44 protein-coding genes are annotated in these 50,843 nt (G+C 70.5%); 21 read left to right on the top strand and 23 right to left on the bottom strand.

Annotated elements, in window-relative coordinates; genetic code table 11:
* On the top strand, nt 1–539 hold a 539-nt coding region (locus tag BN948_RS17485; protein WP_156037844.1), incomplete at its 5' end, for a response regulator.
* Nucleotides 540–577: 38 nt separating this feature from the next.
* Here the strand turns inward: BN948_RS17485 and BN948_RS25775 are convergent.
* The 8 genes from BN948_RS25775 to BN948_RS17445 all read right to left on the bottom strand — a co-directional run bounded on the left by BN948_RS25775 (nt 578) and on the right by BN948_RS17445 (nt 12,963).
* Nucleotides 578–4,303 carry a CHASE domain-containing protein gene (locus BN948_RS25775; RefSeq protein ID WP_051756199.1) on the bottom strand — a complete coding sequence of 1,242 codons (3,726 nt, stop codon included), beginning with the start codon at nt 4,301–4,303 and terminating at the stop codon, nt 578–580.
* 7 nt (nt 4,304–4,310) lie between these two features.
* Nucleotides 4,311–5,855: a methyl-accepting chemotaxis protein gene (locus BN948_RS17475; protein ID WP_035622957.1), complete on the bottom strand. Its 1,545-nt coding sequence runs from the start codon at nt 5,853–5,855 to the stop codon at nt 4,311–4,313.
* 91 nt (nt 5,856–5,946) lie between these two features.
* Nucleotides 5,947–6,375, bottom strand: a complete 429-nt coding sequence (locus BN948_RS17470; protein ID WP_138820247.1) for a hypothetical protein — start codon at nt 6,373–6,375, stop codon at nt 5,947–5,949.
* 101 nt (nt 6,376–6,476) lie between these two features.
* Nucleotides 6,477–7,118, bottom strand: coding sequence for a response regulator (locus BN948_RS17465; RefSeq protein ID WP_035622951.1), 642 nt, complete (start codon nt 7,116–7,118; stop codon nt 6,477–6,479).
* A 28-nt stretch (nt 7,119–7,146) separates the two neighbouring features.
* Nucleotides 7,147–9,747 carry a sensor histidine kinase gene (locus tag BN948_RS25770; RefSeq protein WP_051756197.1) on the bottom strand — a complete coding sequence of 867 codons (2,601 nt, stop codon included), beginning with the start codon at nt 9,745–9,747 and terminating at the stop codon, nt 7,147–7,149.
* Nucleotides 9,748–9,864: 117 nt separating this feature from the next.
* Nucleotides 9,865–11,112, bottom strand: coding sequence for a CaiB/BaiF CoA transferase family protein (locus tag BN948_RS17455; RefSeq protein WP_035622948.1), 1,248 nt, complete (start codon nt 11,110–11,112; stop codon nt 9,865–9,867).
* 4 nt (nt 11,113–11,116) lie between these two features.
* The gene (locus BN948_RS17450) at nt 11,117–12,100 is read right to left on the bottom strand and encodes a Bug family tripartite tricarboxylate transporter substrate binding protein (protein WP_035622945.1); all 984 of its coding nucleotides are present in this window, start codon (nt 12,098–12,100) and stop codon (nt 11,117–11,119) included.
* Between the two features lie 56 nt (nt 12,101–12,156).
* Complete coding sequence (locus tag BN948_RS17445) at nt 12,157–12,963, bottom strand: enoyl-CoA hydratase/isomerase family protein (RefSeq protein WP_035622942.1); 807 nt, start codon at nt 12,961–12,963, stop codon at nt 12,157–12,159.
* Nucleotides 12,964–13,087: 124 nt separating this feature from the next.
* On the opposite strand from BN948_RS17445, the gene BN948_RS17440 reads away from it, so the two are divergent.
* Nucleotides 13,088–13,762, top strand: a complete 675-nt coding sequence (locus BN948_RS17440) for a GntR family transcriptional regulator (protein WP_051756194.1) — start codon at nt 13,088–13,090, stop codon at nt 13,760–13,762.
* Between the two features lie 32 nt (nt 13,763–13,794).
* Here BN948_RS17440 and BN948_RS17435 read toward each other — a convergent pair whose 3' ends face one another.
* From BN948_RS17435 to BN948_RS17420, 4 genes are read right to left on the bottom strand one after another with little or no spacing between them, the layout of a single operon-like run.
* Nucleotides 13,795–14,583, bottom strand: a complete 789-nt coding sequence (locus BN948_RS17435) for a GntR family transcriptional regulator (RefSeq protein ID WP_035622939.1) — start codon at nt 14,581–14,583, stop codon at nt 13,795–13,797.
* Nucleotides 14,584–14,613: 30 nt separating this feature from the next.
* On the bottom strand, nt 14,614–15,804 hold the full coding sequence (locus tag BN948_RS17430) for an amidase (RefSeq protein WP_035622936.1): 1,191 nt from the start codon (nt 15,802–15,804) through the stop codon (nt 14,614–14,616).
* Nucleotides 15,801–16,724, bottom strand: coding sequence for a polysaccharide deacetylase family protein (locus tag BN948_RS17425; protein WP_035622933.1), 924 nt, complete (start codon nt 16,722–16,724; stop codon nt 15,801–15,803). Before BN948_RS17425 ends, BN948_RS17430 begins: the two co-directional genes overlap by 4 nt.
* Nucleotides 16,721–17,152 carry a nuclear transport factor 2-like protein gene (locus tag BN948_RS17420; RefSeq protein WP_035622931.1) on the bottom strand — a complete coding sequence of 144 codons (432 nt, stop codon included), beginning with the start codon at nt 17,150–17,152 and terminating at the stop codon, nt 16,721–16,723. Before BN948_RS17420 ends, BN948_RS17425 begins: the two co-directional genes overlap by 4 nt.
* Before the next feature lie 239 nt (nt 17,153–17,391).
* Between BN948_RS17420 and BN948_RS17415 the strand changes: the two genes are divergently transcribed.
* From BN948_RS17415 to BN948_RS25765, 4 genes are all read left to right on the top strand, one after another.
* Nucleotides 17,392–18,588, top strand: a complete 1,197-nt coding sequence (locus BN948_RS17415) for an ABC transporter substrate-binding protein (RefSeq protein ID WP_035622929.1) — start codon at nt 17,392–17,394, stop codon at nt 18,586–18,588.
* Nucleotides 18,589–18,693: 105 nt separating this feature from the next.
* On the top strand, nt 18,694–19,572 hold the full coding sequence (locus BN948_RS17410; protein ID WP_035622927.1) for a branched-chain amino acid ABC transporter permease: 879 nt from the start codon (nt 18,694–18,696) through the stop codon (nt 19,570–19,572).
* Nucleotides 19,569–22,121 carry a branched-chain amino acid ABC transporter ATP-binding protein/permease gene (locus tag BN948_RS17405; protein ID WP_035622925.1) on the top strand — a complete coding sequence of 851 codons (2,553 nt, stop codon included), beginning with the start codon at nt 19,569–19,571 and terminating at the stop codon, nt 22,119–22,121. The genes BN948_RS17410 and BN948_RS17405 overlap by 4 nt, the downstream gene beginning before the upstream one ends.
* A 141-nt stretch (nt 22,122–22,262) precedes the next feature.
* Nucleotides 22,263–24,296: a PAS domain-containing sensor histidine kinase gene (locus BN948_RS25765; RefSeq protein ID WP_162182748.1), complete on the top strand. Its 2,034-nt coding sequence runs from the start codon at nt 22,263–22,265 to the stop codon at nt 24,294–24,296.
* A gap of 18 nt (nt 24,297–24,314) precedes the next feature.
* Here the strand turns inward: BN948_RS25765 and BN948_RS17395 are convergent, their stop codons facing one another.
* Entirely contained in the window at nt 24,315–25,235 is a 921-nt protein-coding gene (locus BN948_RS17395; protein ID WP_035622922.1) for a LysR family transcriptional regulator, read from the bottom strand.
* A 131-nt stretch (nt 25,236–25,366) separates the two neighbouring features.
* Between BN948_RS17395 and BN948_RS17390 the strand changes: the two genes are divergently transcribed.
* Nucleotides 25,367–26,359: a Bug family tripartite tricarboxylate transporter substrate binding protein gene (locus tag BN948_RS17390; protein ID WP_035622919.1), complete on the top strand. Its 993-nt coding sequence runs from the start codon at nt 25,367–25,369 to the stop codon at nt 26,357–26,359.
* Nucleotides 26,360–26,364: 5 nt separating this feature from the next.
* Nucleotides 26,365–27,258 carry an isocitrate lyase/PEP mutase family protein gene (locus BN948_RS17385; protein WP_051756189.1) on the top strand — a complete coding sequence of 298 codons (894 nt, stop codon included), beginning with the start codon at nt 26,365–26,367 and terminating at the stop codon, nt 27,256–27,258.
* On the opposite strand, the gene BN948_RS17380 is transcribed toward BN948_RS17385, so the two are convergent.
* From BN948_RS17380 to BN948_RS17355, 6 genes are read right to left on the bottom strand one after another with little or no spacing between them, the layout of a single operon-like run.
* Nucleotides 27,259–28,200, bottom strand: a complete 942-nt coding sequence (locus tag BN948_RS17380) for a sugar kinase (protein WP_272945550.1) — start codon at nt 28,198–28,200, stop codon at nt 27,259–27,261.
* Nucleotides 28,201–28,219: 19 nt separating this feature from the next.
* Nucleotides 28,220–28,867, bottom strand: coding sequence for an RraA family protein (locus tag BN948_RS17375; RefSeq protein ID WP_035622915.1), 648 nt, complete (start codon nt 28,865–28,867; stop codon nt 28,220–28,222).
* A gap of 52 nt (nt 28,868–28,919) precedes the next feature.
* Nucleotides 28,920–29,897, bottom strand: a complete 978-nt coding sequence (locus tag BN948_RS17370; protein WP_035622912.1) for a C-terminal binding protein — start codon at nt 29,895–29,897, stop codon at nt 28,920–28,922.
* Nucleotides 29,894–30,898: a DctP family TRAP transporter solute-binding subunit gene (locus tag BN948_RS17365; protein ID WP_035622909.1), complete on the bottom strand. Its 1,005-nt coding sequence runs from the start codon at nt 30,896–30,898 to the stop codon at nt 29,894–29,896. The genes BN948_RS17370 and BN948_RS17365 overlap by 4 nt, the downstream gene beginning before the upstream one ends.
* A 39-nt stretch (nt 30,899–30,937) precedes the next feature.
* On the bottom strand, nt 30,938–32,227 hold the full coding sequence (locus BN948_RS17360) for a TRAP transporter large permease (protein WP_035622905.1): 1,290 nt from the start codon (nt 32,225–32,227) through the stop codon (nt 30,938–30,940).
* Nucleotides 32,224–32,775, bottom strand: coding sequence for a TRAP transporter small permease (locus tag BN948_RS17355; protein ID WP_051756183.1), 552 nt, complete (start codon nt 32,773–32,775; stop codon nt 32,224–32,226). Before BN948_RS17355 ends, BN948_RS17360 begins: the two co-directional genes overlap by 4 nt.
* A 114-nt stretch (nt 32,776–32,889) precedes the next feature.
* Here BN948_RS17355 and BN948_RS17350 point away from each other — a divergent pair, with 114 nt between their 5' ends.
* A complete protein-coding gene (locus tag BN948_RS17350) occupies nt 32,890–33,540 on the top strand; it encodes a GntR family transcriptional regulator (protein WP_035622902.1) in 651 nt (216 codons plus the stop codon).
* A 434-nt stretch (nt 33,541–33,974) separates the two neighbouring features.
* Here the strand turns inward: BN948_RS17350 and BN948_RS17345 are convergent, their stop codons facing one another.
* Nucleotides 33,975–34,838 (bottom strand): LysR substrate-binding domain-containing protein, encoded by an 864-nt coding sequence (locus BN948_RS17345; RefSeq protein WP_035622900.1) that lies wholly within the window; start codon nt 34,836–34,838, stop codon nt 33,975–33,977.
* A gap of 192 nt (nt 34,839–35,030) precedes the next feature.
* Between BN948_RS17345 and phnD the strand changes: the two genes are divergently transcribed.
* From phnD to phnY, 6 genes are read left to right on the top strand one after another with little or no spacing between them, the layout of a single operon-like run.
* The gene (gene phnD / locus BN948_RS17340; protein WP_035622897.1) at nt 35,031–35,909 is read left to right on the top strand and encodes a phosphonate ABC transporter substrate-binding protein; all 879 of its coding nucleotides are present in this window, start codon (nt 35,031–35,033) and stop codon (nt 35,907–35,909) included.
* Nucleotides 35,906–36,718 carry a phosphonate ABC transporter ATP-binding protein gene (gene phnC / locus BN948_RS17335; RefSeq protein ID WP_035622895.1) on the top strand — a complete coding sequence of 271 codons (813 nt, stop codon included), beginning with the start codon at nt 35,906–35,908 and terminating at the stop codon, nt 36,716–36,718. The genes phnD and phnC overlap by 4 nt, the downstream gene beginning before the upstream one ends.
* On the top strand, nt 36,718–37,533 hold the full coding sequence (gene phnE, locus BN948_RS17330; protein WP_035622893.1) for a phosphonate ABC transporter, permease protein PhnE: 816 nt from the start codon (nt 36,718–36,720) through the stop codon (nt 37,531–37,533). The genes phnC and phnE overlap by 1 nt, the downstream gene beginning before the upstream one ends.
* Nucleotides 37,533–38,777 carry a phosphonoacetate hydrolase gene (phnA, locus tag BN948_RS17325; protein ID WP_035622892.1) on the top strand — a complete coding sequence of 415 codons (1,245 nt, stop codon included), beginning with the start codon at nt 37,533–37,535 and terminating at the stop codon, nt 38,775–38,777. Before phnE ends, phnA begins: the two co-directional genes overlap by 1 nt.
* Nucleotides 38,778–38,785: 8 nt before the next feature.
* The gene (gene psrA, locus BN948_RS17320; protein WP_035622891.1) at nt 38,786–39,883 is read left to right on the top strand and encodes an iron-containing alcohol dehydrogenase PsrA; all 1,098 of its coding nucleotides are present in this window, start codon (nt 38,786–38,788) and stop codon (nt 39,881–39,883) included.
* Nucleotides 39,880–41,325, top strand: a complete 1,446-nt coding sequence (gene phnY, locus BN948_RS17315) for a phosphonoacetaldehyde dehydrogenase (protein ID WP_035622890.1) — start codon at nt 39,880–39,882, stop codon at nt 41,323–41,325. The genes psrA and phnY overlap by 4 nt, the downstream gene beginning before the upstream one ends.
* A gap of 13 nt (nt 41,326–41,338) precedes the next feature.
* On the opposite strand, the gene BN948_RS17310 is transcribed toward phnY, so the two are convergent.
* Entirely contained in the window at nt 41,339–42,373 is a 1,035-nt protein-coding gene (locus BN948_RS17310) for a GlxA family transcriptional regulator (RefSeq protein WP_035622888.1), read from the bottom strand.
* A 150-nt stretch (nt 42,374–42,523) separates the two neighbouring features.
* On the opposite strand from BN948_RS17310, the gene BN948_RS17305 reads away from it, so the two are divergent.
* Complete coding sequence (locus tag BN948_RS17305; protein ID WP_035622886.1) at nt 42,524–43,600, top strand: class I SAM-dependent methyltransferase; 1,077 nt, start codon at nt 42,524–42,526, stop codon at nt 43,598–43,600.
* Nucleotides 43,597–43,833: a hypothetical protein gene (locus tag BN948_RS26720; protein ID WP_138820245.1), complete on the top strand. Its 237-nt coding sequence runs from the start codon at nt 43,597–43,599 to the stop codon at nt 43,831–43,833. The genes BN948_RS17305 and BN948_RS26720 overlap by 4 nt, the downstream gene beginning before the upstream one ends.
* Here the strand turns inward: BN948_RS26720 and BN948_RS17300 are convergent.
* Both BN948_RS17300 and BN948_RS17295 read right to left on the bottom strand, forming a co-directional pair.
* Nucleotides 43,722–44,291, bottom strand: a complete 570-nt coding sequence (locus BN948_RS17300; protein ID WP_051756182.1) for a MarR family winged helix-turn-helix transcriptional regulator — start codon at nt 44,289–44,291, stop codon at nt 43,722–43,724. The two genes, BN948_RS26720 and BN948_RS17300, sit on opposite strands and share 112 nt — an antisense overlap.
* Nucleotides 44,292–44,317: 26 nt before the next feature.
* The gene (locus BN948_RS17295) at nt 44,318–45,052 is read right to left on the bottom strand and encodes an SDR family NAD(P)-dependent oxidoreductase (RefSeq protein ID WP_035622883.1); all 735 of its coding nucleotides are present in this window, start codon (nt 45,050–45,052) and stop codon (nt 44,318–44,320) included.
* A 92-nt stretch (nt 45,053–45,144) separates the two neighbouring features.
* On the opposite strand from BN948_RS17295, the gene BN948_RS17290 reads away from it, so the two are divergent.
* From BN948_RS17290 to BN948_RS27505, 4 genes are all read left to right on the top strand, one after another.
* On the top strand, nt 45,145–46,749 hold the full coding sequence (locus tag BN948_RS17290) for a flavin-containing monooxygenase (RefSeq protein ID WP_035622880.1): 1,605 nt from the start codon (nt 45,145–45,147) through the stop codon (nt 46,747–46,749).
* A gap of 45 nt (nt 46,750–46,794) precedes the next feature.
* Nucleotides 46,795–47,838 (top strand): TRAP transporter substrate-binding protein, encoded by a 1,044-nt coding sequence (locus BN948_RS17285; protein WP_035622877.1) that lies wholly within the window; start codon nt 46,795–46,797, stop codon nt 47,836–47,838.
* Between the two features lie 23 nt (nt 47,839–47,861).
* Nucleotides 47,862–48,800, top strand: coding sequence for an alpha/beta hydrolase (locus tag BN948_RS17280; protein ID WP_035622875.1), 939 nt, complete (start codon nt 47,862–47,864; stop codon nt 48,798–48,800).
* Between the two features lie 215 nt (nt 48,801–49,015).
* Entirely contained in the window at nt 49,016–50,584 is a 1,569-nt protein-coding gene (locus BN948_RS27505) for a methyl-accepting chemotaxis protein (RefSeq protein WP_035622872.1), read from the top strand.
* The last annotated feature ends 259 nt before the right edge of the window (nt 50,585–50,843 follow it).

Here is a 50,843-nt window from a genome sequence, read left to right as displayed (position 1 = left end):
CGGGGCGGGTGCGCAGCCGGCCCGGTGAGGGCACGGTGTTCGACCTGTACTTTCGCGCGGCTGCCCTGCAGGCGGGGGAGGGGGAGGCGCCCGCCGTGCCCGGCACTGCGCGCACCACGCCGGCGGCGCGCGGCACGCGCATCCTGTACGTGGACGATGACGAGCTCATCGCCGACCTGATGCAGCGCCTGCTGCGCCGCGCCGGGCACGAGCCACGCGTGTTCACCAGCCCCATCGAGGCGCTGCGCGCCGTGCGCGGCGGCGAGGTGGACTACGAACTCGCGATCCTGGACTACTCCATGCCCGGCATGAATGGCGTGGAGCTGGTGCGCGCACTGCGCGAACGCCACCCCGGCATCGCGGCGGCCATCACCTCGGGCTACCTCAGCGCCGAGCTGCGGCGCGAGGCCTTGGCGGCCGGTGTGACCGAGCTGATCGACAAACCCAACACCGGGGAAGACCTGCTGGAGGCAATCGACCGGCTGATCGAGCGGCTGCACCAGCCCTGCGCGCCCGATCCGGTCGGGCATTGGCCGTAACCGGACGGTCACTCAAGCTCCTGCGCCCAACCGCGCCCTCAAGCCTTGGTGTCGTCGTGCCAGGCCAGGGCATCGTCGAGGAACTGCCGCGCGGCGGCGAATTCCAGGTTGTCGATGGCCTTCGCCAGGGCTTGCACGCGTTCGGCACCCAAGCGGACTTCCAGCGCGGCGCGGCAGGCCTCGAAGGTATCGACGCCTTCGAGGTCTTGCGCCTGCAGTTGCTCGGCCAGGCGCTCGATCCGCGCGGCGGATGCGGCGGCATCGGCGTCGGTGATGGGCGCGGCCTGCACCGGGGATCGCCGCTCGACGCCATCGGCGGGCGCAGCGGCCCGCAAGGCGTCGAACGCGGTGCGCACGGCGGCCAGCGCGGGCCCGGCGGGCGCGGTTTCAGCGTCCGGCTCCAGCGCCGCCTCCAGCGCAGTGGCCGCGCGGGCCAGGGCCTGCGCGCCCAGTACACCGGCGCTGCCACGCAGGCGGTGGGCGCGGGCCCGCCAGGCCGCCCGGGCAGTGCCGTCCCAGCCCGCGGCGGCGTTGGCTGACAAGGCCGCCCAGTCGCCATGTTCGGCCAGCAGCCGCGTGAGCAGGCGCTGGAACAGCACATGGTCGCCGCCCAGCTGGCGCCGCGCGGCCTTGGTGTCGATGCCATCGATGGCGGGCCAGCCCGCCGGCACAGCCACCGGCGGCTGCGACGGCGGCTGCGGCACGGGAAGCACCGTCAGCGGCGCGGGCGCCGTCGTGGCCGCGCGCGCCGATGCCGCGCGGCGCACCGCATCGATCATTTCCTCGGGGTCGATCGGCTTGGCCAGGAAATTGGTGAAGCCCGCCTGCAGCGCACGGCGGCGCTCGTCGGCCAGAGCGCCGGCGGTCAGCGCGATCACCGGCAGGTCCACCAGCCGCAGTTCGTTGCGGATGCGGTTGGTGGCCTCCAGCCCGTCCATCACGGGCATCTGCACGTCCATGAGCACCACGTCGAAGGCGGCCGGCGACGCGCGCAGCCAGCCCAGGGCCTGCTCGCCGTCACCGCAGGTCTGCACGCGCGCGCCCTGGCGTTCCAGCATGCGCCGCGCGATGTCGAGGTTGATCTCGCTGTCGTCGACCAGCAGCACGGTGAGTCCCGTCAGGCCATGCGAGTCGCTGGACGCGGGCGCTGGTGCCGGGCGCGGCAGCTCAGCGGCCTCGGCCGGTCGCAGCGCCACGCGCAGCCAGAACTCGCTGCCCCGCCCGGGCTCGCTGCTCAGGCCCACCTCGCCACCCATGAGCGCGACCAGGCGGCGCACGATGGACAGGCCCAGGCCTGTGCCGCCGAAGCGGCGCGTGGTGGTTTCGTCGGCTTGCGTGAAGGGCTGGAACAACCGCGCCTGCACCTCGGGCGGTATGCCGATGCCGCTGTCGTGCACGCTCAGGCGCAGTTGCGGGCCGTCCCCGCCGCTCAGCACCTCGGCACTGATGACGATGCCGCCCTGCTGCGTGAACTTGAGAGCGTTGCCCACCAGGTTGACGAGCACCTGGCGCAGCCGCGCGGCGTCGCCCCTCACGTAGGGCGGCACGTCCTCGGGCATGCGCAGCGACAGCGTCAGGCCCTTCTCGCGTGCCGGCAGCGCGTACACCGACTCGACCTCGCGCAACAGGCCGCACAACGCGAAGGGCTCGTCGGCCAGGCGCATTTCGCCCGCCTCGATCTTGGCCAGGTCGAGCACGTCGTTGACGATGCCCAGCAGCGAACGGCCGGCCGTTTGCGCGCTGTTGAGCAACTGGCGTTGCGCGGTGTCCAGCGGCGTGTCGGCCAGCAGGTGGGCCACGCCCAGCACGGCGTTGAGCGGGGTGCGGATCTCGTGGCTCATGTTGGCCAGGAAGGCGCTCTTGCTCTGGCTGGCGGCCTCGGCCGCGCGCGTGGCTTCGCGCAGGCTCTGCTCGATGGCCTTGCTCGCGCTGATGTCCTGCGCGGTGCCGTACATCCATTCCGGTTCGCCGTCGGCGGTGCGCGTCTGCAACCGACCGCGGTCAAGCACCCAGATCCAGTGGCCCTGGGCGTGGCGCATGCGCACCTCGCATTCGTAGAAAGGCAGCTCGCCCTTGATGTGGCGGCGCAGGCGCTGGCGCGCCAGGGCCAGGTCGTCCGGGTGCACGTGGTCCGCCCAGGCCCGCACGTGGGTGGGCCGCAGCTCGTCGTAGTCGTGACCCAGCATCTCGGCCCAACGCTCGTTGAAACGCGCCTCGCGCGTCTGCATGTTCCACTCCCAGGTGCCCGCGTTGGTGCCGGCGAGGATGCTCTCCAGGCGCAGGCGTTCGGTGGCCTGCAGCGCCAGCGCCGCCTCCAGCTCGCGGCGGTTGCGGTTGCGCTCGGTCACGTCGTCGACGATGGCGTACCAGCCGTGCACCACGCCGTGGCGCGCGTCCGGCAGATAGTTCAGCCGCAGCTCGCGCGGCTCCCCCGTCGCGGGGTTGGTCACGGACACCTCGAACACCTGCTGGCGGCCGTCCAGCACGGCCTCGATCCGCGGCCTCAGGCGCTCGTAGACCGCCTCGCCCACGGCTTCGCGCACGCTGTACCCGGCCAGCGCGCCACCACGGGGCCGGTGCCAGCGCAGGTTGGCGCGGTTGGCCACCCGGTTGATCTGCTCGCGGTCCCAGTAGCTGATCATGGACGGCACGGCGTCGAGCACGGTGCGCTGGAAGCGCTCGGCGTCCTCCAGCCAGTGCGTGCGCTCGGCGACACGGTCTTCCAGGCGGGCGTTGAGTTCGGCGGCCTGGCGGTGCCGCCGGCGCAGGTTGAGCCACAACCCTTGAAGCGCAGCCACCAACAGGGTGCCCAGGGCGCCGGTCCAGGCCACCATTGCCGGACGCGGCAGATTGAACTGGGCGGCGAACGAAGGTCGGGCCGTGGTTTGTATGGCCCAGGAGCGGCCAAAGGGCACCCGCAGAAGCGCCTGCGAGGGAGCGTCGGCCTGTGGTGCTTCTCCCAGATTCACGGTGCTGAAGAAGGGTTCGGCCAGCTCGGGCTCGGTGATGTCGGTGAGCGTGAGCGCGATGTGCTTCTCGTGCAAGGCCAGGCTTTCGATCACCTCGCCGAACACGAGCGGCGAATAGACCCAGCCGTAGGCCGCCGCGTCGCGGGCCTGCGGGGTGTCGATGGGCGCGCCGCGGCGAAACACCGGCAGCATCACGACGAAAGCGGGCGCCCCGGGGGCCTGCACCAGCGTCGTTGGTCCCGTCATCAGCGGCAGGTTGCGCCGCACGGAAGCGGTGGCCAGGGCACGGCGGCCCGGCTCGGGCGCGACATCCAGGCCGACCGCCTGGTGGTTGCGCTCCAGCGGCTCCACCAGCTCGACCACGATGCGCTCGCCCGCGTTCGGCTCGTGGCTGCGGATCGGCGCGTCCGCCACGCCCAATCGCTGGCGCAGCGACCGGTACGCCGCTTCGCCGCCGGGTGGCAGGCGGCGCATGAAGCCGAAGCCGCGCACGCCGGGGTACTCGCGCTCGATGTCCCGCGAGTGCATGTAGTCGCGAAAGTCCGCTGCGCCCAGCCCGAACTCCCCGGCTTGCCGGGCCACGCCGCGCGCCGCCCGCAGGCCCTGCTCGACAAGGTCGAAGCGCTGTGCGATGTCGTCGGCCAGCTCGCGCGATTGCGCCTCGAACCGGGCCCTCAAATAGGCTTCGTTGGTGCGCTCGCGCTGGTCGACGGCCACGGCCGTGAGCAGGCCGCCGCACAGGAGCGTGACAGCCACCCACAGCCAGGAACGGGAATCGACGCGCCAGAGCTGCATGCGGGCTTCAGAGCTTGAAGACGCGCACCGTCTCGGTGACGGTGCCGGCCTGCGCTGCCAGCGAGGCGGCGGACGCGGAGAGTTGCTCGACCATGGCCGCATTCTGCTGCGTCAGGCTGTCCAGCTGGGCCACGGCCGCGTTCACCTGACTCACGCCCTGGGATTGTTCGTTGGACGCGGCGCTGATCTCGGCCACCAGCGCGCTCACGCGGCCGATGCTGCCGGCGCTTTCCTGCACGGTGACGCGTGTCTCCCCCACCAGTTGCGCGCCCGCCTGCACCTGCAGCTGAGAGGCCTGGATCAGCGACTTGATTTCCTTGGCCGATTCGCGCGCGCGCGCCGCGAGCGTGCGCACCTCGCCCGCCACCACGGCGAAACCGCGGCCGTGTTCACCGGCGCGTGCCGCCTCCACCGCCGCGTTGAGCGCGAGCAGGTTGGTCTGGAAGGAGATGCCGTCGATGACCCCGACGATCTCGGTGATGCGCTCGCTGGCGGACTGGATGTCGGCCATGCGCCGAGCCACCGCTTCGATGGCCTCGCCGCCGCGTTCGGCCTGGCCGCGCGCCTCGCGCGCCAGTTCGGCCGCGCGGCCCGCCGCATCGGCGTTGGCCTTGATGGTGGCCGTCATCTGTTCGAGCGAGGCCGCCGTCTGTTGCAGGTTGCTGGCCTGCGCCTCGGTGCGCGAGCTGAGGTCGGCGCTGCCCGCGCTGATCTCGCGCGTGGCGTCGTGCATGCCCTCGACCTGCGTGCGCACGTCGCTCACCACGGCCTGCAGGTTCACGTTGAGCTGGGACAGGCCGCGGTGGATGCGCCCGATCAGGCCGCCCGCGCTGTCGGTGCGGCGCGTGGCCAGGTCGCCGGCGGCGAGCCGGTTGGCCGATTGCAGGATGCGTCCCAGCGGCTGGTCGCCCAGGCGCTGCAGCCAGGCCCCCGCCAGCAGCGCTGCCACGCTGGTCATGCCGATGGCCAAGGTGTGGCTGGGCATATACGAGCCCAGCAGCGCGCCGGCCGCGCCCATGGCCAGCAACGACAGCAGGGTGCGCTGCCCGAACGCCCATCGCGCCGCGCGGCCCAGGCGCGCCAGCGGCGAGCGGCGCTGCAACTCCCCGGCGGACAACACGTGCAGCGCGCGGCCGGCCGCGGCCTCCTCGCGCATGCGGGCGTACAGCGCCTCGGCCGCGTGCACCTGCTCGCTCGTGGGCTTGGTGCGCACCGACATGTAACCCGTGGTGCGCCCGCCATCGATCACCGGCGTCACGTTGGCCAGCACCCAGTAGTGGTCGCCGTTCTTGCGCCGGTTCTTCACCAGGCCCGACCAGGGGTGGCCGCCCTGGATGGTGGCCCACATGTCGCGAAAGGCCTCCTGCGGCATGTCCGGGTGGCGGATCATGTTGTGCGGCTGGCCGATGAGCTCCTCACGCTCGTAGCCGCTCACCTCGACGAACGAGGGGTTGCAATAGACGATGCGGCTCTTGAGATCCGTGGTGGACACCAGGGTCTGGCCATCCTGCATCGGGTATTCGCGTTGGGTGACGGCTCCGTTGTTGCGCATGGGGCTCTCCAGTGAGGGATGCCAGGGCTTTCGGCCGAAAACCAACCGGCTTGTGTCGGGAAACCCTGATTCCGACAGCCGGAAAAGCGCTTCAGGCGGCGCGCGCCAGCGGTGCGGGAGCGCTGTCGGACATGGCCTGGGCTGGAAAGTGGCGGCGCGCCCACCAGCGCAGCACGCGCGGCAGTTCCGACCAGTGCCACAGGCTGCCCTGGCCGCGCAGGCCTTCGGCCGGCGGGTCGTCGAAGACGAACACCTCCAGCTCCGAACGCCAGCGCGCCAACTGCCCCACCAGGGCGCGGCCGGTGCCGCGGTCCAGGCGCGCGTCCACGATGGCCAACGCGGGGGGCCGCGCCAGCGCCAGCCGCAGGGCCTCTACCGGGTCGCTCGTCCAGCGCACCCGACCTGGCAGGGGCCAGCGGGCGACCTGGTCGCGCACGTCCTGCAGCGCCTGGCCACGCGGGCACAGCACCAGCACCTCCAGGGTGCCGTGCTCCAGTCCAGGGGGAAGGGTGGGTGCCATGTCGATCTCCAGGTCCATGGAGACCGATGGTGCGCGCCGGGGCGTGGCGGCGCTGCGGGGAAATCTGGATGCGCGGGCAGCGGGTAAGCCCGCTGCGCGTGTCAGAGATCGTCCGCGCTGATCAATCCTTCACGGATCGCCAGCCGCACCAGCGCAGGCAGGTCGCTCACACCCAGCTTGGCCATGAGCCGGCTGCGGTAGCTCTCGACCGTTTTGGGCGACAGGTGCAACTGCTCGCCGATGGCGGCGCTGGTGTGCCCCTGCACCACGAGCTGGATCACCTGGCGCTCGCGCACCGAGAGCGAGGCCAGGGGGTTGTTGTCGTCGCCCTGCGTGAGCCCCTCCACCGCCAGTTGCGCCACCGGCCCGCCCAGGTGCTTGCGGCCGGCGGCCACGGCCTCCACTGCCTCCAGCACCTCGCGCGCGGGTGAGCCCTTGAGCACGTAGCCGAAGGCGCCCAGGCGCATGGCCTCGGCCACGTGGCGCGGCTGCGCCGACATGGTGAGCATGATCACGCGCGCCGGGGCCTTGCGCTGCACGAGCTGCTCCAGCAACTCGAAGCCCGAGCGCAGGCCCAGGTGCAGGTCCAGCAGCACCACCGAGGGCGAAAGCCGCACGATCTCGGCCAGGGCGCCGGTGGGGTCGGCGGACTCCCCCACCACGCGGTGGCCCGCGTCTTCCAGCACGGCCTTCAGGCCGTCGCGCAGCATGGCGTGGTCGTCCACCAGGTAGATGTCGCTCATGGGGTGCCTCTCCTCTGGGTTGTCTGTTTCAGTTTTCGGGTTCGTTCAGGGCTTCAAGTTCGCCGAAGACGCTGTCGGGGCGGGCCGTCCAGATGAGTGTGACGCGGGTCCCCCGCACGCTGCGCGCGCGCGCGCTCAGCCGCGCGCCGATGGCCAGCGCGCGCTCGCGCATGCCGACCATGCCCAGGTGCCCGGGCCGGCCGAAGGCCATCTCCTCGGCAAGCCCCGTGCCATCGTCGATGACGTCCAGCCGCAGGTGCGTGGCGTCGCCCTCGATGCGCACCACGATGCGTCTGGCCTCGGCGTGCTTGAGCGCGTTGGCCACGGACTCGCGCGCCACCATGAAGGCCGCGTACTCCACGTCGTCGGGCCAGCGCTGCGCGATCACCTCGCCCACGGTCTGCAGGTGCAGCGTCACCGGATCGGCCTCGGCCGCGCGCTGGCGGATCTCGTTGTCCAGCGCGGCCGTCAGCCCGAGGTCTTCCAGCATGGGCGGGCGCAGCCGCACCAGGGCCTGGCGCACCTCGGCGATGGCGTGGTCGATCTGGCGGCCCACGGTGGCCGAGCGCTCCTGCGCGCGCGGAGGCAACAGCTCGCGGCTCATCTGCGCCAGCGAGTCGAAGGACAGGCGGATCGCGCCCAGCGTCTGGCCAAGCTGGTCGTGCAGCGTCTGGGCAAGCTCGCGCGTGGTGTTCTGTTCCTGCGTCAGCAGGCGCTGGGTGAGTTCGGAGAGTTCGAGCTGGTAACGCGCCAGCGCCTGCTCGGCGCGCACGCGCTCGGTCACGTCGCGCAGGATGGCGGTGAGCAGCTTCTGCCCGCGCACGGTGATATGCGAGATGGAGGCCTCCAGCTCCAGCTCGGCGCCGTCGGCGCGCACACCCTTGACGCGGCCGAAGCCCATGGGCCGGGTGCTGGTGGTCGATTTCGAGAAGCGCTGCATGAGCGCCAGGTGCTCGCCGCGGTGCTCGGGCGGCAGCAGGCTGTCCAGCGGCTGGCCGATCATGGCCTCGGCCTCGCGGCCGAAGATGCGCGCGGCCGCCGGGTTGAACAGGCTGATGCGCCCGTGCAGGTCCACACTGATGACGGCGTCGCTGGCGGAGTTGATCAGCGCGGACAGCACCTCGCCCTGTTCGCGCAGACGCATCTCGCTCAGGCGCTCCACGGTGAGGTCGCGCACCTGGGCCAGCAGGCCGATGGGCTCGCCGTCGGCGCCGAAGACCTTGGTGAGCCGCCACTCGCCCCAGATGTCGGCGCCGTCGCGGCGCAGCAGGTGGGTTTCGAAGCTCCAGGGCCCCAGCCCGGCGACCATCTCGGGCCGGATCGCCTGGCGCACGCTGTTGGCCGGGTCCTTGTCCCGGAAGATCTCATCGACGTGGCGGCCCTCGGTCTCGGCCGCGCTCCAGCCGAACATGCGCTCGGCCGCGTCGTTCCAGAACAGCACGTGAAAGTCCATGTCCACCAGGTACATGGGCGAGGGCATGTGCTGCAGCACGGCCTGCAGGCGGCTGGCGTCGTGCAGTACCTGGGTCAGGGTTTGCTCGCTGCGCGAGCCGCCGCTGCCCTGCGCGGGCAGGCGGCGCATCTGCTCGGCGATGACGCGCAGCACCGTGCCAGGCGCCGCATCCGACTGCGGGCCCAGGCGCTCGGCCACCACGTCGATCATCTGGTTGAAGGGCCGCGCGAGGCGCCGCGACAGCCAGAAGCCGCCCAGGCCGACCAGCAGCACCGTGAGCCCGCCCCACACAAGCACGTAGCGCTCCAGTTCGCGCACCGGCGCCAGCGCCAGGCTCAGGGGTTGCCAGGCCACCACCTGCCAGTCGGTGCTCAGCGGCAGCAAGGGGCGGTCGACCACGTGGCGCACGAGCAGGATGGTGTCGCCATCTTCGGTGTCGAACACGCGCGGGGTCCCCGTGGGCGTGCCCAGCAGATCCAGCCATTGCGCGGGCGACAACCGGGCCCGCTGGCCCAGCAGACGCTGGCCGTCCACATTGGCCAGTTCCAGCTGCAGGCCGCGCCGCGCCTCGGCCGGGCCCAGCACGTCCTCGCGAATGCGGTCGTAGAAGCTGGCGTCCAGGTGCGCGGCCAGCACGCCGGCCGGCGCGCCCGTGGTGTCCCGGTAAGGCATGGCGATGTCGGCGAGTTCCGTGGGCACCGGCCGGTCCAGCGCAGCCAGCGGCGCGCGCAAGGCCACGGGTGGGTGCAGGCTGCCGAACCAGGCGCCCTCTCGGCCTTTGAGGAACACCGGCCGCGGCGCGATGGAGACACCTTCGAGCAGGCCATCGCTGGCGGCGAGCACCTCGCCGTCGGCGTTCGTGGCCCCGATCCACACGTAGCTGCGGTTGCGCTCACGCAGCCGGTCCATCTGCGTGCGCCAGTGCGAGGGCGAAGCCAGTTGCTGGGGCAGCAGCGCCAGCAGGTCCATCTCGGCAGTGGCCCGCGACAGCGAGCGCGCGAGCCGGTCGGCGTAGACGGACGCCGCCTGCTCCACGCGCTGCCCGGCGCGCAGCTCGAGTTCGTCGCCCACGACGCGCTCCACCGACCACACCATCAGCGCGAGCAACAGCAGCGCCACCGCCGCGGGCAGCAGTGGCAACCAGAGTTGAACCGGGCGTTTGCGGTTTCCCGCCATGCGGGGGCGTCCTCCCGCCCTCTCCGCCAGCCTCCCTGACGGCTCTTCGATCGGGCGTGCGGCGACTCTACGTTACATATCTCTCTGTGCACAGGGGGTATACAAGTCCCCCCACGCTCAGGCCGGCTCTGTGGCGTGCCGTGGCGGCGGTATCGCGCCCGCCTCGGCCAGTCGGCGCAGGGCCTCCTCGTCGAAGCCGAACTCGCGCAACACCTGCTGGGTGTGCTCACCCACCAGCGGCGCGGGGCCGGTGCGCGTGGGGCTGTGGCCGTCGAAATGCACGGGACAGCCGACCGCCTTGTCCAGGCCCGTGCGCGGGTCGGGGTTGTCGATCACCATGCCCACAGCGCGGGTTTGCGGGTGGCTCAGGGCCTGGCCCACGTCCTGTACGGGGCCCACGGGCACGCCGGCCGTGGCCAGGGCTGCTGTCCAGTGCGCCACGGTGTTCGTGCAAAGCACCGCCGTCATCAGGGCCTCCAGCTCGCGCCGGTGACCCAGGCGCGAGGCACCGGTGGTGAAGCGCGGATCGTCCGCCCACTCGGAGTGGCCCAGGGTGGCCGCAATGCGCAACCAGTTGGCCTGGTTGCCGCCGCCGATGGCGATGGCGCCGTCGGCGCAGGCGAAGGTCTGGTACGGCGCGATGAGCGGGTGCGCGGTGCCCATGGGTTTGGCGACGATGCCCTTGGAGAAATACGCCGCCGCGAACCAGTAGGTCTGCTGCAGGCAGGCCTGCAACAGCGAGGTGTCGACCCGCCCGCCGCGCCCGGTGCGCAGGCGGCGGATGTAGGCCGCCAGCACGCCCAGCGCAGCCAGGATGCCGGCGTTCACGTCGGCCACCGAAATGCCGGGCTTCACGCCCGCGCGGCCTTCTTCACCGGTGACGCTGATGAGGCCCGAGAAGGCCTGCAGGATCAGGTCGAAGCCACCCTGCTGCGCCAGCGGGCCGACGCGGCCGTAGCCCGAGATGGCGGCGTAGATCAGGCGCGGGTTGGCCTGCATCAGCACCTCGTGCCCCAGGCCCAGGCGCTCCATGGTGCCGACGCGGAAGTTCTCGGTCACCACGTCCACCTGCGCCACCAGACGCAGCAGTGCCTCTCGGCCCTCGGGCGTGCGGATGTCCAGCGCCACCGAGCGCTTGCCGCGGTTGATCATGGTGAAGGCCGGCGACAGGCCCGGGTCGCCCGGGCGCTGATAGCCGCGCGCGTCGTCGCCGCCGGGGAAACGCTCCACCTTGATCACGTCGGCGCCCATGTCGGACAACAGCACGCCGCACACCGGGCCGGCCATGATCTGCGAGAGCTCCAGCACCTTCAGGCCCGCGAGCGGGCGCTCGAAGTCCTCGGGCGGGTCGTTCGATACGGTCATTCGGTCAGCCTTCCATCTTGATGCCGGCGGTCTTGATGACCTGGCCCCACTTGGCGTGGTCGGCGCGGATGCGCTCGACGAGCCAGGCGGGCGTTTGAGCGCCCGCGTCCTCGACGCCGTAGCGCTCCAGCGTGGCCACCACCTCGGGGTCGGCGATGGTCTGGGCCATGGCCTGCTGCAGGCGCTGCGCGATGGCCGCGGGCAGTTGCGGCGGCGCCACCATGGCGAACCAGGGCGTGGCCTCGTAGCCCGCCACGCCCTGCTCGGCGATGGTGGGGATGTGCTTCAGGCTCGACGACCGCTTCGCCGAGGTGACGGCAATGGCGCGCATGCGCCCGGCCTGGATCAGCGGCAGCGCGGGCGCGATGGTGGCGAAGGCCACCTGCACCTGCCCGGCCATCAGGTCGTTCATGGCCGGCGCCGCGCCCCGGTAGGGCACGTGGCGGATCTGCGTGCCGGTGAGCTGCTTGAACAGCTCGCCCGCCAACTGGTGCGGCGAGCCGATGCCGGAGGACGAATACGCGTAGGCCTCGGGCTTGTCCTTGAGCAGCTTCACCAGCGAGGGCAAGTCGCTGGCGGGCACGTCGTTATTGACCAGCAGCACCAGGCCGCTGGCGCCCACGTAGCCCAGGGGCGTGAAGTCGCGCACCGGGTCATAGGCCACGCTGCGCAGGTTGGGGATGATGGCCATGCTGCCGGTGTCGGCCAGGTAGAGCTGGTAGCCGTCGGCGGGCTGGCGCGCCACGTAGGCGGCGGCGATGGCCCCGCCCGCGCCGGGCCGGTACTCGAACACCACGGGCTGGCCCAGCAGCTTTTCCAGCCGCACGGCCAGGGTGCGGGCCACGATGTCGGCCGCGCCGCCGGTGCTGTAGCCAATGTGCAGCTTGAAGGCCTGCGAGGGCCAGGTGTCGGCGTGCAGCGCGGGCAGGGCCAGCGCCGCCGGGGCGGCGCCCGCCAGGCGCAGCAGGGTGCGTCGTTGAATGTTCATGTGTTGTCTCCTTCGTTGTGGTGATCGTCGGCGGGGGCTCTGCGGCCCCTCGCGCTTCAGCGTCCCTTGAACACGGGGGCGCGTCGCTCCTGCCAGGCGCTCATGCCTTCGCGCAGGTCCTCGCTGGCCAGGCTGGCGCGGTGGCGCGCATCGCTGGCGGCCACGTCCAACTCGCCGCGCGCGATCTGGTTGAGCGAGCGCTTCATGCCCGCCACCGCCAGCGGCGCCTGCGCGGCCAGGGTGCGCACCAGGGCGTCCACCGTCTCGTCCAGCGCCTCGGGGGCCACCACGTCGGTGAGGTAGCCGATGCGGTGCATCTCGTCGGCCTTGATGGTGGTGGACGTGAGGAACAGGCGGCGCGCCGCGTTGGTGCCCAGGCGGTGCGACCAGCGGATCAGGCCCTCGGTGTAGTAGTGCAGGCCCAGGCGGCTGGCGGGCATGAACATCTCGCTGTCGCTGCGGCCGACGCGGAAGTCGCAGCTCAGCGCCAGGTCGGTGGCGCCGCCGTAGACGGGGCCGTTGAGGCGGCACACGGTGGGCACGCGCAGGTTTTCCAGTTCCAGCGTCATCGCCGGGAAATCGGGCAGCGGGCGCCCGGAGCGGGCCCCGGGGGCGATGGCACCGCTGCGCTCGCCGAGTTCGTCCAGGTCGTAGCCGCTGCTGAAGGCCCGGCCGGTGCCGGTGAGCACCAGCACGCGCACGGACGGATCGCGCTCCACCTCGGCCCAGATCTCGCGCAGGCGGATCACGTCCTCGGCTTGCAGGCGGTTGAGCACGCGCGGGCGGCGCAGCGTCACGGTGGCCACGCCGTCGCTCACCACCAGCTCGGGCAGATCGCTCAGACCCTCGTCTCTTGCATTCATTTCGGTCTCCTTTGTGTTTGTATAAATTTATATGAGTGCATTTTTCTGGTCAAGTAGATCTTTAATAGGGGTAAACCGCGATGCATGAATTCCCGGAACGCGTCTGCGCCGTACACTGCCGCCCATGAACGACACGACGACCACGGCCGAACCCACGGCGGCCACGGTGACCGATGAGGTGCGGTTGGCGCTGGAGGACGACATCCGCCAGGGCCGCCTGCGCCCCGGCGACGCGCTGGACGTGAAGGCCGTGGCCGAGCGCTTCGGCATTTCGCGCACGCCGGCGAAGGAGGCGCTGCTGCAACTGGCCGCCGCCGGCCTGATGAACTTCTCGCCGCGGCGCGGCGCCGTCGTCACACGGCTGGAGCCGCGCGAGATCTTCGGCATGCTGGAGGTGCTGGCGGTGCTCGAAGCCGAAGCGGCCCGCCTGAGCGCGCGCCGCATGAGCAACGAACAGCGCCAGGCGCTCGACGCCGTGCAGATCGAGGCCGGACAGGCCGCCGAGCGTGACGACATCGCGGCGTACACCGAGCTCAACTTCCGCCTGCACGGCCTCATCTACCAGGGCTGCGACAACGCCTACCTGGCCGGCCAGATCGTGCGCATCCGCGAGCGGCTGGCGGCCTACCGCCCGGTGTCCTTCGAGCGGCCGGGCCGCATGTCGGCCTCGCACCGCGAACACGGCGCCATCGTGCGCGCCATCGTGCGCGGCGACGAGCCCGAGGCGCACCGCGCCATGACGGAACACATCACCGTGGGCGGCACCGCACAGGCCGAACTGATGCTGCGCATGCGCTGAGCGGCGCACGCCGGCGCCTCACGCTCAGGAGATCAGCCCAGGCCGAGCAGGTGCGCCAGGTCCTTGCGCGGCGCGGGCTTGTCCAGCATCAGGTGGCGCTCCAGGTCGCGCAGGTGCCGGTCCATCAGCGCCACCGCGCCGTCGGCGTCGCCGCGCGCGATGCGCTCGACGATGCCCTCGTGCTCGTCGTGTTCGCAGGCCGCGTTGCCCGGCGGCTGGTGCAACGCCACGATGAGCGAGCAGCGCGAGACGATCTCCACCAGGTAGCGGTGCAGGATCGGGTTGCCCGAGAGTTCGGCCAGGCGCAGGTGGTAGGTGCTGGCCAGGCGAGCCCAGGCGGGCTGGTCGTGCCGGTGCATCACCTTCGTCTCGGCCTGCAGTTGCGCGCGCAGGGCCTTCAGGTCGGCCGGCGTGGCACGCTCGGCCACCAGGCGCACGATGGCCGCCTCCAGCGCGCGGCGCGCCTCGAAGATCTGCTGCGTTTCCTCGCGCGTGGGCACGGCCACGGTGGCGCCGCGGTTGGGCCGCAGCTGCACGATGTGGTCGTGCGCGAGTTTCTGCAGCACCTTGCGCACCACCGCGCGGCTCACGCCGAACAACTCGCACAACGGTGCCTCGGGCAGCTTGGTGCCGGGCGGCAGGCGCTGGCTCATCACGCTCTCGAACACGGCGCGGTAGATCCGGGCCTCGACGTCGTCTCCCTCGGCGTCGGCCAGCGCACCGGCCGCGCGCGGAGGCTGCGGGTCGACATCGAGGTCGGCCGCGCGCGCGGCGGCGCGGCGCGGTGGCTTTTTCCTTGAGGGGGCGGCGGCGTTCGGCATGGCGCGCAGTCTGCACCAAATGGGCGGCGATCAGAGCGAGGCGTGGACCTCGCCCGCGAGGCGGATGAGGGCGAGGTCGCTGCCGGGCGCACCGAGCAACGAGACGCCCACCACCTCGCCCTCGGGCGTGTTCACGGGCAGGCTCACCTGCGGCAGCCCGGCCAGGCCGGCGATGCAGGTGATGGCCATGGTGCGCAGGCGCACCGCATCCACCTCGGCGGGCGCGGCGTCACGGCGCGGCGCCAGGCTGGCGGCCGAGGGCAGCACGGCCACGCCGTCCTCGCCCAGCAGACCTCGCACGGCGTCGCGGATGCGCGCCCATTCGGCGTTCGCGGCCTGGGCCTGTGCATCGCTCACCCGGCTGGCGCCGACCCAGCGCGCGGCGATGGCTTCGCCGAACACCGGCTGCGCGGCGCGGATCCACTCGCCGTGCACGCGCCAGCCTTCGTGCGCGCCGGCCGTGGCATAGACCTGGCGCCAGTCGGCCAGGGCCTGATCGCCGGCCCAGCGCGATACCTCGGCCGCCGCACCGAGGCGTGCGGCCAGCGCGTCGCGCACGCGCGCCAGCGGCGCGGCGGACAGCGGGTCGGCCAGGTCCCAGGCGTCCTGCGGCACCAGCAGCCGGCCCGGTGACCAGGCGCTGGCGGGCAGCAGCACGCGACCCACGCGCTCGAAGCTGTCGAAGGCGTGGGCCAGCCAGGTGACGGTGTCGAAGGACGGGTGCAGCGGCACCAGGCCCTCGGCGCTGACCAGGCCGTGCGTGGTGCGCAGGCCCCACAGGCCGCCGTAGCTGGCGGGCACGCGGGTGGAGCCGCCGGTGTCGGTACCGAGCGCGAAGTCCACCAGGCGCGCGCCCACGGCCGCGGCCGAGCCGCTGGACGAGCCCCCAGGCACGCGCTCGGGGTAGCGCGTATTGAGCGGCGTGCCCAGGTGTGCGTTGTCGCCGTGCAGGCTGTAGGCCAGTTCGTCGGTGAGCACCTTGCCCATGAGCGTGGCGCCCGCGCCCAACAGGCGCTCGACCACGGGCGCGTGCGCCGTGGGCACGGGGTGCGTGGCCAGCCAGGTGGGGTTGCCCGCGCCCGTGGGATGGCCGGCGACGTGGAACACGTCCTTGGCCGCGAAGCGCAGGCCGCTCAGCGGGCCGTGCGGCTGGCCTTCGATGACGAAACGTCCGTGCGGCACCCAGGCACCGACGCTGTCTTCAAGTGGAAAGGGGGTCATGCGAATGCCTTGGGTTCGTGCGCGGCCAGGGTGGCCATGTGTTGGACGATCTCGCCGGGAGTGGTGAACCAGACCTCGCCCCGATCGCGCGCCGCGGCCAGGTGTTGCAGGGCGCGGCGCAGGTGGCGCAGCCGGTAGGGCTGGCCCACCAGGTAGGGGTGCAGGGCGATGCCCATCACCAGCGGCTGGGCGCGCGCCTGCTCGAGCATCTCGTCGGTGTTGTCGATGACCATCTGCGCGAAGTCCTTCCCGTCCATCTGGCGCGCCACGATCATGGGAATGTCGTTGAGCTCCTGCGGGTAAGGCACGGACCACAGCGTGCGCCCGCTTCGCGTGCGCATCGGCACGGGCTGGTCGTCGTGGCACCAGTTGAGCGTGTATCCGTAGCCGGTCTCGGCGAGCAGGTCGGGCGTGAGCCGGCTCTCGGAGATCCACGGCGACAGCCAGCCACGCGGCGCCACGCCGCTGTGCTGGCGCATCTGCTCGCGGCAGTGTTGCAGCAGCGCGCGTTCGCCGGCCTCGTCGAGCGCGGCCTGGCGCTCGGCGTTGCTGTGGCCGTGGCCCACCAGCTCGTCGCCGCGCGCCACGAAGGCGGCCACCAGTTCCGGGCAGTGCGTGTACAGCGCGGTGTTGATGAGCGCGGCCGTGGGCAGGGCCAGGCTGTCGAACAGCTCCAGGCAGCGCCAGGCGCCCACGCGGTTGCCGTACTCGCGCCAACTAAAGTTGAGCACGTCGGGCTGCGGCGAGGCCGGGCCGATGTTGGCGCCCAGGCCTTCACCGAAGGCGAAGTGCTCGATGTTGAAGCCGATGTACACCGCCAGGCCCGCGCCATTAGGCCAGCGGTAGTGCGGGCGCTGGGTGATGGCCCGGTAGGGGAAGCGGCCGTGGTCGGGCAACGGGCCGAGGTACTGGGCCGTCACGTCACGGGCCTCCGGTTCAGCGAGGGCTCCAGCAGCCACTCGGCGCTGTCGTTCCACACCTGCATGTCGGTGATGAGGCCGTGGCTGACGACGTAGCGGTCCACGTAGCGGTTGTCCTCGAAGGGCGTGCCGTCGGGCCATTCGCCGTGCAGCGTGCCCAGGCTGTAGACCACGGTCTCGACCGCGCTGCCGCCGGCCACGGTCTCGGTGCGCTCGATGCGCTTCTTCACCCAGCGGTAGCGGCCCGCGTTGAAGGCCGCGCACTCGGCGGGGTCGGCCATCTCGCGGTGGCCGGTGAAGCGGATGCGCAGGCCCGGCGCGACGAAGCGGCGCGCACCGGCGGGGTCGGGAATCATCAGGATGCGCAGGTACTCGTCGACGACCTGCGCGGGCGTGAGGGGGGCTGTGGGGACAGCGGTGTCTGGCATGGGGCGGCTCCACGAAATCTTGGCCGGCGCGGCGCACCGGCCTGGGGCGTTTCGCACCGACACGGATCCGCACCGGCACGCTATCGGTGTGTTCGCAAGTCGTGTGCCAGATTGTCAACAATCCAATCAAAGGAATGAGCACACGACAAACCAAGGATTGAGAACACTGGCACAGGACTTGCGACCGGGGCGCTGCGCTTTCCTCACCGTCCCCGTCCACCCTTTCCAGGAGTCCTGCCATGTCCCTCTTCTCCTTCGCCCCCACCCGGCGCGGCGCGCTGGCCGCCGCGGCCGCCCTCGCCGCGGCTTCCTTCGGCGGCACGGCTCTCGCCGCCGAGCCCATCAAGTTCGGGCTGGTCACCGCGCTGTCGGGCCAGTCGGCCCTGGCCGGCGAAGCCATCACGCGCGGCATGCAGATCGCCATCGACGAGATCAACGCCAAGGGCGGCGTGCTGGGCCGCCCGGTGGAACTGGTGCGCCGCGACGACGAGGCCAACCCCGCCAAGGGCGTGGTGGCCGCGCGCGAGCTCATCTACCGCGAGAAGGTGGCGGTGGTCTTCGGCGGGCTGGACACGCCGGTGTCCATGGCCATCGTGCCGCTGATGAACCAGGAGAAGGTGCCCTTCATGGGTCCCTGGGCGGCGGGCACGGGCATCACGAAAAACGGCGCCAACCCCAACTTCGCCTTCCGCGTCTCGGCGGTGGACGAGATCGTCGACGAGGGCATGCTCGCCTACGCGCAGAAGAACTTCGGCGCCAAGAAGCCCGGCCTGATCCTGGTGAACAACCCCTGGGGCGAGAGCAACCAGAAAGGCCTGGCGGCCGCGATGGCGGCGAAGAACGTCACGCCCGCCGGCATCGAGAAGTTCGAGGCCAACGACGTGGACATGGTGCCGCAGCTCACGCGCCTGAAAGCCAATGGCGCGGACGTGCTGTTCATGGTGGGCAACGTGGGCCCCTCCGCGCAGGTGGTCAAGTCGCTCGACCGCATGGGCTGGAAGGTGCCCGTGGTCTCGCACTGGGGACCGGCGGGCGGGCGCTTCACGGAACTCGCGGGGCCCAGCGGCAAGGACGTGCACTTCGTGCAGACCTACAGCTTCTTCGGCAAGCAATCGCCGGTGGGCGAACGGGTCATCAAGGCCATGGTGGCCAAGTACCCGAACGTGAAGGGCCCGGCCGACATCACACCCGCCGTGGGCGTGGCCAACGCCTACGACGGCACGCACCTGGCGGCGCTGGCCATCGCGGCGGCCGGCTCCACCGACGGCGACGCGGTGCGCCAGGGCTTCTACAAGATCGGCAAGTACGAAGGCCTCATCAAGACCTACGACAAGCCCTTCAGCGCGGCGCAGCACGACGCCGTTCTGAGCAGCGACTATGTGTGGGCCCAGTTCATCGACAACCGCATCGTGCCCGTGGGCATGACCACGAACTGAGCCCCCACGCTCCGCCGCTGCGCGGGTCGCTGCCCCCCGAGGGGGCTGACCCGCCTTGGGGCGGCCCGGCGGCGGGTCGTCCACTGAAGAACCAAGGAACTTCGTATGTTGGTGATCTCCGCGCTGATCAGCGGCCTCGGGCTGGGCAGCATGTACGGCCTGATGGCCCTGGGCTTCTACGTGACCTACGCCGTCAGCGGTACGGTCAACTTCGCCCAGGGCAGCTCGATGATGCTGGGCGCGGTGCTCACCTTCAGCTTCGCGCAGACCTTCGGCTGGCCGCTGTGGGCGGCCATCGCGCTGGCGCTGGCGCTGTGCGCGCTCTATGGCCTGCTGGTCGAGTGGCTGGCCGTGCGGCCGTTCGTGAACCGCGGCTCCGACGCCTGGCTCATGGCCACCGTGGCCCTGGGCATCGTGCTCGACAACCTGGTGATGTTCACCTACGGCAAGGAGCCACGCAGCCTGCCCTCGCCGCTGGCGCAGTCGCCGCTGGAAATCGGTGGCCTGGGCCTGGGCGTGTACCCGCTGCAGTTGCTCATCCCGGTGGTGGGCCTGGCGCTGGCCGCACTGCTGCACACGCTGTCGCGGCGCACGCGCTGGGGCACGGCCCTGCTGGCGGTGGTGCAGAACCGCGCGGCGGCGCGGCTCATGGGCATTCCCATCCGGCGCGCGGTGGCCCTGGCCTTCGCGCTGTCGGCGCTGTTCGCGGGCATCGCGGGCGTGCTGATCGCGCCGCTGTTCAACGTGGCGGCCGACATGGGCACGCTGTTCGGCCTGAAGGCCTTCGCGGTCGCCATCCTGGGCGGCATCACCAGCGCCTGGGGCGTCATGATCGCGGGCCTGCTGTTCGGCCTGGCCGAGGCCACCATCACCGCCACCCTGGGCTCGGGCTACACGCAGATCCTCACCTTCGCGCTGGTCATCGCGGCGCTGGCCTGGCGCCCCAACGGCCTGTTCGGCCGCGCGGAGGTGAAGAAGGTATGAGCCGTGTGACCTCCCGCACCACGCCCCGCCCGCTGGGCCTGGGCACGCCCGCGCAGATCGCGGCCGTGCTGGCGCTGCTGGCCGTCGGCGCAGTGCTCGCGCTCACCGTCAACGGCTACTGGGTCTTCGTGCTCGCCAACGTGGCCCTGCTGGCCATCGTGGGCATCGGCCTGAACGTGCTGCTGGGCCTGTCGGGCCAGGTGTCTTTCGGCCATGTGGGCTTCTACGCCATCGGCGCCTACACGGTGGCCATCCTCACCACGAAGGCGGGCTGGAGCCTGTGGGCCGCCTGGCCCGTGGCCGCGCTGCTCGGCGGCCTGGCGGGCGCGCTGCTGGCGCTGCCCGCATTGCGCGTGAAGGGCCCCTACCTGGCGATGATCACCATCGCCTTCGGTTTCATCGTGGAGCACGGCATCGTCGAGGCCGGCGCGCTCACGGGCGGGCAGAACGGCATCATGGGCCTGGCCGCGCCCTCGCTGGGTTTCGCGCAGGGCGAGCGCGCGGTCGCGCTGCTGGCGATCGCCACCCTGGGCGTGGCGCTCGCGGGCTACGCCTGGCTCTCACGCGGCACCTGGGGCGCGGGCCTGCGCGCGGTGCGCGACGCCGAGACCGCCGCCGAATCGATCGGCCTGAACCCGCTCTTCATCAAGACGGTGGCCTTCGCCGTGTCCGCCGCGCTGGCCGCCGCCGCGGGCGCGCTGTTCGCGCCGCTGTCGGGCTTCGTCACGCCGCACACCTTCGGCTTCCTGCAGTCCATCCTGTTCGTGCTGGTGGTGATGCTGGGCGGCGCGGGCTCCGTGGCCGGGCCGCTGGTGGGCGCGGTGGTGGTGGGCCTGCTGCCGGAGCTGCTGTCGGGCCTGGAAGAGTACCGCCTGTTGTTCTTCGGCGCGCTGCTGCTGGTGGTGCTGTGGGCCGCGCCCGACGGCGTGACCGGCGGGCTGCGGCGCCTGCGCGAGCGCCTGTGGCCGCTGGCCCCCCCGCCGGCCGGGTGCGGCGAGGCCGCGCTGGGCCTGCACGCGCGCGAACGCGCCGGCCTCCAGGCGCGCGGCATCACCATGCAGTTCGGCGGCGTGCGCGCGGTGGGCGATCTGAGCCTGCGCGCCGAGGCCGGCCGCGTGACCAGCCTGATCGGCCCGAACGGCGCGGGCAAGTCCACCGCGCTCAATGTGCTGGGCGGTTTCTACCTGCCCACGGCTGGTGCGTTCGCGCTCGGCGCGCGCGAACTCGCAGGCCAATCGGCGGTGCGCATCGCCCGCGCCGGGGTCGCGCGCACCTACCAGACCTCGCAGCTCTTCGGTTCGCTGAGCGTGCTGGACAACGTGGTGCTGGCCATGGGGCGCGGGCGACTCGGCCCGCTGCTGGGCGCGGCGCGCCGGCTGGCGCCCGAATACACGACACGCGCGCGCGAGCTGCTGGCCTTCTGCGGCTACACCGGCTCGCCGCACGCGAAGGCGGCCGACCTGCCGCACGTCGATCGCCGCCTGGTGGAAGTGGCCCGCGCCCTCGCCACCGACCCGGACGCGCTGCTGCTCGACGAGCCCGCCGCCGGCCTGTCGCGCGAGGACAAGGAACAACTGGGCGCGCTGCTGCGCCGCATCGCCGACGCGGGCGTGGCCGTGCTGCTGGTGGAACACGACATGGCCCTGGTCATGGGCATCAGCGACCACGTGGTGGTGCTGGACGCGGGCGAACGCCTGGCCAGCGGGACGCCGGCCGAGGTGCAGGCCGACCCCGCCGTGCAGGCCGCTTACCTGGGAGAAGGCCTCGACGCTGGCGATGCAACGAAGGCACGGGTGCCAGTGAACAGCGAGGAAGCCCTTGGCGTCGGCGCCCTGGTCGCCGGCCACGGCGCCGAGCCCGTGTTGCACGGCATCGACCTGCGCGTGCGCCGTGGCGAGGCCGTGGCCCTGCTGGGCGCCAACGGGGCCGGCAAGTCCACGCTCATGAAAGCCATTGCGGGCCTGCACCGGCCCGTGCGTGGCGGCATTCACCTGGACGGCGTGGCCCTGCACGGGCTGGGCGCCGAGCAGGTGGTGGCGCGCGGCGTGGTGCTGGTGCCCGAGGGCCGCCAGGTATTCCCCGAACTGAGCGTGCTCGACAACATCCGCCTCGGCGCCTTCCTGCGGCCCGAGGACCGCGAGGCGCGCGTCGAGGAGCAGCTCGAGCGCTTCCCGCGCCTGCGCGAGCGGCTGCACCAGCGCGCCGGCCTGCTGTCGGGCGGGGAGCAGCAGATGCTCGCCATCGCCCGCGCCCTGATGTCGCGCCCGCAAGTGCTGCTGCTGGACGAGCCTTCGCTGGGCCTGGCACCCAAGGTGATCGCCGAACTCTTCGCCGCGCTGGACCGGCTGCGCCGCGAAGGCCTGACCCTGTTGCTGGTAGACCAGATGGCCGGTCTGGCGCTGGCGCTGGCCGACCGCGCCTACGTGATGGAGGGCGGGCGCATCGTGGCCCAGGGCACGGCGGCCGAGATCGCGGCCGACGGGGCGCTGGCGGCGGCCTACCTGGGCGAGCAGGCCGTGGCACCCGCGCCCGCGGCGCACGCGGCCTGAGGCACACTGGCCGCCCGCGCCACCCCGGGACCCGGCGGCGGTGCTCGCGATTTGCATGGCACGCCATCGGCGGCTAGAGTGGCCGCTCCGGGGATCGGCCCCGTCATGGCCCGCACGATGGCGGCGGGTGGGAGGCCACGAATGGCACAGATGGAACCAGCGGCCAGCGAGCGCGCGATCGGCGAAGGCCATGCCCTGTGGGACAACGCCCCGTGCGGACTGCTCGCGCTGGACACCGGACTGCGCGTGCAGTCCATCAACGACACCCTGCTCGACTGGCTGGGCCACTCCCGCGCCGACCTCGAGCGCCTGTCGCGTGGCGGGGGCGTGGACTTCCCCACGCTGGCGCGCCTGCGCGACGAATCCGACCTGAACCAGTTGCGCGACCACCTGCACGAGTTGCGCACGCAAGGCCGCACGCCGCCGCTGACGCTGCGCCTGTTCGGCAAGGACGGCGCCTTCTTCACCGTGGAGCTGGTCTCGCTCGCCGTGCGCGACGCCAGCGGGCGCTTCCTGCGCTCGCACACCGCAGTGGTCGAGGTCACCGGGCGCGACCGCATCGAGCGCCAGATCGTGGCGCGGATGCGCCTGCTGCAGGCCATCACCGACCGCACGCCCTCGCGCCTGGCCTACTACGACAAGGACCTGGTCTGCCGCTTCTGCAACGCGGCCTACGCGGCGGGCTACGGCCTGGACCCGGACGCGGTCATCGGCATCGACCTCAGCCGCGTGCTGGCGCCCGAGGTGCTGCCCGAGGTGCTGCCGCGCGTGGCCAAGGCGCTCAACGGCGAGGCCATCAGCCACGAGGCCGAGCGCCCCGGCGCCGACGGCACGCCGCACTACTTCGAAGTGCACTACCTGCCGGACAGCCACGACGGCGGGGTGCACGGCTTCTTCATCGAGTTGATCGACATCACCGAGCGGCGCCGCACCGAGGACTTCGTCTTCAACGCCAACCTCGACCTCGAAGAGCGCGTGGCGCAGCGCAGTGCCGAGCTCTACGCCAGCGAGCAGCGCTTCCGGCTGATGTCGCACGCCATTCGCGACCACGCCATCTTCTTCCTCGACCCCGACGGCGGCGTGAGCGACTGGACCGACAGCGCGCAGCGGCTGCACGGCTTCGAGCGCGGGCAGATCCTCGGCCGCGCGCTGGACGCGCTGTTCGAGCCGCAGGGCGAGGACCTGGCCGGGCTCGACACACAGGTGATGCTGGACGTCTGCCTGGAGGAAGGGCACGCCGAGCATGAGGGCTGGAGCCAGCGCCACGACGGCACGCGCTTCTGGTCGCACGCCACGCTGACCGCGCTGCGCGACGCCGAGGGCAACCTGCAAGGCCTGTCGGTCATCACACGCGACCTCACCGAATCCAAGCGCCTGGCCGACGTGATGGCGCGCCTGAACGAGGAACTGCAGCGCCGCGTGACCGAGCGCACCCAGCAACTCGACGCGGCCAACCGCGACCTCGACGCCTTCTCGTACACCGTGGCGCACGACCTGCGTGCGCCGCTGCGCCACATCGGCCAGTACGTCACCCTCACGCAGGAAGGGCTGGACCCGGCGCAGCACCATGAGCTGATGCAGTTCCAGACCGCCATCGGCACCGCCGCCAAGCGCATGGGCCAGATGATCGACGGCCTGCTGGAGTACGCGCGCCTGGGTCGCGTGGCGATCGAGCCGGCGCCGGTCTCGCTCACGCCGCTGATCATGGGCATCGTGGGCCGTTTGCGGGTGGAAAACACGCCGCGCGAGATCGAGTGGGTGATCGACCCGGCGCTGCCCGTGGTGGCGGGCGATCCGATCCTGCTCGCCGAGGTGTTCGGCCAATTGCTCGACAACGCGGCCAAGTTCACGCGCCGCGTGCCCCAGGCGCGCATCGAGGTGGGCCAACTGCCCACCGCGGGCGGGGTGCACACGGTCTTCGTGCGCGACAACGGCGTGGGCTTCGACCTCGCCAAGGCCAAGTCGCTGTTCGTGATGTTCCAGCGGCAGCACCACTCCATGGACTACGACGGCGTGGGCATGGGCCTGGCGCTGGCGCAGCGCGTGGTGCAGCGCCACGAAGGCCGGCTGTGGTGCGAAACGGCGCCCGACCAGGGCTGCACCTTTTTCGTCGAGCTGCGCGCGCCGACCGCGGACGCGACGCCCGACACGAAGGCGGATATCGAGTTGCCCTGAGCCGATGCGACGTCGGTTTCAGCGCCGCCGCGCGCGCGGAGCCGACGCCGCGGAGACCAGCGTCGATACCAGCCAGGCCACGCCCGGGTCGTCGTTCGCGCGCCGGCTCATGGCGATCTGGTGGCGAAAGGGCTCCAGGTCGAACGGCACCGCGCGGCGCAGCAGGCCGGGCGGCAGGCTTGTGCCGGGCGCCAGATCGTCGGGCACCGTCAACGCCAGATCGGTGCCCTGCAAGAGACCCAGGGCAGCGCCGAAGTGCGGCGCCACCAGGCGGATGTCGCGCTCGTGGCCGAGCCGCGCCAGGGTCTGGTCGATGCCGCCGAACGCGCCAGGCTGCACCAGCACCTGCAGGTGCTGGGCCGAGAGGTAGCGCGCCAACGTGAAGCGCCCGCCAGCCAACGGATGCCCGACGCGCATCAGGCACACGTAGGGCGACTCGCGCACGGTGCGCACCTCGATGGTGTCGTCCGCGCTGTTGAACACGCCCAGCGCCAGATCGAGCGTGCCGGCACGGATCAGGTCGGCCGCGTTGCTGCGGCCCGCGTGCAGCAGTTGCAATCGCACGCCGGGCGCATCGCGCAGCAACGCCGGCAGCACCGGGCCGAGCAGGGCCTGGGCCGCGTGGTCCGAACAACCGACGTGGAACTGGCGTTGCGACTGGCGCGGATCGAAGGCGCTGGACAGCGAGAAAACGCGTTGCGCGCGGGCCAGCAAGGCGCGCACCTCGGGGTGCAGTGCCACCGCCTTCGGCGTGGGCACCATGCCGTGCCCCTGGCGCACCACGATCGGGTCCCCGCAGGCCGCGCGCAGCCGCGACAGCGCGTGGCTCACCGCCGGCTGCGTGAGCGCCAGGCGCTCGGCCGCGCGCGTGACGCTGCGTTCGCTGAGCACGGCATCGAAAACCACCAGCAGGTTCAGGTCGAGGCGGCGGAAGTCCATCGGTCAATTATGAATCCTGTGCATCTGATGAAATGGAAACAAATCATTTGTAAGCCATCGGAACGCTATCTACATTGCGACGCAGTCTGCATGAACCCTGTGCATTCAAGAACACAAACCGGAGACACGCCATGCCCTTCACCCCCCACCGCGCCCGCTGGCTGCGCGCCAGCGGCCTCGCCCTGCTGGCCGCGCTGCTCGCGCCCGCCCACGCCCAGAACGCCACCTGGCCCGAGCGGCCGCTGCGCCTCATCGTGCCCTTCGGCGCCGGTGGCAGCACCGACGCGCTGGCGCGCGTCGTGGGCGAGAAGCTGTCGAGCGCGCTCAAGCAGCCCGTGGTGATCGACAACCGCGCCGGCGCGGCCGGCTCCATCGGCGCGCAGGCCGTGGCCAAGGCCGCGCCCGACGGCTACACCTTCCTCCTGGCCACCAGCAGCACGCACGCGGTGCTGCCGCAGCTTCGCGCCCTCCCTTACGACGTGCAGCGCGACTTCACCGCCATCGCGCGCATCGCCACCGCGCCCAACGTGCTGGTGGTAAGCCCGGCGCTGAAGGTGACCACTGTGGCCGAGTTCCTGCAGGCCGCGCGCGCCCGAAGCGCCCCCCTGAACTACTCGTCCAGCGGCAATGGCTCGGTCACCCACCTCATCGGCGCCGACTTCGCGCAGCGCGCGAAGCTGCCCACCACACACATTCCGTACAAGACCGGCATCCAGGCCCTGCCCGACCTGAACGGCGGCCAGATCGATTTCGCCTTCGACAGCATCGTGTGGACGCTGCCCCAGTCCCAGGCCGGCAAGGTGAAGGCCCTGGCCATCGGCAGCGCGCAGCGGTCCCCACTCGCGCCCGACCTGCCCACCCTGCGCGAGGCTGGCTTCGAGGGCTTCGACGGCACCACCTGGTTCGCTCTGATGGGCCCGGCCGGCCTGGACGCCAAGGTGGTGGGCGAACTCAACCGACACATCAACACCGTGCTGCGCGACCCCGACCTGCGCGCGCAGTTCGAACGGCAAGGCGCCGAGCCCCTGGGCGGCAGCCCGCGCGAGCTGGAGCGGCTCGTTCAGGAGGACGGCCAGCGCTGGGCCGCGGTCATCAAGGCAGGCAACATCAAGATCGATCAGTGAACCCCATGTCCCTCGACCCGACGGCCGCCGCGCCGCAAACCGCCCCCCATCCCCACTTCCGCGAGCTCGTCGCCAGCGAGCGCCCCCTGGTGCTGCCCGGCGCGCACGACGCCATCTCCGCCCTGCTGATCCAGCAGGCCGGCTTCAAGGCCTATTTCATCGGTGGCTTTCCGGTGGTGGGCGCGCGTCTGGGCCTGCCCGACATCGGCCTGGCCACGCTCGGCGAGCTCAGCGCCGCATACCGCGACATCATGGCCGTGTCCGACCTGCCAGTGCTGGTGGACGTGGACAACGGCTACGGCGACGTGAAGAACGTCGTGCACGCCGTGCACACCTACGAGCGCATGGGCGCGCAGGCCCTGTTCTTCGAGGACCAGGTCTCGCCCAAGCGTTGCGGCCACATCGTGGGCAAGGAGCTGCTGCCCTGCGAGGAGATGGAGCGGCGCATCCGCGCGGCCGCCGAGCAGCGGCGCGACCCGCGCACCTTCATCATCGCGCGCACCGACGCGCGCGAGGTGATCGGCATGGACGAGGCGCTGCGGCGCGGCGAGCGCTACGCGCGCGCGGGCGCCGACGGCATCTTCATCGAGGCGCCCGAATCGGTGGCCGAGCTGGAACAGGTGGGGCGCGCGCTGAAGGGCGTGCCGCTGATGGCCAACATGCTGGAAGGCGGGCGCACGCCCATCCTCAAGCCCGCAGAGCTGGAAGACCTGGGCTTTCGCATCGTCATCTACGGCATCTCGCTGCTGATGCGCTCGGTGAAGACCATGGTCGACAGCCTGGAAGACCTGCGCAGCGGCGAGCTGAAGATGGTGGGCAGCGGCGTGGGCTTCGAGGACTACAAGCGCATCGTGGGCTTCCCGCGCTGGGCCGAACTGGAGCGCCGCTACGGCGCCTGATCAGTCCGCCAGCCGCGCGCGCACCTCGTCCGCGCGCGGGATCGGCGCCACGGCGCCGTACCCCTGCGTGGACAAGGCCGCCACCGCCGCCGCGTAGCGCCCCGCGTCGAGCAGGCTGTCGCCGGCGAGGCGGCGCGTGACGAAGGCGCCGCCGAAGGCGTCGCCCGCGCCGGTGGCGTCCACCGGCTGGCAGGGGAAGGGGTCGATGCGGTGGCGTTGATTCGCGTCGGCCACCAGCGCGCCCTTGTCGCCGAGCTTCAGCGCCACCTGCTTCGCCCCCAGGCGCAGGCAGTGGTCCACCAGCGCGTCGGGGTCCGTCAGACCGAAGATGGCGACCACGTCGTCGTAACTCGGCAGGCAGATGTCGCAGCGCGCGATGACGTCGCTCATGACGGCGCGCGCGCGGTCCACCGGCCAGAGCTTCAGGCGCAGGTTGGTGTCGAAGGAAATCAGCGTGCCGGCCTCGCGCGCGATGGCCATGGCCGCGTAGGCGGTGTCGCAGGCCGTGGGGGAGATGGCGAGCGAGATGCCGGAGAGGTGCAAGACCTTCGCCGCCGCGATGCGCTCACGCGGCAGTTGCGTGGCCGTGTAGCGGCTCGCGGCCGAGCCCGTGCGGAAGAAGCTGAAGTGGTGGCCGCGTTCGTCGTGCGTGACGAAGTAGATGGCGGTGAAGGCCGCGGTGTCGGCGAGCACGCTCGCGTGGTCCACGCCCTCCTCGTCCCACAGGTGGCGCAGCATCGCGCCGTAGGGGTCGTCGCCCAGCGCGCCCAGGTAGCCCACGCGCGCGCCCTGGCGCGCGGCGGCCACGGCGAAGTTGGACGTGTCGCCGCCGAAGCCCTGCAGGTACAAACGACCTTTGCTGGGGCCGTTGCCTTCCCCGGTCTGGTTGAACTCGACCATGGCCTCGCCGAAGGCGAGGATGTCGAGGGCATCTTGCGCCACCACCGCTCCTTCCCCCATGTCAGATCCGGCCGTACTTGGCCAGGCCCTTGCGCAGCGATTTCTCCGCGATGATGAGCTTGGCCTGCTCCAGTTCGCGCTCGTCGATTTCCTTGGCCATCTTCAGCACCTCCTCGGCCTGGGCGCGCGGCACCACCACCACGCCGTCCACGTCGCCCACCACGATGTCGCCGGGGTGGACCATGATGTCGCCCACGCGCACCGGCACCTGCGAAGCCACGGTGCGGTAGCGGCCCAGCGTGGTGCCGGGGCTCACGTCGCGCGCATACACCGGGAAGCCGTAGTCGCGGCGGATCTCGGTGAGGTCGCGCACGCCACCGTCCAGCACGGCGCCCGCGTGGCCATTGGCCACGGCGCCAGCGGTCATCAACCCGCCCCACACCGCCACGTCGGGCTCGCCGCCTTCGATGCTGATGACGATGACGCTGCCCGCCGGGGCCTCGTCGATCAGGTCCAGCGCGTGCTGCGGCGGCACGAACTCGTCGGTGGCCGCTTCGAGCACGGTGGCGGCCGGGCCGCAGATGCGTTTGTCGTTGATGCGCGGCTTGATGCAGGTGGCCATGTAGCCGCGCTTGCCGCAGACCTTGTCCACCGCGTCGGCCACGGAGGCCACGGCAACCTGGTTGAATCCGTCGATCAGTTCTTTCATGTCGTGCTTTCTTGAAATCGGGAGGGTGTGCTTAGTGGTGTGTCGAGTGGCCTCACCACCGGTTGAGCCAGTTCAATGGGGCCTCGCCGCGCAGCACGCGCGCGGCTTCTTCGGCCGTCTTGCGCTGCAGGTCGCGCATGGCCTCCTCGCTGTACCAGCCCATGTGGTTGCTCACCACCACGTTGTCCAGGCTGAACAGTTTGTGGATGCCGGGCGGCTCCTGCTCGAAGACGTCCAGGCCCGCGCCGAGGATCCGGCGCGCGGCCAGGGCGTCGTACAGCGCGTCGGTGTGCACCAGGCCACCGCGCGCGGTGTTCACCAGAATGGCCGTGGGCTTCATGCGCGCGATGCGCTCGGCGTTGATGAGGTGGCGCGTCTGTGCGTTGAAGGGCGCGTGCAGCGAGATCACGTCGGACTCGGCGCACAGGGTGTCGATGTCGGCGCGCTCCACGCCCTCGGGCAGTTCGGCGCGCGGGTCGTTCACCAGCACGCGGGCGAAGCCGAAGCCGGCGAACTTCTCCAGCGTCATGCGCGCGATGCGCCCGAAGCCCACCAGGCCCAGGGTGCGCCCGCGCAGGCGGAACATGGGCTGCAGCACGCCGGTGGACCAGCGACCTTCGCGCACCTCGCGGTCGTGCAGCCACAGGCGGCGCGACACCGCCAGCGCCAGCGCCACGGCCTGCGAGCTCACCTCGTCGGTGCCGTAGTCGGGCACGTTGGCCACCATGATGCGGCGCTCGCTCGCGGCCACCTGGTCGATGTTGTCCACGCCGATGCCGTAGCGGACGATGGCCTTGCACCTCGACAGGCCCTCGATCACCTCGCGTGGCAGCGGCGACTCGCGCACCAGCACCACGTCGGCCTCGCGCGCGGCGTCCAGCGCGCGCTTCGGGTCGCGCTTGCAGGGGCGCAGCGCGAAGCGCGCGCCCTCGGCGGCCAGCACCGCCTCTTCCTGGTCGTAGCTCGCGTAGCCGTCGTCGAGCGCGACGACGAGCCGCGCGAGCCCGCCTCCCTGCGTCGAATCGCTCACTTGCGGGTTGCCTCCACGGCCTTGAACAGCGCGTCCACGTAGTCCTTGCCGATCTCGCTCTCGGCCCACTGGCGCACCGGCGGCTGGGCCAGCTTGCGGAACTCGGCGATCTGCGCGGCGGTAGGCACATAGACCTGCATGCCCACGCCTTCCAGGATCTTCTTGGCGTTGTTGTCCTGCTCGGCCGTCATCTTGCGGTGGATGGCCATGGCCTTCTGCACGCCTTCGTCCACGGCCTTGCGTTCGACGTCGGTGAGGCGCGTGTAGAAGCGGTCGCTGACGAGGTAGCCGTGCACGGACCAGACGTGCCCGTCCAGCGTGGCGTACTTCTGGTGCTGGTACAGGCTGGCGGCCAGGATGTTGGTCACGCCGTTCTCCTGGCCGTCCACCACCTTCTGCTGCAGCGCGGTGGGCAGCTCGCCCCAGGGAATGGCCGAGGCCGAGGCGCCCAGCGATTCAACCAGCGCCTTGAACACCGGCGAGGGCTGGATGCGGATCTTCATGCCCTTCATGTCGGCCGGCGTCTGGATGGGGCGCAGGCTGTTGGTGAAGTGGCGCACGCCGTTGTCGGCGAAGCCCAGCGCGCGAATGCCGGTCTTCTTGACCATGTCGTCGGAGAAGCCCTTGAGCCACGCGGAGTCGTACACGCGCCAGGCGTGTTCGTGGTTGTCGTACAGGAAGGGAATGCCCAGCACGCCGATGGGCTTGTGCACGGTGCCGATGGCGCCGTCGTGCGCCACGGCCATCTCCAGGGTGCCCAGACGCAGGGCCTCCATGGTGGGCTGGTCCTTGCCGAACTGGCCGGCCGGGAAGATCTCGACCTTGATGGAGCCCTTGGTGGCTTTCTCCACGTGCTCCTTGAACGCGAGCGCGGCGACGTGCTTGGGCTGGTCGTCCTTGGCGGGCTGGAAGTGCGCGTACTTGAGCGTCTTCTGCGCGTGCGCGGCCAAAGGCAGCGCGAGGGCCAGGCCCATCACGGCGGCGAGGGTCTTGAACTTCATGGCGGTTGTCTCCTTGTGGTTGGGGGAAGGAAAGAACGCTCAGCGCGCGTAGCCGAACAGGCCGGGCACGAAGGTGCTGAGCGAGGGGATGAACACCACCGCCAGCAGCACCACCAGCAGGGCGGCGAGCAGAGGCAGGATGGCGCGCGTGAGTTCTTCCAGGCGCAGCCGCGCCACCGAACTCATCACGAACAGCACCCCACCCACCGGTGGCGTGGCCAGGCCGATGGTGAGGTTGAGCACGATGGCCATGGCGAAGTGCAGCGGGTGGATGCCGAACTGATCGGACAGCGGCGCCAGCACCGGCACCAGGATGATCACGGCAGGCAGCGTGTCGATGAACAGGCCGCAGATGAGCACGAAGACCATCACGATCAGCATGATGGCCACCGGGTCGGTCGTCATGCCGCCGATGGCCGCGCCGATGGTCTGCGGGATCTGCAGCAGCGTGAGCAGCCAGGCGAACAGCGAGGCCATGGACACGATGATGAGCGCCGCCGAGGTGACCAGGCCGCTTTGCAGCAGCACCCGGCAGATGAGGCGCGCGTTGAGCGTGCGCGTGATGAACAGGCCGATGAACAGCGCGTAGAACACCGCCACGGCCGAGGCTTCGGTGGGCGTGAACAGGCCGGTGAGGATGCCCGCGATGATGATGGCCGGCATCAGCAGCACCGGCGTGGCTTTCCACAGCGCGCGCAGGCGAACGCCCCACGACGGCGCCGTGCCCACGGTGCCGTAGCCCCGCTTCACCGACAGGTAGTGGTTCATGCCCATCAGCGCCAGGCCCATCAGCAGGCCGGGCACCACGCCCGCCAGGAACAGGCCGGCCACGGTGACGCGGCTGTCGGTGAGCGCGTAGATCACCATCACGATGGACGGCGGGATGATGGGCCCGATGACCGAGGTGGCCGCCGACAGCGCGGCCGAGTAGGCCTTGTCGTAGCCGCTGCGCGCCATCATGCGGGTCTCGATCGCGCCGGGGCCGGCCGCGTCGGCCAGGGCCGAGCCGCTGATGCCCGCGAACATGACCGAGGTGACCACGTTGACGTGGCCCATGCCGCCGCGCACGTGGCCCACCATGGCGCCCGCAAAGCGCAGCAGCGCGGTGGTGATGCCGCTGGCGGTCATCAGGTCGGCCGCGAGGATGAAGAAGGGCACGGCCATCAGCGGGAAGCTGTTGATGCCGTCGAAGAAGCGCTGCGGCACCGACAGCAACGACAGGTTGCCGTCGATGGCCAGGGCCAGCAGGCCCGCGCCGCCCATGGCCAGGGCAATGGGCACGCCGATGGCCAGACCGACAACGAAGACGATGAAGAGGACAAGGCTCATGCTGCAGCCTCCTCGGCTTCGTGGTCGTCGAGGTCTTCGGTCTGCACGAATTCGCGCGCGATGAACTGGCGCCAGAACAGCAGCAGGTGCAGCAGCATGGCCGCGGCACCCAAGGGAATGCCCAGATAGGGCAATCCCGCAGGCAGACCCATGGCGGGCGTTTCCTGGCTCCAGGTGAACTCCGCGATCTGCACACCCAGCACCACCAGTGCCAGCAGGAACAGCGCGGTGGCGATGGCGATGAACCAGCGGATGGCGTGGCGCAGCGGCGCGGGCAGCAGGTCCTGCAGCATGTCCACGGCCACGTGGCGGCCCTCGCGCAGCGCCAGGCCGGCGCCCAGGTAGGCCACCCAGATCATCTGTATCTGGGTGAATTCCTCGACCCAGAAGATGGATTGATTGAACACGTAGCGCATGACCACGTTGGCGAACACGAGCACCGCCATCGAGGCCATGAGAAGAACGATGAGGGCCTGGTTGAGCCGCACGAAGCCGTGCTCCAGGCGGCCCGCTAGAGAGGGGCGGGCCGGTGAATCGCTGAACGCCATGAAGGGACTGTCTCCGGTGCTGGGTATCAGGGTTTTGCCCGGGATCGTATCTGATATCTCTGATATAGGATTGAGGGAAACCCCTTACACTGCGGCTCCACGATCCGAAACCCCATGACCCGACAACTCGAGCTCGAGCGCCCCCGCCTGCTCACCGACGTGGTGGGCGAGCGCATCCGCGCCGCCATCGTCAGCGGCGACCTGAAGCTGGGCGAGCAGGTGTCGGAGGCGCAGTTGGCCGCGTTGATGGGCGTGAGCAAGACCCCGGTGCGCGAGGCCCTGGTGCGGCTGCAGTCACAGGGTCTGGTGCAGATCCACCCGCAACGCGGCACCTTCGTCTTTCGCCTCACGCCCGAGCAGGTGGGCCAGCTCTGCCGCTTCCGCGCGCTGGTGGAGACCGAGGCCCTGCGCGAGGCCATGGACGCCAACCGCGCGGGCCTGCTCAAGGCCATGAAGCAGTGCGTGAAGGAAATGAAGGCCGCCGAGGCCGCGCGCGACCTGCCAGCGTTGGCACGCATCGACATGGCCTTCCACTGGCAGTTCTTCGAGCACTGCCCCAGCCCCTACGTGCGCTCGGGCTACGAGGTGCTGCGCTCGCAGCTCACCGCGCTGCGCCACCGCTCGCCCATCGACAACGCGGTGAAGAGCCACCAGGTGCTGGTGGACGCGGTGGGCGACGGCGACGTGGACGCGGCGGGCGCGCTGCTGCGGGAACACGTGCTGGACAACGAGCCGCGGTACCGGGCGGCTTGCGGCGGGGCCTGAGGCGCGGGCTGGGGGAGGGCTCGCCGCGAGGGTTGGCGGCGCTTGGTTGGCGTGTCAGGGGCGGGCACAGGGCCGTGGCGGCTTCACTGCGGTGGTCCTCGCTGCGCGAGGACTCCCCTGCGATGCTCGCGCGGGTGGCCTGCGGCATAACTCGCTGCGCGCGCTCTGCGCGCTCCGCTCAAACAGATGCCGCAAATCAGATGACGAAGCGCGCTGCGCGCGCGGCCACCCGCACTGCGCTTCTCGGCACCGCACAGGCGCCGCCACGGCCCTGTGCCCGCCCCCGACAAGAGACACTCAGGCACGCCAACAACGGGAACGGACTTCCCTTCGCGAAGCGAAGGGCTGCGCAGTGAAGCCCGCGGCACCGTACCCCGGGCCCTCGGCCCGCCAACCCACCGCCCCCTACACCTGCAGCACCCGCAGCACAGCAGTCAAACCTCCATCCCGATCGCCTCGAAAAACGCCCGCACCATCCGCGCGTCCCGCCGCTCGGCCAGGCAGGCCACGTGCGCGTAGGTGCGCACCTGTGCGTCGCTGATGCGCACCGCGTGCAACCCCGGGCCAGGCACGAACTCCACGTCGGACACCGCCGCCACGCCCACGCCCTGCGCCACCGCCTCGCGGATGATCTCGCGGCTGGCCACCTCCATCACCACCTCGGGCTCCACCCCCGCCGCGCGCAGCGCCGACTCGATCGCCTTGCGCGTGGTCGAGCCCTCCTCGCGCAGGATCAGCTTCTCGCCCTGCAACTCCGCCGTGCGGATGCTGCGCCGCCGCGCAAAGGGATGCGTGGCGTTGCAGAAGATCACCACCGGGTGCTCGCTGTAGGGCACCGAGACGAAGCGCTTGTCCAGCGAAACCTGCGCCAGCACGCCCACGTCGGCGCTGTAGTCGGCCAGGCGGTCCAGCACATCCTGCGAGTTGCCGGTGGTGACGGAGATCTTCACGCCCGGGTAGCGCTGGTTGAAGGCGACCAGCATCTTCGTCGCGTGTGATGGCCCCACCGCCGCCACGCGCAGGTGGCCCGATCGCAGCTCGCCCGTCTCGCGCAGCAACTGCACGGCCTCGGCCTCCAGGTCGAACATCTGGCGCGAGAGCTGCAGCAGCCGCTCGCCGATCTCGGTGGGCACCACGCGCCGGCCCGAGCGGTGGAACAGCTCCACCTTGTAGAGCGTCTCGAGCTGGCCCACCTGCGTGGTGACGGTGGGCTGGCTCACGTGCAGGGCCTCGGCCCCGCGCGTGAAGCTGCCGGTGGTGGCCACAGCGTGGAAGGAACGCAACTGGGTCAAGCGCATGGGACGGCTCGCATGAAAAAAGGCCTCGGTGTTATCCCTGCGGAACTATAGGTTCTTTCAATACAAGGGTGTAAAAACTTGAATTGGATGAATGTCGCCCTCAGGCAGACAGTGCGACACAGCGTCACGGATCGGTCATGTGGCGCCCAAAAACTGACGGACAGATTCAAGTACCGCAACCGGAGACACCCCATGCCGCTTTCCCGCCGTTCCCTTCTCGCCAGCGCGCCGGCCTTCGTCGGCGCGCCCCTGCTCGGCCTTGCGCCGGGCGCCCGCGCCAATGGCGTGCTCACCGTCGGGCTGATCCCCTCGGAGGACTCGCGCGCCATGATCGCCAACAGCCAGGCCATGATGGACATGCTGTCCAAGGCCCTGGGCATGCCGGTCAAGCCCTTCGTGGCGGCCGACTACAACGGCGTCATCGAGGCGCTGCGCTCCAAGCGTCTCGACGTCGCCTACCTCGGCCCCTTCTCCTACGTGCTGGGCACCACGGTGGCCGACATCGAGGCCTTCGCCGTGGCCGAGACCAAGAAGGCCGGGCGCACCTTCTACCACTCGCTGGTCGTCGCACGGAAGGACAGCGGCATCAAGACCGTGGCCGACCTCAAGGGCAAGAACTTCGCCTTCGTCGACCCCAGCTCCACCTCGGGCCACCTGTTTCCCAAGGCCGGGCTGATCAAGGCCGGCTTCAACCCCGACAAGGACTTCGGCCGCGTCATCTTCTCGGGCTCGCACGACTCGAACGCGGTGGCGGTGCAGAACGGCAAGGTCGACGCGGTGGCCATCGCCGACCGCATTCTCGACGCCGCCTTCAACAAGGGCCTGGCCAAGCGCGAGGACCTGGTGGTGGTGTGGAAGTCGGACCCCATCCCCGAATCGCCCACCGTGTGGCGCAAGGACCTGGACGCCGACCTGAAGAAGCGCGTGCAGGCCGCCTTCCTGCAGGTGAAGGACATCCCCTGGTCCGACCAGGGCGAGCTCAACGGCTTTCACCCCACCAACGACGCGGCCTACAACGTCATCCGCGACACGGCCAAGGCGCTCAACCTCGACCTGAGGAAGATGAAGTGATCAAGATCCGCGGCCTGACCAAGCGCTACGGCGACTTCGACGCCCTCAAGGGCATCGACCTCGACGTGGCCCCCGGCGAGTTCCTCGTCGTGCTCGGCCCCTCGGGCGCCGGCAAATCCACACTGCTGCGTTGCATCAACCGCCTGTGCGAACCCACGCAGGGCGAGATCCACGTCGACGGCCAGGCCGTCACGTCCGATCGCGCCAGCCTGCGCCGCGCGCGCCGCCAGGTCGCGATGATCTTCCAGCACTACAACGTGGTGCCGCGCCTGTCGGTGCTCAAGAACGTGCTCACGGGCCGGCTCGGCGCCATGCCCTCGGTGCTGTCCTGGCTGCAGGTCTTCCCGCGACGCGACATCGCCATCGCCCGCGAGTGCCTGCGCCGCGTGGAGCTGGAGGAGAAAGCCGAGCTGCGCACCGACACGCTCTCGGGCGGGCAGAAGCAGCGCGTGGGCATCGCCCGCGCGCTGGCCCAGCAGCCGCGCATCATCCTGGCCGACGAGCCCGTGGCCAGCCTGGACCCGAAGACCTCGCGCACGGTACTGCAGTACCTCAAGCAGGCCAGCCGTGAGCTGGGCATCACCGTGGTGTGCAACCTGCACCAGATCGAGTACGCGCGCGAGTTCGGCGAGCGCATCGTGGGCGTGTCGGGCGGGCGCATCGTGTTCGAGGGCGGGCCGGACCAGTTGACCGAGGAGGTGCTGCACCGCATCTACCCGGGGCTGGACGAGGGCGCGGCGAAGAACGCCAGCCCGGCGCGCGCCGCGCAGCCTGCGCCGTTGCACAACCTGGCACTGGAGGACGCGTGATGAACATCGGCTCCTACTCCCTGCTCGTCGCGCGCCCCACCGGTTCCACCGGCTGGTGGCCGCGCATCGGCATCGGCGCGCTGGTGCTGATGACGCTCTGGTGGGCCGCGCGCGGCGCCCAGGTCAGCGTCACCGAACTCAGCAAAGGCCTGCCTTGGATCGGCGACTTCCTCTCGCGGATGATGCCGCCCAACTGGGCCTTCCTCGACAAGCTCTGGGTGCCCGCGATCGAGACCATTCAGATCGCCCTGTGGGGCACGCTGCTCGCGGTCGTCATGGCCGTGCCGGTGTGCTTCTTCGCGGCGCGCAACCTCACGCCCAACCTGGCGGTGTTCCACTTCACGCGCCAGGTGTTCAACGTCACGCGCGGCATCAACGAGATCATCCTCGCGCTGATCTTCGTGGCGGCCGTGGGCCTGGGCCCCTTCCCCGGCGTGCTGGCCCTGGCCGTGCACGGCGCGGGCATGCTGGGCAAGTTCTTCTCCGAGTCGATCGAGGAGATCGACCAGGGCCCCATCGAGGCCCTGCGCGCCACCGGCGCGGGCCCGGTGCAGACCGTCATCTTCGGTGTCATCCCGCAGGTCATCACCGCGTGGATCGCCGTCGTGCTCTACCGCTTCGAGACCAACCTGCGCCAGGCCACCGTGCTCGGCATGGTGGGCGCGGGCGGCATCGGCTTCGAGCTGGTCGGCAGCATGAAGCTCTTTCAATACCAGGACACCGCCACCTGCATCGTGGTGATCATCGTGATGGTGATGGCGGCCGACTACGTGTCCACCAGGCTGCGCGCCTGGATCCAGAAGGGAGCGCGTTGATGGACGCCCGCGTCGATTCGGTGACGGTCAATGGCCGTCGGTATGCCCGGCCGCAACAGCCGGTGGTGGTGGTCTGCGTGGACGGCTGCGAGCCCGACTACATCACCCAGGCCATCCAGGCCGGTGTGGCGCCCTACCTCAAGCGCATGGTGGAGCAAGGCGCCTCGGTCATCGGGGACTGCGTGGTGCCCAGCTTCACCAACCCCAACAACGTGTCCATCGTCACCGGCGTGCCGCCTTCGGTGCACGGCATCAGCGGCAACTACTTCTACGACGTGGACAGCGGCCGCGAAGTGATGATGAACGACCCCGCCTGGCTGCGCGTGCCCACGCTGCTGGCGGCCTTCGCCGACAGCGGCGCCAAGGTGGCGGCCGTCACGGCCAAGGACAAGCTGCGCACGCTGCTGGGCCACGGCCTGCAGGGCATCTGCTTCTCGGCCGAAAAGGCGGACAAGGCCACGGTGGCCGAGTGCGGCATCGACGGCGTGCTTGAACTGGTGGGCAAACCGGTGCCCTCGGTCTACAGCGCCGACCTCAGCGAGTTCGTCTTCGCCGCCGGCGTGCGCCTGCTGCAGACGCGGCCGCTGGACCTGGTCTACCTGTCCACCACCGACTACGTGCAGCACAAGTGCGCGCCCGGCACACCCGAGGCCAATGCCTTCTACCAAATGATGGATGGCTACCTGGCGAAGCTCGACGCCCTGGGCGCGGTGATCGGCCTCACCGCCGACCACGGCATGAGCCCCAAGACCGACGCCGCCGGCAAGCCGCGCGTGCTGTACCTGCAGCAGGTGCTCGACGGCCTGATCGGTGAGGCGAAGGCGCGCGTGATCCTCCCGATCACCGATCCCTATGTGGTGCACCACGGCGCGCTGGGCTCCTTCGCCACCGTGTACCTGCCCGACGCCGACACCACGGCGCGCGCGCGCGCCGCCATCGAGGCCCTGCCCGGCGTCGAGGTGGTGCTCTCGCGCGAACAGGCCGCGGCCCGCTTCGAGCTGCCACCCGAGCGCCTGGGCGACCTGGTGATCGTCAGCGACCACCTCACCGTGCTGGGCACCAGCGAACAGAAGCACGACCTCTCCGGCCTCACGGTGCCGCTGCGCTCGCACGGCGGGCTGTCGGAGCAGAAGGTACCGCTGCTGTTCAACCGCCCCCTGCAGGGCGTGCCCGCCACGCGCCGCCTGCGCAACTTCGACGTGTTCGATCTCGCGCTCAACCACGTGGCCGTTGCCAACCGATAGAGGCCCCCATGCCACATGACTACTTCAACCCCGTGCGCAGCGTGGTCGGGGCCGGGGCCCTGTCGTCCCTGCCCGGGCTGCTGGGGGGCCGCAAGGCCCTGCTGGTGACCTTTCCCGAGGCGCGCGCGCTGGGCCTGGTGGCCCGCGTGGAAGCGCTGCTCGGCGACGCCCTGGTCGGCGTCATCGAGGACGTGCGCCCCAACCCCGACGTGGCCGAACTCGCCGCGCCCTACGAGGCCTTCTGGCGCGACGACCGCGGCGCCGAGGCCATCGTCGCGCTCGGCGGCGGCAGCGCCATCGACACCGCCAAGGCGCTGATGGTGGGCACGCCCGACGGCTCCTTCGACACCCTGGTGGCCGCGCTCGCCTCGGGCCAGCCGTTCACGCCGGCGCGCGTGAAGGCGCTGATCGCCGTGCCCACCACGGCGGGCACCGGCAGCGAGGTCACGCCCTGGGCCACCATCTGGGACCGTGGCCGGCAGGTGAAGCACTCATTGCACCTGAAGGAAACCTGGCCAGAAGCCGCGGTCATCGACCCCGATCTCATGCTCACCCTGCCGGCCTCGGTGACGTTGCAGAGCGGGTTGGACGCGCTGTCGCACGCGCTGGAGTCGATCTGGAACGTCAACGCCAACCCGGTGTCCGACACCTTCGCCGTCTCGGCGGTGCACGACATCCTGGACGCGCTGCCGCGCCTGATGCACCACCTGGACGACCGCGATCTGCGCGCGCGCATGGCACTGGCCGCGCTGAAGGCCGGCATGGCCTTCTCCAACACGCGCACCGCACTGGCGCACTCCATCTCGTACGAGATGACGCTGCGTTATGGCCTGCCCCACGGCATCGCCTGCTCCTTCCCGCTGCCCATGGTGCTGGCGCGCGCGATCGGCCGCCGCGCCGACCGCGACACCGTGTTGGCCCAGGCCCTGGGCGACCTCGACGAAGCGCCCGGGCGCCTCACCGCCTTCATCGAGCGCCTGGGCGTGCGCACGCGCTTCGCCGACTACGGGGTGAGCGAGGAGGAGGCAGAGCGCATGGTGGCGCACGCCCTCACCGGCGCGCGCGGCCGCAACTTCATCGGCACCGTTGAAAAGGAAACTGCATGAGTGCGGTATTGGAAAGTGACTGCTTCCGCGAGGAAGCGCTGCGCATCGGCGGCGAGCGGGTGCACACCGGGCGCAGCATCGACGTGCTCAACCCCTTCAACGGCGAGCGCGTGGGCAGCGTGGCCATGGCCAGCGTGGACGACGTGCGCCGCGCCATGGACATCGCCCAGGCCTACCTGCCCACGCTCACGCGCTACGAACGCTCGGCCATCCTCAACCGCGCGGCGGCGCTGCTGCGCGAGCGCACCGAGGCCGCGTCGGACCTGATCACGGCCGAGTCGGGCCTGAGCAAGAAGGACAGCGTGTACGAGATCGGCCGCGTGGCCGACGTGCTGAACTTCGGCGCCAACGAGGCCCTGCGCGACGACGGCCAGGTGTTCTCCTGCGACCTCACGCCGCACGGCAAGCGGCGCAAGGTCATCACCACGCGCGAGCCGCTGCTGGGCGTCATCACCGCCATCACGCCCTTCAACCACCCCATGAACCAGGTGGCGCACAAGGTGGTGCCCAGCGTGGCCACCAACAACCGCATGGTGCTCAAGCCGTCGGAGAAGGTGCCGCTGTCGGCCTACTGGTTCGCCGACCTGCTGTACGAGGCAGGCCTGCCGCCCGAGATGCTGCAGGTGGTGAGCGGCGACCCGCGTGAGATCGCCGACGAGCTGATCACCCACCCCAAGGTGGACCTGATCACCTTCACCGGCGGCGTGCCCATCGGCAAGTACATCGCGGCCACGGCCGGCTACAAGCGCCTGGTGCTGGAACTGGGCGGCAACGACCCCCTGATCGTGATGGACGACGCCGACCTCGACAAGGCCAGCGACTTGGCGGTGCAGGGCTCGTACAAGAACTCGGGCCAGCGCTGCACGGCCGTCAAACGCATGCTGGTGCATCAGAAGGTGCTGGCCGAGTTCACCGAGCGCGTGGTGGCCAAGACGCGCGCGTGGACCTACGGCGACCCGATGGACCGGCGCAACGAGATGGGCACCGTGATCGACGAGGCCGCCGCCGAGCACTTCCAGCGCGTGGTGGACGAGGCCGTGCTGCAGGGCGCGCGCCTGCTCGTGGGCAACCGGCGCGACGGCGCGATCTACTCGCCCACCGTGCTCGACCGCGTGCACCCCGACATGACCGTGGTGCGCGAGGAGACCTTCGGCCCGGTCTCGCCCATCATCGGCTTCAAGGACATCGACGAGGCGATCCGGATCTCCAACGGCACGGCCTTCGGCCTGTCCTCGGGCATCTGCACCAACCGCTTCGACGACGCGGCGCGCTTCGCACGCGAGCTGAAGGTGGGTTCGGTGAACCTGTGGGAGGTGCCGGGCTACCGCATCGAGCTCACGCCCTTCGGCGGCATCAAGGACTCCGGCCTGGGCTACAAGGAAGGCGTGCAGGAGGCGATCAAGTCCTTCACCAACTGCAAGACGTTCTCGATGCCCTGGTGAGGGCCGGCGCGTTTCAGGGCCGCGCGAACGCCGGCACCTGGAAGCGCTTGCGGTAGGCGCCCGGGCTCATGCCGGTGGTGCGGCGAAACAGCCGGCGGAAGAAGGCGGCGTCCTCGTAGCCCACGCGCCAGCTGATCTCGTCCACCGGCGCGTCGGTGCGCTCCAGGCGGCGCTTGGCGTCTTCCACGCGCAGGCGCTGCACGTACTCGATGGGCGCCAGACCGGTGGCCGCGCTGAAGCGGCGCTTGAAGGTGCGCTCGGCCAGGCGCGAGCGCTTGATCATTTCCTCTACGGGGCTGGCCACCGAGAAGTGCTGAGCGAGCCAGGCCTGTGCCTGCTCGATCTCCGCGTCGCCGTGGTCGGTGCGGCCTTCGAACACCATGAAGGGCGTGAGCCCGTCCTGGTGCCACTGCAGCGCGAACAGCCGCGCCACCTCTTGCGCGGCGGTGGCGCCTGCGTGGCGCGCGATGAGGTACAGCACCATGTCGTGCCAGGTGGTGGACGCGCCGCTGCTGACCAGTTCCTCGCGCTGCCCGGAGATGACGAGCACACGCTCGGGATGGATGGGCACCTTCGGGTGGGTGGCCGCGAAGCTGCGCGCGTAGCCGAAGTGCACGGTGGCGTCTCGGCCATCGAACAGGCCCGTCTCGGCCAACAGGAAGATGCCTGAGCAGGCCGAGCACAGCAGTGCGCCGCGCTCATGCATGGCGCGCGCCCAGCGCACCAGGCCCGGGTAACGGTCCTTCACCCAGCCCTCCCCACGCACCACCACCGAGGGCACGATGATGATGTCGGTGCTGTCGATCTGATCGACGCCGCGCCGGATGGTGACGGGCACGCCGCTCACCAGGTCCAGCGGGCCGGCGCGCTCACCAACGATCTCGATCTCGAACGGGGTGCGGTTTCCCAGTGCCGTGCCGGGACCGCCCATGAGCGCGAAGGCGTTCATCACGTCGTGGATGCCGAACAGGGTGGCGGCGGCGGCGTCGGGCAGCGCCACCAGGCTCACGTGCAACGCGGGGCGTGTCGAGAGGGCCAGGGTGTCCATGCGGCGCCATTGTGGACCGATTCGCGCATCGAACCGGTGGCACGAACGAACCGTTTTCGGGCGCATTCGCCACTGCCGCGGCAGGGCCCGCTCGGGAACCATGGCGGCACCCCCAACCCCTGCCCACCTGGGCACAAGAAGGAGAACCGCATGGATGCCCCCGTCCTCGACAACGCGCGCCTGGAGCGCTTCGTGCAACGCGCCATGGACGACCTGGCCGCCGGCTATGGCGGCGTGATGGTCAGCCTGGGCCACCGCCTGGGCCTGTACAAGGCCATGGCCGGTGCCGGGCCGCTGAGCGCCCGCGAAGTGGCGCAACGCGCCGGCTGCGCCACGCGCTATGTGAGCGAATGGCTGAACTCGCAGGCCGCCGCCGGCTACGTGGACCACCACGCGTTGAGCGACACCTACGAACTCGCGCCCGAGCAGGCCATGGTGCTGGCCGACGAAAGTAGCCCGGTGTTCGTGCCCCCCGCCTGGAACGTGCCGGCCTCGATGTGGGCCGACGAGCCGCGCACGCTGCAGGCGTTTCGCACCGGGCAAGGCGTGGCCTGGGGCGAACACGACCAGCGCCTGGCCTGCGGCGTGGCCGCCTTCTACCGCAACGGCTACCGCGCCAGCCTGGTGCCGCAGTGGCTGCCCGCGCTGGACGGCGTGGTCGAGCGACTGGAACACGGCATCGATGTGGCCGACATCGGCTGCGGGCACGGCCACTCCACCGTGCTCATGGCGCAGGCCTTTCCGCGCTCGCGCTTCTTCGGCTACGACGTGCACGAGGACTCGATCGATCAGGCCCGCCGCCACGCCGAAGCGGCAGGCGTGGCCGACCGCGTGGCCTTCGAACGGGCCAGCGCCACGCAGGTGCCCGCGCGCGGTTTCGGCCTGGTGTGCTTCTTCGACTGCCTGCACGACCTGGGTGACCCGGTGGCCGCCGCGCGCCGCGCGGGCGAGGTGCTGGCCGAGGACGGCACGGTGATGCTGGTGGAGCCCTACGCGAAGGACCGGCCCGAGGACAACCGCGACACCGTGGCGCGCCTGTACTACTCGGCCTCCACCACCATCTGCTGCGCGCACGCCATCTCGGAGGGCGGGCAACTGGTGCTCGGCGCGCAGGCCGGCCAGAAGCGCCTGGCCGAGGTGTTCCGCCAGGCCGGCTTCGCGCATTTCCGTCGCGCCGCCGAGACGCCGTTCAACCTGATCCTCGAGGCCAGGCGGAGAGCGCCATGACCGAGCACTCGATGCGCGCGCTGGCGCGCCTGGAGCACCAGGCCACGGCGGCCGGCCTCACGCTGGCGGGCGCCGGCCTGCTGGCGCTGCTGTTGTGCGGCGTCGGCCTGCGCGGCACGGATCAGATGCCGCTGGACTGGGTCCTGCTCGCGCTGGGTCTGGCGCCAGCCACGCGGCGCGCGGGCGCGCTCATCGCGCCGCTGTTCTCGGTGCCGCGTTCGCCAGCCGCCTGAGGCGCGCGTCGCCCGACGCGCCCCACCTGCTGCACCTCGCCCAGGTTGTCCAGCATGCGCTTGAGCAGGTCGATCAACACCGCCCGCTCGGCGTCGTCGATGCCTTTGAGCAGCGCCTGCTCGCGCGCCATGGCGAAGCGGTACATGGCGTTGTGCAGCTTGTTTCCTTCAGCGGTCACGCGGTACTCGATCTTGCGCAGGCCCTGGGGCCGGGGCTCGAGGACGTTCTTGCCCACCAGGTTGGCGACGGAGCGGCTCACGGCCGCCTTGTCCAGGCCCATGAATTCGCAGGCCTTGGAGGCCGTGGACCAGGGATGGATCTTGAAGTAGGCCAGCACGCGCCACTCGGTCACGCTGACGCCGAAGCGTTCGTGGTACAGCGCGGAGGCACTGCTGGACACCTTGTTCGACAGCCAGAGCAGCAGGCCGGGCACGTATCGGTCGAGATCGAGTTGCATGGTTCGGTGGTGGGCTGGTGGGGGGCCTATCCGTTGATCACGCCGCCATCGACGGTGATCACCTGGCCGGTCACGTAGTTTGCCGCGTCGCTGCACAGGAAGCCGACCACACCGGCGACATCCTCGGGCTCACCGTAGCGGCCCAGGGGAATCTCGGCCAGGCGTTGCGCGCCCATGGCCGCCACCAGGTCGTCGGTCATGGGCGTGCGGATGAGCCCGGGCGAGACCGCGTTCACGCAGGTGCGCGGCGCCAGGTCGCGCGAGAAAGCGCGCACCAGGCCCACGATGCCTCCCTTGGCCGCCGCGTACGCCGCGCGGTTGGGCGTACCGCGCTGGAAGGCGCGCGAGCTGCACAACACCACGCGCGACAGGCTGCGCTCGTCGCGCGCGGCGCGAAAGGCCAGCACCATCTCGTAGGCGTTGCTCAGGTTGCTGGCGATCGCGCGATCCCACACGGAGCGGTCCTCGGGATCCAGCGGGTCGTGCTCGAACACGCCCGCCATGTGCACCAGCGCGTGCAGGGGCCCGCCCGCGGCGGCGGCCGCCTGCGCGCACGCCCGCGCGTCGCCCAGCGCGCTGCGCACCACCGTCACACGCTCGCCGCCCAGGCGCTCGCGCGCGGCATCGAGCCGTTCGCCGTCGATGTCCACCAGCGTCACCTGGGCGCCGCGGCCCAGGAAGTGCCGCGCGCAGGCCTGGCCGATGCCGCCCGCGCCGCCCGTCACCAGCACGCGCCGGTCCTGAAGGTCCTTGTCGTTCATCGGTCGGATTCTGTTGTCTTCAGGTTGACAAGTCAACCTAATGGGGTGGATACTGAATTTAGGTTGATTCAACAACCAGAACGAGCACCGACATGACGACGATGAAACTGGACATGGTGGTGGTGGGCGCCGGCTTCGCGGGCATCTACCAGCTGTACAAGGCCCGCGAGGCGGGCATGAGCGTGAAGGCCCTGGAGATGGGCGATGGCGTGGGCGGCACCTGGTTCTGGAACCGCTACCCCGGCGCGCGCTGCGACGTGGAGAGCCTGGACTATTCCTACTCCTTCAGCCGCGAGCTGGAAGAGGAATGGGAGTGGAGCGAGCGCTACGCCCCGCAGGCCGAAATCCTGCGCTACATGAACCACGTGGTCGACCGCTTCGGCCTGCGCGACGACATCCTGCTCAACGCCCGCGTCACCACAGCGCACTACGACGAGGTGCGCGCGCTCTGGGACGTGGCCACCGCCGACGGCCAGCGCTTCGAGGCCCGCTACCTGGTGATGGCCACGGGCGGACTGTCGATCCCGCAGAAGCCGGACCTGAAGGGCCTGGACGATTTCCAGGGCCGCTGGTACCACAGCGCGCGCTGGCCGAGCGAGGGCGTGGACTTCACGGGCCAGCGCGTGGTGCTCATCGGCACCGGCTCCAGCGGCGTGCAGATGACGCCGGAGATCGCGGCGCAGGCGAAGCAGCTCACCGTGCTGCAGCGCACCGCCAACTTCAGCGTGCCGGCGCACAACGTGCCCTTCACGCCCGAGGCGCTGAAGGCGGCCAAGGCGCGCTACCCCGAACGCCGCGCCATGGGCCGCGAGGCGGTCACCGGCCAGTTCCTCAACGCCAACACCAAGACGGCGGCCGAAATGACGGACGAGGAACGCATCGCCGAGCTGGAGTACCGCTGGCGCGGCGCGGGTGGGGGCTTTCGCATGCTGCGCACCTTCGCCGACCAGATGTCCAACCTCTCGACCAACCGCCTGGTGGCCGAGTTCGCGCGCAGCAAGATCCGTGAGGCGGTGAAGGACCCGCGCAAGGCCGAGGCGCTCTGCCCCAAGGACGACCTGCCCTTCGGCACCAAGCGCCTGTGCGTGGACTCGAGGTACTACGAGACCTTCAACCTGCCGCACGTGGACATCGTGGACGTGTCCGCCGACCCGATCGTGGAGGCCACGCCCACCGGTATCCGCACGAAGAGCCGTCAGTTCGACTGCGACGCCATCGTGTTCGCCACCGGCTTCGACGCCATGACCGGCGCGCTCAAGTCGATCGACCTGCGCGGCGAAGGCGGCGTGGCGCTGCGCGACAAGTGGGAGCACGGGCCCACCTCGTACCTGGGCATCGGCATCGCGGGCTTCCCCAACCTCTTCGTGATCGCCGGCCCGGGCAGCCCCTCGGTGCTGAGCAACATGGTGCATTCGATCGAGACCCACGTGGACTGGATCATGAGACTCATCCAGACAGCGAAGGCCCGCGACGCCAAACGCATCGCCGCGCGCCAGGACGCCGAGGACGCCTGGGTGCAGCGCTGCGCCGACGAGGCCAACAAGACGCTCTACCCGCGCGCCAACAGCTGGTACATGGGCGCCAACATCGAAGGCAAGCCGCGCGTGTTCATGGCCTTCGTGTCGGGCGTGCCGCTGTACCGCCGCCTCATCGAAGAGGTCGCGGCAAACGATTACCAGGGATTCGACATCGCCTGAGCCAACGCAGCCCGGGCCACCACCATTCATTTCAGGAGACAACCCATGGATCGCAGAACCCTGCTCAAGTCCGCCGCCGCACTGGCCGCGCCCGCCATCGTGCTGCCCGCCTCGGCGCAGAACCCCGTCAAGCTGCGCCTGCACACCTTCGTGCCGGCCACGTCCAACGTGTACAGCAAGGTGATCACGCCCTGGATGCAGAAGATCGAGAAGGAATCGGGCGGACGCATCCAGTTCGAGGGCTATGCCTCGATGCAACTGGGCGGCGCGCCCGCACAGCTCTATGACCAGTCGCGCGACGGCGTGGTCGACGTGATCTGGTCGCTGGCCGGCTACACGCCGGGCCGCTTCCCGCGCAGCGAGGTGTTCGAACTGCCCTTCTTCACCTACGACGGCGAAGGTTCGTCCCGCGCGGTGTGGGAATACGTGAGCGCCAATGCCGCCGACGAGTTCCGCGACGTCAAGCTGCTGGCCGCGCACACCCACGGCCTGAACATCCTGCACATGAAGAACAAGGTCATCACCAAGGCCGCCGACCTCAAGGGCATGAAGGTGCGGGGCCCGTCGCGCCGCGCCACGCAGTTCCTGGCGAACGTGGGCGCGGTACCGGTGGGCATGCCGCTGCCCGCCATCCCCGATGCACTCTCCAAGGGCGTGATCGACGGCGCCATCATTCCCTGGGACACGGTGCCCGCCGCCAAGCTCGACGAGCTGACGAAGTTCCACACCGAGTTCCCTCAGGGCATGCCCGGCTTCAACAACAGCGTGCAGTTCCTCACCATGAACCGCGCGCGCTACGAGAACCTGCCGGCCGACCTGAAAAAGGTCATCGACAACAACTCGGGCGCCGACACCTCGGCCATGTACGGCCGCGTGATCGCGCAAGCCGATCCGATCGTTCGCAAGTCCGTCATCGACCGTGGCAACACGGTGCACGTGGTGGGAAAGCCCGAGACCGAGGAGTTCATCAAGCTCACCGAACCCGTGACCGCCGACTGGGTGAAGGAAGTCAGCGGCAAGGGCTTCGACGGCAACAAGCTGCTGGCCGAGGCGCGCGCGCTGATCCAGCGTTACCGGCCCAAGGCCTGATTGCAGGAAGGGAAGTCGCCGACATGGACGCCGAGATCACCGCCCTGTTGCAGAAGGTCAAGGACGCCAAGCGCACGCCGTTCTGGCAGAGCACGCCGCAACAGGCGCGCAGCGGGCCCACACTGATGGACCTGCTGTTCGGCCCCGCACCCGAGGTGGCGCGGGTCGAGGACTTCAGCATTCCGTCGTCGAACGGCCACGCGCTCCCGGTGCGGCTGTACGTGCCCTCGCCCGCGCCCAAGGGCCTCATCGTGTACTTCCACGGTGGCGGCTGGGTGATCGGCACGGTGGCCTCGTACCACCCCTTCACCGCCGCGCTCGCGCAGCGCACGGGTTGCGCGGTGCTGTCGGTGGACTACCGACTGGCGCCCGAGCACCCGTTCCCGCTGCCGCTGGACGACGCGCGCGCCGCGATCACCTGGGCCGCGACGCAGGCCGCCGCGCGCATGGGCGCGCCGCTGCGCACGCTGATCGCCATGGGCGACAGCGCGGGCGGCAACCTGGCCAGCGTGGCCTCGCGCCTGCACAACGAATCGAAGCCCGCCCGACGCGTGGACCTGCAGGTGCTGGCCTACCCGGTGGCCGACTGCGACTTCGACACGAAGAGCTTCCACGAATTCGCCGAGGGCTACCTGCTCACGCGGCGCGACATGATGTGGTTCTGGGACCAGTACCAGCCCGACGCCGCGAAGCGCCGGGATCCGCTGGCCTCGCCGCTGCACACGCCCGACCTCTCGGCCTCGCCCGCGGCCCTGGTCGTCACCGCCGGCATGGACCCTTTGCGCGACGAGGGAGAGGCCTATGGCGAGCGCCTGCGCCAGGCCGGTGTGCCCACCGACGTGGTGCGCGCCGACGGCCTGGTGCACGGCTTCCTGGCGATGGTGAACTACGCGCCCAGCGCGGGGCGCGCGCTGGAGCGCATGCTGGCGGCGATCGGCACCACCGTGGCCCGCGCGACTTAAGGCTTCGACGACCGGCATGGTCACCCGCCCTGCCTATCCTCCGAAAGGCCTCAGTTCCGGGCCCCAAAAGCTGGCTGCGCATACCAACGTGACAAGGCCGTGACCGGCCGTCGCGTCATGTGAAGTCCCCACAACAGTGCGTCGATAGACAAGCTGCGGTTATGCCGCGTGCCCACCGTCAGCCACATGTTCGACAACAGAAGGGAGCCAGCGTCATGGGTATCGATCGTCTTTCCGTCAAGGCCCGGCTGCTCGCCGGATTCATGCTGCTCGCCGTCATCGTGCTGGCCGTCGCTGCACTGTCGGTGCGCGCCCTTGGACACGAGCACGCCACCTTTACCCAGTACGCGGGCGAAACCTCGCAGCGCGTGTCCCTGGCCAACAACATCCTCGACGCCGCGAACGCGCGCGCCATCGGCGTGCGCAACCTCGTGCTCGTGGGCGATCCCGCGGCCCAGGCGCACGAAAAGGACGCCACCGTGAAAGCCCACGGCGAGGTCGTGAAAGGCTTCAAGGTGCTGCGCGAGGCGCTGGACGCCGACGAGCACACCGCGCCGCAGGAGCGGCGCCTGTTCGACGAACTGGTGGCCGTTGAAGCGAAGTACGGCCCGGTGGCGCTGGGCATCCTCGACCTGGCCGTCAAGGGCGATCGCGACAACGCGGTACGGCGCATGGAAACGGACTGCCGGCCGCTGCTCGCGGCGCTGGTGAGCGCCAGTCATGCGTACCTGGCCTACGCCGCCGAGCAGGCCGCGATCGAGGTCAAGGCGTCGGACGCCGCGTACGCCACCAACCGCGCCCTGATGGTCGGCACCAGCGTGGCGGCCGTGGTTGCCGCCCTGCTGCTGGCCCTGCTCATCACGCGCTCCATCGTCGGCCCCATCCGGGAAGCCGTGAGCGTGGCGCAGACCGTCGCGTCCGGCGACCTGCGCTCCAGCATCGCCGTGACCCGGCGCGACGAGTTGGGCGAACTGCAGGCCGCGCTCAAAGCGATGAACGAAAGCCTGGTGCGCATCGTGGATGACGTTCGCCAGGGCAGCGACAGCATTGCCAGCGGCAGCGCGCAGATCGCCACGGGCAACGCGGACCTGTCCACCCGCACCGAGCAGCAGGCCAGCAGCCTGCAGCAGACCGCCGCGTCCATGGAGCAGATGAACGCCACCGTGCGCAACAGTGCCGACACCGCGCGCCAGGCCACGCAACTGGCCACCTCGGCCAGCTCGGCCGCACAGAAGGGCGGTGAGGTGGTGGGCCAGGTGGTCACCACCATGCAGGACATCCAGGGCAGCAGCCAGAAGATCGGCGACATCATCGGCGTCATCGACGGCATTGCGTTCCAGACCAATATCCTGGCGCTCAACGCCGCCGTGGAAGCGGCGCGCGCCGGCGAGCAGGGCCGCGGCTTCGCGGTGGTGGCCGGCGAGGTGCGCAACCTCGCGCAGCGCAGCGCCGAAGCGGCCAAGGAAATCAAGGCGCTCATCGGCGCCAGCGTGAGCAAGGTCGAGTCGGGCGCGCGCCTGGTGGGCGACGCGCGCGCCGCGATGGACGACATCGTGGGCCAAGTGCGCCGCGTCACCGACCTGATCTCGGAGATCGGCGCGGCCACCGGCGAACAAAGCGAGGGCATCGACCAGGTGAACACCGCCATCGTTCAGCTGGACCACACCACGCAGCAGAACGCCGCGCTGGTGGAAGAAAGCGCGGCGGCGGCCGAGAGCCTGCGCACGCAGGCGGCACGACTGGCGCAGGCGGTGGGGTTCTTCCGGCTGCGTGAGGCGGGATGAGTGGGATCACGGGTAGCGGGCTCGCCATGGCTCAGGCCGCGGTCGAGCACAAGTTCGAAGTCATCGGCGAAGCGCTCAACCCCGGCTTGCTGTCGACTGTCGAGGCCTTGTTGGCGTTGGAGGACTGAGCTGTCGGTGGTGCTCGCGGACAATCGCGGGGCTTCAACTGAACGTCCGGTCAACGCCCGCCTGCTCGCCGCCCCCGCAACTGGTTCACAACCAGCCCACAGAGCACCGCCCCCGTCCCCACCCACTGCAC

It is taken from the genome of Hydrogenophaga intermedia, assembly GCF_000723405.1.
Taxonomy (GTDB): Bacteria; Pseudomonadota; Gammaproteobacteria; order Burkholderiales; family Burkholderiaceae_C; genus Hydrogenophaga; species Hydrogenophaga intermedia.
This window is presented reverse-complemented; position numbering and strand designations above follow the sequence as displayed.

Bases quoted from the DNA above. Each gene is read 5' to 3' on its own strand.
- BN948_RS17405 (WP_035622925.1), top strand. From the start codon at position 19,569: ATGAGCCGTGTGACCTCCCGCACCACGCCCCGCCCGCTGGGCCTGGGC.
- BN948_RS17385 (WP_051756189.1), top strand. From the start codon at position 26,365: ATGTCCCTCGACCCGACGGCCGCCGCGCCGCAAACCGCCCCCCATCCC.
- BN948_RS26720 (WP_138820245.1), top strand. From the start codon at position 43,597: ATGACCGAGCACTCGATGCGCGCGCTGGCGCGCCTGGAGCACCAGGCC.
- BN948_RS17305 (WP_035622886.1), top strand. From the start codon at position 42,524: ATGGATGCCCCCGTCCTCGACAACGCGCGCCTGGAGCGCTTCGTGCAA.
- BN948_RS17450 (WP_035622945.1), bottom strand. From the start codon at position 12,100: ATGAACATTCAACGACGCACCCTGCTGCGCCTGGCGGGCGCCGCCCCG.
- BN948_RS17420 (WP_035622931.1), bottom strand. From the start codon at position 17,152: ATGCCAGACACCGCTGTCCCCACAGCCCCCCTCACGCCCGCGCAGGTC.
- BN948_RS17280 (WP_035622875.1), top strand. From the start codon at position 47,862: ATGGACGCCGAGATCACCGCCCTGTTGCAGAAGGTCAAGGACGCCAAG.
- BN948_RS17435 (WP_035622939.1), bottom strand. From the start codon at position 14,583: ATGCCGAACGCCGCCGCCCCCTCAAGGAAAAAGCCACCGCGCCGCGCC.
- BN948_RS25765 (WP_162182748.1), top strand. From the start codon at position 22,263: ATGGCACAGATGGAACCAGCGGCCAGCGAGCGCGCGATCGGCGAAGGC.
- BN948_RS17295 (WP_035622883.1), bottom strand. From the start codon at position 45,052: ATGAACGACAAGGACCTTCAGGACCGGCGCGTGCTGGTGACGGGCGGC.
- BN948_RS17300 (WP_051756182.1), bottom strand. From the start codon at position 44,291: ATGCAACTCGATCTCGACCGATACGTGCCCGGCCTGCTGCTCTGGCTG.
- BN948_RS17415 (WP_035622929.1), top strand. From the start codon at position 17,392: ATGTCCCTCTTCTCCTTCGCCCCCACCCGGCGCGGCGCGCTGGCCGCC.
- BN948_RS17350 (WP_035622902.1), top strand. From the start codon at position 32,890: ATGACCCGACAACTCGAGCTCGAGCGCCCCCGCCTGCTCACCGACGTG.
- BN948_RS17365 (WP_035622909.1), bottom strand. From the start codon at position 30,898: ATGAAGTTCAAGACCCTCGCCGCCGTGATGGGCCTGGCCCTCGCGCTG.
- BN948_RS17445 (WP_035622942.1), bottom strand. From the start codon at position 12,963: ATGAATGCAAGAGACGAGGGTCTGAGCGATCTGCCCGAGCTGGTGGTG.
- psrA (WP_035622891.1), top strand. From the start codon at position 38,786: ATGCCACATGACTACTTCAACCCCGTGCGCAGCGTGGTCGGGGCCGGG.
- BN948_RS17440 (WP_051756194.1), top strand. From the start codon at position 13,088: ATGAACGACACGACGACCACGGCCGAACCCACGGCGGCCACGGTGACC.
- BN948_RS17430 (WP_035622936.1), bottom strand. From the start codon at position 15,804: ATGACCCCCTTTCCACTTGAAGACAGCGTCGGTGCCTGGGTGCCGCAC.
- BN948_RS17390 (WP_035622919.1), top strand. From the start codon at position 25,367: ATGCCCTTCACCCCCCACCGCGCCCGCTGGCTGCGCGCCAGCGGCCTC.
- phnA (WP_035622892.1), top strand. From the start codon at position 37,533: ATGGACGCCCGCGTCGATTCGGTGACGGTCAATGGCCGTCGGTATGCC.
- BN948_RS17310 (WP_035622888.1), bottom strand. From the start codon at position 42,373: ATGGACACCCTGGCCCTCTCGACACGCCCCGCGTTGCACGTGAGCCTG.
- BN948_RS25770 (WP_051756197.1), bottom strand. From the start codon at position 9,747: ATGGCGGGAAACCGCAAACGCCCGGTTCAACTCTGGTTGCCACTGCTG.
- BN948_RS17410 (WP_035622927.1), top strand. From the start codon at position 18,694: ATGTTGGTGATCTCCGCGCTGATCAGCGGCCTCGGGCTGGGCAGCATG.
- BN948_RS17290 (WP_035622880.1), top strand. From the start codon at position 45,145: ATGACGACGATGAAACTGGACATGGTGGTGGTGGGCGCCGGCTTCGCG.
- BN948_RS27505 (WP_035622872.1), top strand. From the start codon at position 49,016: ATGGGTATCGATCGTCTTTCCGTCAAGGCCCGGCTGCTCGCCGGATTC.
- BN948_RS17465 (WP_035622951.1), bottom strand. From the start codon at position 7,118: ATGAGCGACATCTACCTGGTGGACGACCACGCCATGCTGCGCGACGGC.
- phnE (WP_035622893.1), top strand. From the start codon at position 36,718: ATGAACATCGGCTCCTACTCCCTGCTCGTCGCGCGCCCCACCGGTTCC.
- phnD (WP_035622897.1), top strand. From the start codon at position 35,031: ATGCCGCTTTCCCGCCGTTCCCTTCTCGCCAGCGCGCCGGCCTTCGTC.
- BN948_RS17470 (WP_138820247.1), bottom strand. From the start codon at position 6,375: ATGGCACCCACCCTTCCCCCTGGACTGGAGCACGGCACCCTGGAGGTG.
- BN948_RS17395 (WP_035622922.1), bottom strand. From the start codon at position 25,235: ATGGACTTCCGCCGCCTCGACCTGAACCTGCTGGTGGTTTTCGATGCC.
- BN948_RS17345 (WP_035622900.1), bottom strand. From the start codon at position 34,838: ATGCGCTTGACCCAGTTGCGTTCCTTCCACGCTGTGGCCACCACCGGC.
- phnY (WP_035622890.1), top strand. From the start codon at position 39,880: ATGAGTGCGGTATTGGAAAGTGACTGCTTCCGCGAGGAAGCGCTGCGC.
- BN948_RS17475 (WP_035622957.1), bottom strand. From the start codon at position 5,855: ATGCGCAACAACGGAGCCGTCACCCAACGCGAATACCCGATGCAGGAT.
- BN948_RS25775 (WP_051756199.1), bottom strand. From the start codon at position 4,303: ATGCAGCTCTGGCGCGTCGATTCCCGTTCCTGGCTGTGGGTGGCTGTC.
- BN948_RS17375 (WP_035622915.1), bottom strand. From the start codon at position 28,867: ATGAAAGAACTGATCGACGGATTCAACCAGGTTGCCGTGGCCTCCGTG.
- BN948_RS17355 (WP_051756183.1), bottom strand. From the start codon at position 32,775: ATGGCGTTCAGCGATTCACCGGCCCGCCCCTCTCTAGCGGGCCGCCTG.
- BN948_RS17455 (WP_035622948.1), bottom strand. From the start codon at position 11,112: ATGACCGTATCGAACGACCCGCCCGAGGACTTCGAGCGCCCGCTCGCG.
- BN948_RS17360 (WP_035622905.1), bottom strand. From the start codon at position 32,227: ATGAGCCTTGTCCTCTTCATCGTCTTCGTTGTCGGTCTGGCCATCGGC.
- BN948_RS17285 (WP_035622877.1), top strand. From the start codon at position 46,795: ATGGATCGCAGAACCCTGCTCAAGTCCGCCGCCGCACTGGCCGCGCCC.